This window comes from Vibrio sp. Isolate22 (assembly GCF_022398115.1).
Lineage (GTDB): Bacteria > Pseudomonadota > Gammaproteobacteria > Enterobacterales > Vibrionaceae > Vibrio.
The window spans coordinates 56,758-112,938 of the sequence record NZ_JAKEUW010000012.1 but is presented as its reverse complement, the minus strand read 5'-3'; the positions used below and the strand labels follow the sequence as shown (position 1 = coordinate 112,938).

The 56,181-nt window shown below is 45.2% G+C and carries 55 protein-coding genes (1 of these 55 only partly in view); 35 read left to right on the top strand and 20 right to left on the bottom strand.

Going from position 1 to position 56,181, the window contains the following annotated elements; genetic code table 11:
• Nucleotides 1-218 (top strand): IS3 family transposase (locus tag L1D55_RS09535; protein WP_239915817.1); only part of this gene is annotated, 218 nt, incomplete at its 5' end.
• A gap of 181 nt (nt 219-399) precedes the next feature.
• Here L1D55_RS09535 and L1D55_RS09530 read toward each other — a convergent pair.
• From L1D55_RS09530 to tsaA, 3 genes are all read right to left on the bottom strand, one after another.
• Nucleotides 400-1,074 carry a tellurite resistance TerB family protein gene (locus L1D55_RS09530; RefSeq protein WP_239917257.1) on the bottom strand — a complete coding sequence of 225 codons (675 nt, stop codon included), beginning with the start codon at nt 1,072-1,074 and terminating at the stop codon, nt 400-402.
• Between the two features lie 202 nt (nt 1,075-1,276).
• Nucleotides 1,277-2,995 (bottom strand): proline--tRNA ligase, encoded by a 1,719-nt coding sequence (locus tag L1D55_RS09525; RefSeq protein ID WP_008222926.1) that lies wholly within the window; start codon nt 2,993-2,995, stop codon nt 1,277-1,279.
• A gap of 101 nt (nt 2,996-3,096) precedes the next feature.
• The gene (gene tsaA / locus L1D55_RS09520; RefSeq protein WP_239917256.1) at nt 3,097-3,792 is read right to left on the bottom strand and encodes a tRNA (N6-threonylcarbamoyladenosine(37)-N6)-methyltransferase TrmO; all 696 of its coding nucleotides are present in this window, start codon (nt 3,790-3,792) and stop codon (nt 3,097-3,099) included.
• A gap of 122 nt (nt 3,793-3,914) precedes the next feature.
• Here tsaA and L1D55_RS09515 point away from each other — a divergent pair, with 122 nt between their 5' ends.
• The 3 genes from L1D55_RS09515 to L1D55_RS09505 all read left to right on the top strand — a co-directional run bounded on the left by L1D55_RS09515 (nt 3,915) and on the right by L1D55_RS09505 (nt 6,286).
• Nucleotides 3,915-4,175 carry a type B 50S ribosomal protein L31 gene (locus tag L1D55_RS09515; RefSeq protein WP_239917255.1) on the top strand — a complete coding sequence of 87 codons (261 nt, stop codon included), beginning with the start codon at nt 3,915-3,917 and terminating at the stop codon, nt 4,173-4,175.
• 7 nt (nt 4,176-4,182) lie between these two features.
• On the top strand, nt 4,183-4,311 hold the full coding sequence (ykgO, locus tag L1D55_RS09510; protein ID WP_239917254.1) for a type B 50S ribosomal protein L36: 129 nt from the start codon (nt 4,183-4,185) through the stop codon (nt 4,309-4,311).
• Nucleotides 4,312-4,699: 388 nt separating this feature from the next.
• Nucleotides 4,700-6,286, top strand: a complete 1,587-nt coding sequence (locus tag L1D55_RS09505) for an AbgT family transporter (protein WP_137407911.1) — start codon at nt 4,700-4,702, stop codon at nt 6,284-6,286.
• Between the two features lie 75 nt (nt 6,287-6,361).
• Here the strand turns inward: L1D55_RS09505 and L1D55_RS09500 are convergent, their stop codons facing one another.
• The 3 genes from L1D55_RS09500 to L1D55_RS09490 all read right to left on the bottom strand — a co-directional run bounded on the left by L1D55_RS09500 (nt 6,362) and on the right by L1D55_RS09490 (nt 8,001).
• On the bottom strand, nt 6,362-7,087 hold the full coding sequence (locus L1D55_RS09500; RefSeq protein WP_239917253.1) for a MipA/OmpV family protein: 726 nt from the start codon (nt 7,085-7,087) through the stop codon (nt 6,362-6,364).
• A gap of 118 nt (nt 7,088-7,205) precedes the next feature.
• Nucleotides 7,206-7,649, bottom strand: a complete 444-nt coding sequence (locus L1D55_RS09495) for a YaiI/YqxD family protein (protein WP_004738567.1) — start codon at nt 7,647-7,649, stop codon at nt 7,206-7,208.
• Between the two features lie 64 nt (nt 7,650-7,713).
• Complete coding sequence (locus L1D55_RS09490; protein ID WP_128159662.1) at nt 7,714-8,001, bottom strand: hypothetical protein; 288 nt, start codon at nt 7,999-8,001, stop codon at nt 7,714-7,716.
• 749 nt (nt 8,002-8,750) lie between these two features.
• Here L1D55_RS09490 and L1D55_RS09485 point away from each other — a divergent pair.
• Nucleotides 8,751-9,269: a GNAT family N-acetyltransferase gene (locus L1D55_RS09485; protein ID WP_004738571.1), complete on the top strand. Its 519-nt coding sequence runs from the start codon at nt 8,751-8,753 to the stop codon at nt 9,267-9,269.
• Here the strand turns inward: L1D55_RS09485 and L1D55_RS09480 are convergent.
• Together L1D55_RS09480 and L1D55_RS09475 are read right to left on the bottom strand one after the other, a co-directional pair.
• The gene (locus L1D55_RS09480) at nt 9,235-9,543 is read right to left on the bottom strand and encodes a DUF3301 domain-containing protein (protein ID WP_032498839.1); all 309 of its coding nucleotides are present in this window, start codon (nt 9,541-9,543) and stop codon (nt 9,235-9,237) included. The two genes, L1D55_RS09485 and L1D55_RS09480, sit on opposite strands and share 35 nt — an antisense overlap.
• 88 nt (nt 9,544-9,631) lie before the next feature.
• A complete protein-coding gene (locus L1D55_RS09475) occupies nt 9,632-10,672 on the bottom strand; it encodes a DUF3549 family protein (RefSeq protein WP_239917252.1) in 1,041 nt (346 codons plus the stop codon).
• Between the two features lie 86 nt (nt 10,673-10,758).
• Here L1D55_RS09475 and L1D55_RS09470 point away from each other — a divergent pair, with 86 nt between their 5' ends.
• Together L1D55_RS09470 and truC are read left to right on the top strand one after the other, a co-directional pair.
• Entirely contained in the window at nt 10,759-11,073 is a 315-nt protein-coding gene (locus L1D55_RS09470; protein WP_105057493.1) for a YqcC family protein, read from the top strand.
• A complete protein-coding gene (truC, locus tag L1D55_RS09465) occupies nt 11,073-11,822 on the top strand; it encodes a tRNA pseudouridine(65) synthase TruC (protein WP_239917251.1) in 750 nt (249 codons plus the stop codon). Before L1D55_RS09470 ends, truC begins: the two co-directional genes overlap by 1 nt.
• Before the next feature lie 104 nt (nt 11,823-11,926).
• Here the strand turns inward: truC and L1D55_RS09460 are convergent, their stop codons facing one another.
• From L1D55_RS09460 to map, 3 genes are all read right to left on the bottom strand, one after another.
• Nucleotides 11,927-12,310 (bottom strand): DUF3461 family protein, encoded by a 384-nt coding sequence (locus tag L1D55_RS09460; RefSeq protein ID WP_004738577.1) that lies wholly within the window; start codon nt 12,308-12,310, stop codon nt 11,927-11,929.
• A 182-nt stretch (nt 12,311-12,492) separates the two neighbouring features.
• Nucleotides 12,493-15,114, bottom strand: a complete 2,622-nt coding sequence (gene glnD, locus L1D55_RS09455) for a bifunctional uridylyltransferase/uridylyl-removing protein GlnD (protein WP_171367865.1) — start codon at nt 15,112-15,114, stop codon at nt 12,493-12,495.
• Nucleotides 15,115-15,253: 139 nt separating this feature from the next.
• Complete coding sequence (gene map / locus L1D55_RS09450) at nt 15,254-16,132, bottom strand: type I methionyl aminopeptidase (RefSeq protein WP_004738580.1); 879 nt, start codon at nt 16,130-16,132, stop codon at nt 15,254-15,256.
• 458 nt (nt 16,133-16,590) lie between these two features.
• On the opposite strand from map, the gene rpsB reads away from it, so the two are divergent.
• The 21 genes from rpsB to L1D55_RS09345 all read left to right on the top strand — a co-directional run bounded on the left by rpsB (nt 16,591) and on the right by L1D55_RS09345 (nt 39,279).
• Nucleotides 16,591-17,322 carry a 30S ribosomal protein S2 gene (gene rpsB, locus L1D55_RS09445; protein ID WP_032546326.1) on the top strand — a complete coding sequence of 244 codons (732 nt, stop codon included), beginning with the start codon at nt 16,591-16,593 and terminating at the stop codon, nt 17,320-17,322.
• A 141-nt stretch (nt 17,323-17,463) separates the two neighbouring features.
• Nucleotides 17,464-18,309 (top strand): translation elongation factor Ts, encoded by an 846-nt coding sequence (gene tsf / locus L1D55_RS09440; RefSeq protein ID WP_102423122.1) that lies wholly within the window; start codon nt 17,464-17,466, stop codon nt 18,307-18,309.
• Nucleotides 18,310-18,470: 161 nt separating this feature from the next.
• A complete protein-coding gene (pyrH, locus tag L1D55_RS09435) occupies nt 18,471-19,202 on the top strand; it encodes a UMP kinase (RefSeq protein ID WP_239917250.1) in 732 nt (243 codons plus the stop codon).
• Between the two features lie 98 nt (nt 19,203-19,300).
• On the top strand, nt 19,301-19,858 hold the full coding sequence (gene frr / locus L1D55_RS09430; protein ID WP_004738588.1) for a ribosome recycling factor: 558 nt from the start codon (nt 19,301-19,303) through the stop codon (nt 19,856-19,858).
• A 98-nt stretch (nt 19,859-19,956) separates the two neighbouring features.
• The gene (locus tag L1D55_RS09425) at nt 19,957-20,709 is read left to right on the top strand and encodes an isoprenyl transferase (protein WP_004738590.1); all 753 of its coding nucleotides are present in this window, start codon (nt 19,957-19,959) and stop codon (nt 20,707-20,709) included.
• A gap of 15 nt (nt 20,710-20,724) precedes the next feature.
• A complete protein-coding gene (locus tag L1D55_RS09420; protein ID WP_239917249.1) occupies nt 20,725-21,567 on the top strand; it encodes a phosphatidate cytidylyltransferase in 843 nt (280 codons plus the stop codon).
• 50 nt (nt 21,568-21,617) lie between these two features.
• The gene (ispC, locus tag L1D55_RS09415; RefSeq protein WP_239917248.1) at nt 21,618-22,826 is read left to right on the top strand and encodes a 1-deoxy-D-xylulose-5-phosphate reductoisomerase; all 1,209 of its coding nucleotides are present in this window, start codon (nt 21,618-21,620) and stop codon (nt 22,824-22,826) included.
• Nucleotides 22,823-24,181 (top strand): sigma E protease regulator RseP, encoded by a 1,359-nt coding sequence (rseP, locus tag L1D55_RS09410; protein WP_239917247.1) that lies wholly within the window; start codon nt 22,823-22,825, stop codon nt 24,179-24,181. Before ispC ends, rseP begins: the two co-directional genes overlap by 4 nt.
• 48 nt (nt 24,182-24,229) lie before the next feature.
• Nucleotides 24,230-26,635: an outer membrane protein assembly factor BamA gene (bamA, locus tag L1D55_RS09405; protein ID WP_239917246.1), complete on the top strand. Its 2,406-nt coding sequence runs from the start codon at nt 24,230-24,232 to the stop codon at nt 26,633-26,635.
• 27 nt (nt 26,636-26,662) lie between these two features.
• Nucleotides 26,663-27,163 (top strand): OmpH family outer membrane protein, encoded by a 501-nt coding sequence (locus tag L1D55_RS09400; RefSeq protein WP_008224002.1) that lies wholly within the window; start codon nt 26,663-26,665, stop codon nt 27,161-27,163.
• Nucleotides 27,164-27,168: 5 nt separating this feature from the next.
• Nucleotides 27,169-28,200, top strand: a complete 1,032-nt coding sequence (gene lpxD, locus L1D55_RS09395; protein WP_239917245.1) for a UDP-3-O-(3-hydroxymyristoyl)glucosamine N-acyltransferase — start codon at nt 27,169-27,171, stop codon at nt 28,198-28,200.
• A 93-nt stretch (nt 28,201-28,293) separates the two neighbouring features.
• A complete protein-coding gene (fabZ, locus tag L1D55_RS09390; RefSeq protein WP_004738598.1) occupies nt 28,294-28,746 on the top strand; it encodes a 3-hydroxyacyl-ACP dehydratase FabZ in 453 nt (150 codons plus the stop codon).
• A 1-nt stretch (nt 28,747) separates the two neighbouring features.
• Nucleotides 28,748-29,536 carry an acyl-ACP--UDP-N-acetylglucosamine O-acyltransferase gene (gene lpxA, locus L1D55_RS09385; protein ID WP_239917244.1) on the top strand — a complete coding sequence of 263 codons (789 nt, stop codon included), beginning with the start codon at nt 28,748-28,750 and terminating at the stop codon, nt 29,534-29,536.
• A gap of 82 nt (nt 29,537-29,618) precedes the next feature.
• Nucleotides 29,619-30,815, top strand: a complete 1,197-nt coding sequence (gene lpxB, locus L1D55_RS09380; RefSeq protein ID WP_239917243.1) for a lipid-A-disaccharide synthase — start codon at nt 29,619-29,621, stop codon at nt 30,813-30,815.
• A 48-nt stretch (nt 30,816-30,863) separates the two neighbouring features.
• Nucleotides 30,864-31,484: a ribonuclease HII gene (rnhB, locus tag L1D55_RS09375; protein ID WP_008224012.1), complete on the top strand. Its 621-nt coding sequence runs from the start codon at nt 30,864-30,866 to the stop codon at nt 31,482-31,484.
• Nucleotides 31,485-31,596: 112 nt separating this feature from the next.
• A complete protein-coding gene (gene dnaE / locus L1D55_RS09370) occupies nt 31,597-35,076 on the top strand; it encodes a DNA polymerase III subunit alpha (RefSeq protein ID WP_239917242.1) in 3,480 nt (1,159 codons plus the stop codon).
• Between the two features lie 45 nt (nt 35,077-35,121).
• A complete protein-coding gene (gene accA / locus L1D55_RS09365) occupies nt 35,122-36,081 on the top strand; it encodes an acetyl-CoA carboxylase carboxyl transferase subunit alpha (RefSeq protein ID WP_004738605.1) in 960 nt (319 codons plus the stop codon).
• Nucleotides 36,082-36,204: 123 nt separating this feature from the next.
• On the top strand, nt 36,205-37,536 hold the full coding sequence (gene tilS / locus L1D55_RS09360; RefSeq protein WP_239917241.1) for a tRNA lysidine(34) synthetase TilS: 1,332 nt from the start codon (nt 36,205-36,207) through the stop codon (nt 37,534-37,536).
• A 58-nt stretch (nt 37,537-37,594) separates the two neighbouring features.
• Nucleotides 37,595-37,906, top strand: a complete 312-nt coding sequence (locus tag L1D55_RS09355; RefSeq protein ID WP_004738608.1) for a cytochrome c — start codon at nt 37,595-37,597, stop codon at nt 37,904-37,906.
• A 130-nt stretch (nt 37,907-38,036) separates the two neighbouring features.
• Nucleotides 38,037-38,375, top strand: coding sequence for a nitrogen regulatory protein P-II (glnB, locus tag L1D55_RS09350; RefSeq protein ID WP_004738609.1), 339 nt, complete (start codon nt 38,037-38,039; stop codon nt 38,373-38,375).
• Nucleotides 38,376-38,436: 61 nt separating this feature from the next.
• Nucleotides 38,437-39,279 carry an endonuclease/exonuclease/phosphatase family protein gene (locus L1D55_RS09345; protein WP_239917240.1) on the top strand — a complete coding sequence of 281 codons (843 nt, stop codon included), beginning with the start codon at nt 38,437-38,439 and terminating at the stop codon, nt 39,277-39,279.
• Between the two features lie 28 nt (nt 39,280-39,307).
• On the opposite strand, the gene L1D55_RS09340 is transcribed toward L1D55_RS09345, so the two are convergent.
• From L1D55_RS09340 to gloB, 3 genes are all read right to left on the bottom strand, one after another.
• Nucleotides 39,308-39,994, bottom strand: a complete 687-nt coding sequence (locus tag L1D55_RS09340) for a YIP1 family protein (RefSeq protein ID WP_239917239.1) — start codon at nt 39,992-39,994, stop codon at nt 39,308-39,310.
• Complete coding sequence (locus L1D55_RS09335; protein ID WP_239917238.1) at nt 39,991-41,559, bottom strand: LysM peptidoglycan-binding domain-containing protein; 1,569 nt, start codon at nt 41,557-41,559, stop codon at nt 39,991-39,993. The genes L1D55_RS09340 and L1D55_RS09335 overlap by 4 nt, the downstream gene beginning before the upstream one ends.
• 70 nt (nt 41,560-41,629) lie before the next feature.
• Nucleotides 41,630-42,388: a hydroxyacylglutathione hydrolase gene (gene gloB / locus L1D55_RS09330; protein WP_239917237.1), complete on the bottom strand. Its 759-nt coding sequence runs from the start codon at nt 42,386-42,388 to the stop codon at nt 41,630-41,632.
• A 53-nt stretch (nt 42,389-42,441) separates the two neighbouring features.
• Here gloB and L1D55_RS09325 point away from each other — a divergent pair, with 53 nt between their 5' ends.
• Entirely contained in the window at nt 42,442-43,227 is a 786-nt protein-coding gene (locus L1D55_RS09325; protein ID WP_239917236.1) for a class I SAM-dependent methyltransferase, read from the top strand.
• A gap of 40 nt (nt 43,228-43,267) precedes the next feature.
• Here L1D55_RS09325 and rnhA read toward each other — a convergent pair whose 3' ends face one another.
• Nucleotides 43,268-43,732, bottom strand: a complete 465-nt coding sequence (gene rnhA / locus L1D55_RS09320) for a ribonuclease HI (RefSeq protein ID WP_239917235.1) — start codon at nt 43,730-43,732, stop codon at nt 43,268-43,270.
• A gap of 56 nt (nt 43,733-43,788) precedes the next feature.
• Between rnhA and dnaQ the strand changes: the two genes are divergently transcribed.
• A complete protein-coding gene (gene dnaQ / locus L1D55_RS09315) occupies nt 43,789-44,556 on the top strand; it encodes a DNA polymerase III subunit epsilon (protein WP_239917234.1) in 768 nt (255 codons plus the stop codon).
• A gap of 9 nt (nt 44,557-44,565) precedes the next feature.
• On the top strand, nt 44,566-45,813 hold the full coding sequence (locus L1D55_RS09310) for a TIGR03503 family protein (RefSeq protein WP_239917233.1): 1,248 nt from the start codon (nt 44,566-44,568) through the stop codon (nt 45,811-45,813).
• Nucleotides 45,814-45,941: 128 nt separating this feature from the next.
• Here the strand turns inward: L1D55_RS09310 and fadE are convergent, their stop codons facing one another.
• A complete protein-coding gene (gene fadE / locus L1D55_RS09305; protein ID WP_239917232.1) occupies nt 45,942-48,407 on the bottom strand; it encodes an acyl-CoA dehydrogenase FadE in 2,466 nt (821 codons plus the stop codon).
• Nucleotides 48,408-48,734: 327 nt separating this feature from the next.
• Here fadE and lpcA point away from each other — a divergent pair, with 327 nt between their 5' ends.
• Together lpcA and L1D55_RS09295 are read left to right on the top strand one after the other, a co-directional pair.
• Entirely contained in the window at nt 48,735-49,310 is a 576-nt protein-coding gene (gene lpcA, locus L1D55_RS09300) for a D-sedoheptulose 7-phosphate isomerase (protein ID WP_004738621.1), read from the top strand.
• A 67-nt stretch (nt 49,311-49,377) separates the two neighbouring features.
• The gene (locus L1D55_RS09295; protein WP_063524584.1) at nt 49,378-50,223 is read left to right on the top strand and encodes a class II glutamine amidotransferase; all 846 of its coding nucleotides are present in this window, start codon (nt 49,378-49,380) and stop codon (nt 50,221-50,223) included.
• Between the two features lie 76 nt (nt 50,224-50,299).
• Here the strand turns inward: L1D55_RS09295 and purN are convergent, their stop codons facing one another.
• Both purN and purM read right to left on the bottom strand, forming a co-directional pair.
• Entirely contained in the window at nt 50,300-50,974 is a 675-nt protein-coding gene (gene purN / locus L1D55_RS09290) for a phosphoribosylglycinamide formyltransferase (RefSeq protein ID WP_239917231.1), read from the bottom strand.
• A gap of 132 nt (nt 50,975-51,106) precedes the next feature.
• Nucleotides 51,107-52,147, bottom strand: coding sequence for a phosphoribosylformylglycinamidine cyclo-ligase (purM, locus tag L1D55_RS09285; RefSeq protein WP_239917230.1), 1,041 nt, complete (start codon nt 52,145-52,147; stop codon nt 51,107-51,109).
• A gap of 169 nt (nt 52,148-52,316) precedes the next feature.
• On the opposite strand from purM, the gene upp reads away from it, so the two are divergent.
• Complete coding sequence (gene upp, locus L1D55_RS09280) at nt 52,317-52,943, top strand: uracil phosphoribosyltransferase (RefSeq protein WP_004738627.1); 627 nt, start codon at nt 52,317-52,319, stop codon at nt 52,941-52,943.
• 140 nt (nt 52,944-53,083) lie between these two features.
• Here upp and L1D55_RS09275 read toward each other — a convergent pair whose 3' ends face one another.
• Nucleotides 53,084-54,322, bottom strand: a complete 1,239-nt coding sequence (locus tag L1D55_RS09275) for a uracil-xanthine permease family protein (protein WP_008222947.1) — start codon at nt 54,320-54,322, stop codon at nt 53,084-53,086.
• 276 nt (nt 54,323-54,598) lie between these two features.
• Between L1D55_RS09275 and L1D55_RS09270 the strand changes: the two genes are divergently transcribed.
• Entirely contained in the window at nt 54,599-55,861 is a 1,263-nt protein-coding gene (locus L1D55_RS09270) for a DUF2066 domain-containing protein (protein ID WP_239917229.1), read from the top strand.
• A gap of 143 nt (nt 55,862-56,004) precedes the next feature.
• Here the strand turns inward: L1D55_RS09270 and L1D55_RS09265 are convergent, their stop codons facing one another.
• On the bottom strand, nt 56,005-56,181 hold the final stretch of the coding sequence (locus L1D55_RS09265) for a DUF2069 domain-containing protein (RefSeq protein ID WP_137407886.1). 261 nt of this gene lie beyond the right edge of the window; 177 of the gene's 438 nt are visible here — the last part of the coding sequence; its start codon lies beyond the right edge, outside the window — the gene reads right to left on this strand; it ends in the stop codon at nt 56,005-56,007.

Genomic DNA, 56,181 nt, shown 5'->3' with positions numbered 1-56,181 from the left:
GTATGAGTAGGAAAGGAAACTGCTGGGACAATGCTTGTGTTGAGAGTTTCTTCCATTCTATGAAAGTGGAAGCGATCCAATATGAGCCGATTATGACGAGAGAGCAGATGCGCCAAACGATCTTCGAGTACATAGAGGTTGATTATAATCGAACGAGAAGGCACAGTGCTCTTGGGTATCTAAGCCCAGTTAACTTTGAACAACAAAATGTCGCTTAATGAAGTGTCCAGTCTGGCTGGAGCAGATCACAGTGCTCTTGGGTATCTAATCCCAGTTAACTTTGAACAACAAAATGTCGCTTAGTGAAGTGTCCAGTCTGGCTGGAGCAGATCATATCTCATTTTATTGCGCTTAAGTTTGTCACTTTATTAGGTGACCAGTTAACCAATGATTGGTCGACTAGCCCGCGACTTGCTGCTCCAGCTGGTATTTCACTTCATCTGCAAGGTTGAGTTGCTTGGCGAGCTCTTTGAGATAAGACTTTTCCATGAAGTTCTGCTCGTCAGCCACAATCAAAGAGGCTAAGTAGATCTCACTAGCTTGTTGCGGTGAGCTTGCGAGTTGAGCGATTTCGCTTGGGTCGAGCGGTTTGTGCAGCTCTTCAGACACTAACTTAGTCAGCTGATAATCCGCCCCCATGTTTTCGACGGCTTGTTCAATTTTCGCCATTTCTTGCTCATCGACATGACCGTCCGCTTTAGAAGCCGCAATCATAGAGCGTAGAATAAGTAGATTATGACAAGCATCTTGCTCATCAAAAGTGGCTTGCGGAGATGAGTCTGGTGTGCCTTGTTTGGCTTGGTAATCGTTATATACCTTGTATGCCAATGCACCAAGCGCAGCTGCTCCACCAATACCTACGGCCTTCTTGCCAATCTTCTTGGTTTTCTTTGAGCCCATGAGAGCTCCTAGCAACCCGCCACCAACGGCTCCTGCGCCTAATGCGCCAAGTGTACTTTTGCTACTGCCTTGTGTAAGACCGCTTAGGCCAGATGAGCTTTGTGAGAGTTTCTGAGTGCCTTGTTTAACAAGGTCTGACTTAAGTGCTTGGTTAAGTAGGCTTTTAAGATCCATCGATACCTCCAATGGTAAACGCGTCTAATGAGTTGATGAATCCAATATACGTATTTAAAGATGAACCGGGGATTAACTTACGTTATTTACTTTATCGAGAAATGAGAGAGTGAGTGAAGGTGAAGAGGGGAAATAAAAAAGGCCGCCAGATGGCAGCCTTCTATTATTTGCTTGGCAAGATCACGTACTTTGCTGAGTTTGCTTATTTAGCAAATTGAGAAGTAACGTGTTCAACGATTGAATCGATAGCAACAGCTTCTTTAGTACCAGCACGACGGTTCTTGTATTCGAAGTTACCTTCTTTCATTGAGCGGTCGCCGATCACGATAGTGTGAGGGATACCAATTAGCTCGATGTCAGAGAACATTACGCCTGGACGCTCTTTACGGTCATCGAATAGTACTTCGATACCCATAGCTGTTAGTTCAGCGTATAGCTTCTCAGCCGCTTCTTTAACTTCTTCAGACTTGTGCATGTTCATAGGAACGATAGCAACTTGGAAAGGTGCTAGTGCGTCTGGCCAGATGATGCCGTATTTGTCATGGTTCTGCTCGATTGCAGAAGCAACAACACGTGATACACCGATACCGTAACAACCCATCTCAAGGATAACGTTCTTACCGTCAGGACCAAGCACGCCACAGTTCATCGCTTGTGAGTAAACGTTCCCTAGTTGGAAGATATGACCAACTTCGATACCACGTTTAAGCTGAAGTGTACCTTGACCACATGGGCTTAGGTCGCCTTCGATAACGTTGCGTAGGTCTTCTACTTGAGCAAGCTCAACGTCACGACCCCAGTTGATACCGAAGTAGTGCTTACCATCTACGTTTGCACCAGCGCCAAAGTCGCTCATTACAGCAACAGAGCGGTCAACAATGAATGGTAGCTCTAGGCCTACAGGACCAAGTGAACCTGGGCCAGCGCCAACGAGTGCACGAATTTCTTCTTCAGAAGCCATCTCTAGTGGAGAAGCAACTTGTGGAAGGTTTTCCGCTTTCACTTCGTTCAGTTCGTGGTCGCCACGGATGATTAGAGCAATGATGTCTGCATCTACTTCATCAGAAGCTTTAACGAATAGAGTCTTAACTGTTTTCTCGATTGCTAGACCGTGTTGCTCTACCAATTCTGCGATAGTTTTCGCGTTTGGAGTATCAACCAGTTCCATCTCTTGAGTTGGTGCAGCAGCTTCTTCAGTAGGAGCAAGTGCTTCAGCTTTCTCGATGTTTGCTGCGTAATCAGATTCTGTAGAGAATGCGATTAGGTCTTCGCCGCTTTCAGCTAGTACGTGGAACTCTTGAGAACCACTACCACCGATAGCGCCAGAGTCTGCTAGTACTGGACGGTACTCAAGACCCATGCGGTCGAATGCATTACAGTAAGCATCGTGCATCGCTTGGTAAGACTTTTCTAGGCCTTCTTTGTCGATGTCGAAGCTGTACGCATCCATCATAGAGAATTCACGAGCACGCATAACACCGAAACGTGGACGACGCTCATCACGGAACTTAGTTTGAATCTGGTACAAGTTCAGTGGTAGCTGTTTGTACGAGTTTACTTCGTTACGAACTAGGCTAGTGATTACTTCTTCAGCTGTTGGGCTAAGAACAAACGGACGAGAATGACGGTCAGTAAAGCGCAGTAGTTCTGGGCCCATTTTTTCGCTACGACCAGTCTCTTCCCATAGCTCAAACGGCTGCACTACGGGCATTAAAGTCTCAACTGCACCTGCATTATCGATCTCTTGGCGAACGATGTTTTCGACTTTACGCAGTACACGCAGACCGGTAGGTAGCCAAGTGTATAAACCTGAAGCTAGCTTACGGATCATACCTGCACGTAGCATCAGCTGGTGGCTGATAACTTCTGCGTCGTTTGGAGTCTCTTTCAGAGTAGAAAGAAGATAGTTACTGGTACGCATTCTATGGTATCCGTTTCATCATTAATAAAAGTAAATTTACTGCAGCTATAGGCAGCAGCAAATCCGATATAGCCGCATATAATATCAGCCTATTTGGGATCTCAAAAGCGTTCAATGTCAGTTACATTGATGAAAAACGCCTCAACAACGAATTTCACGTTAAGATCGAACAAATTTACCGCATATTCCTTGTTGTCTGGCTTGCCTTTCTTATAGGCAGGGCGAGGATCTTGGCCTAATACCTCTTTGATCACTTGAATAATATGGCGAGCCTCTGGGTGCTGTGCCAGTTTGCTTTGTGCCTGTTGTGAAAAGTTAACCTCTAACACCTCTGGCTCTTCGGCTGCAAACCCTCCCTGTGCATCCGGAATGGAATCGGAGTAGGGGATGTAAGGCTTGATGTCGATAATTGGTGTCCCGTCGACTAAATCGACACTGCCAAGGTCTAGCCAAGTTTGCCCTTTATCTTGAGATACACCTTTTAACTCCACCGCAGACATGCCAATTCCATTGGGCCTGAATGTGGCACGAGATGCAAAAACCCCAATGCGTTCATTACCACCCAGTCGAGGCGGCCTCACCGTCGGCTTCCAGCCCGCTTCAAGGTTTTTGTCGAACAGAAATAGGAGCCACACATGGCTGAATTGCTCGATGTTGCGAACCGACTCTAGGCAGTTTGCCGCGTCAACAAGCCTTACTCTAGAGGTTGATGTCGGCACCAACCTAGGCTGCCTTGGTACCGCGAACTTCTCTTTATAGGGAGATTCTATAAAGCCAATAGGTTCAATGGAGTACATGGGGGACGTTCTCTAATTACGATCTATGGCCGGAAAATATCACAAAATAACTTGTTTTTCTTTTGATAATAATTAACACTCGCAATGTTATAACATATCAAATGATGGTTTAGGGGAAACAAATGAAACCAAATATCCATCCTGATTACCGCACTGTGGTTTTTCATGATACCAGTGTTGATGAATACTTCTTGATAGGTTCAACCTTGAAAACAGACCGTACGATCGAATGGGGAGATGGCAATACTTACCTTTACTTCACTATTGAAGTGTCTTCAAAGTCTCATCCTTTCTATACAGGTAAGCAACGAGTGATTCATAAAGAAGGTCGCATGGCGAACTTTACTCGCCGCTTTGGTCAATTGGGTAAGGGAGCTAAATAGATGAAGGTTGCAAAATCACTTAAAATCACTTAAAAGCGCAAAGAGCCGTCACCCTGATTGTCAAATCGTTAAGCGTAGAGGGCGCCTATATGTAATTTGCAAAACTAACCCAAGGTTCAAAGCGGTTCAAAAATAAGCAGTCAATTGGATGTGACACACCTGTAAAAAACGAGGGGAAAGTCAAACTTTATTCATTTAACGGTTTTTCTTTTCCTTCATATGCAAGTTGATTAAATACCGAGTGGTTATTTATCGTGCGGCGAACTTTATTTTTAAACTAATCAAGAGGTTATATCGTAAGTTATATTAATAGTGAATGTATGGTTGTAAATTATAAAGCTGGTTTTTGTGTTTATTATGGTTTAATTTGCTAATTAATTGTTCAAATATAGTTAGATATCGTCGCTTGTTACACATTTTGTAACATTTTGAATTTCTAATTGATAATTTTGTCGCGTACCCTTCGCCTGCAATTTGAACATTTTTGTCACAATTGCATAGGAATCACTACAAGGAGGGAACTGATGAGTTCATCAGCTTCAATAAAAAACAACTCGCCAAAGAAACCTATTTTTACCCGTTTTCTCGATGGTGTTGAGTATTTGGGGAATCTATTACCCCACCCGATCACTCTTTTCGCAATCTTCTGTGTCGCAATCTTAGTTACTTCTGGTATCGCAGGATACTTTGAAGTGTCTGTTATGGACCCCCGTCCAGAAGGTGCTCCAGGTCGTGCTGCTGACGGCATGATCCACGTTGTAAGCTTACTTAATGCTGAAGGCTTACAGCTTATCGTAACTAATTTAGTTAAAAACTTTGTTGGCTTTGCGCCATTAGGTACCGTGCTTGTTGCAATGCTAGGTGTAGCGATTGCTGAGCACTCTGGTCTACTATCTGCTGCGATGCGTGGCATGGTAATGGGCGCATCTAAGCGCATGGTTACAGTAACTGTGGTATTCGCAGGTATCATTTCTAACACAGCTTCAGAGCTAGGTTACGTGGTACTGATTCCACTTGCAGCAATGCTTTTCCACTCTTTAGGTCGTCACCCTCTTGCTGGTCTAGCGGCAGCATTCGCTGGTGTATCTGGTGGTTACTCTGCAAACCTTCTAATCGGTACGGTTGATCCACTGCTTTCTGGTATTACAGAAACAGCAGCACAAATGATCGACCCGACTTACACAGTTGGTCCAGAATCAAACTGGTACTTCATGTTTGTTTCTACTTTCTTCATCGCAATTACGGGTGCATTCGTAACGGAGAAGATTGTTGAACCAAAACTGGGTAAATACAACGACGAAGAAGCGTCTGAAGATTTATCAAACGATACAATGGGCAAGCTAACAGACGTTGAGAAGAAAGGTCTTAAGCTAGCAGGTATCGCAGTTCTAGCAGTATCAGCTCTTCTTGCTTGGACAATTGTTCCTGAAGATGGTGTTCTACGTTCTGCAGCTGGCACGGTAGCAGGTTCTCCGTTCCTTAAGAGTATCGTAGCGTTCATCTTCGTATTCTTCGCCGTTCCTGGTTTCGTTTACGGTAAAGTTACCGGCACAATGAAAACTGACCGCGATGTTATCGATGCAATGTCTAAGTCTATGTCTTCTATGGGCATGTACATCGTACTTGTATTCTTTGCTGCTCAGTTTGTTGCTTTCTTCAAGTGGACTAACTTCGGTCAAGTATTCGCAGTAGCGGGCGCAAGCTTCCTACAAGATATCGGTCTAACAGGTCCAATGTTGTTCTTCGCATTCATCCTAATGTGTGGCTTCATTAACCTAATGATCGGTTCAGCGTCTGCTCAGTGGGCAGTAACAGCACCTATCTTCGTTCCAATGCTAATGCTTGTTGGTTACGCACCAGAAACGATTCAAGCGGCTTACCGTATCGGTGATTCAACAACGAACATCATTACTCCAATGATGAGCTACTTCGGTCTTATCCTTGCTGTAGCAACGCGTTACATGAAGAATCTAGGTATTGGTACTTTGATTGCAACTATGCTTCCATACTCGATCGTATTCATCGTTGGTTGGAGCTTAATGTTCTACGTGTGGGTATTCGTATTTGGTCTGCCAGTTGGCCCAGGTGCAGCAACGTACTACACGCCATAGAATCTAATCATTGTTTTATGATTACATCGAAAGCCTGCACAGTGTGCGGGCTTTTTCTTTATTGGAAGATAGGGACTACAAGCCTGCAAAACGGTAGGTTAAACCAACCTCCAGCGACCACCCTACATCCCTTTGGATGAGAGGGCTGTTCGAGTCGTGGTGAGTCAATTCCATCTTGCTAATACCAATCCAGCGTGGTGTAAATTCATAGAGGCCAATGAGCCCTGCTTGATAAACAAAGGTAGACCCTGCATCAAACTGATCTAGCCCTGATACAGAGGACTCGCTGCTTGAAATGCCGTAGAGGTGATTAGAGAGTTTTTTGTCACGATAATCGACTTCGAGGTAGGGGGTAATGGTTAATGGCTTTGCCCATGTTTCTAACGTCCTGCCTAGATGCAGCTGAACTTCGTAGCCATTATGCTCTGAGGTTACATCGTGTAAGTAGGTTAGCCTAGCGCCTACTGTTCCCAGCGTTATCCCGAGTTCGCCATTGCCATCTCTGTCTTGAATGCCATTAGGTAGGTCAACGAAGGTATCTGATACCTCAGCGAACCGCCAGTTTCCAGATAGTCCGACAAAAGGCAGCAGTTGCCAGTTTGCTAAGCTGCCATCAATAAAGCCTTTAGGACCAGAATAGAAGAGGTTGGGTGTCGCACCAAGTTGAGGGGTACTCTTGGTAGAAAAAACACTTTCGCCGTAGGTGAGGCTGCCGCCAACGATGCCATATTCTTGATTGGCGAAGGAAAGTTGAGTGCTTCCTAAAGTGATGGACAGTGCTAAAGCAATGCGACGAACCATAATCAATACTCCGTTATTGTAATAAATATCAAGAACGGAGTAGGTCGATTAAAATTTCACAGAGCGCTTTGTTGCCTCAATAAGACGTTCCCAGATCTCTCTAGAGAAGAAGGGAGGGTTAGCGCTTTGCTAGTAGGCGATCAAGGTGGTTAGCGAACTCACGGCGGTCGGTTTGAGACAGTGAACTTGGGCCACCTGTTTGGATGCCACTTGAGCGCATAGTTTCCATAAAGTCGCGAATGTTGAGGCGCGCTTTAATGGTCTCTTTTGTATAAAGCTCCCCACGAGAACTCAGCGCGAGTGCGCCTTTAGTTATAACCTCGTCAGCCAGAGGAATATCTGAAGTAATCACGAGATCGCCTTTCTCTGTGCGTTTTACTATTTCATTGTCGGCGATATCGAATCCGCTTGGTACTTGAATAGAGTGAATGTTGTTACGCTTCGGTACAGGGACAACGTGATTCGCGATGAAGGTGCATTCAACACCGGTTCGCTCAGCTGCGCGTACGATGGTTTCTCGGATAACCTTAGGACAAGCGTCCGCATCAACCCATATCTTCATAGTGTTCTATTTCTCTGTTAGCTAATCTGTTGATTTATTTTTGTTAACTTACGTCTCGGCTAACTTACTGCTCAGCTAATTTGGCTTCAAGCGTGGCGACGCGAGCGGTAAGTTCAAGAATTTGTTTTTCTAGTTGGCCAATACGATCGACCTCTGGCTCTTGTTGTGCAGCGACTTCTACCTTGGGAACGCGGTTCGCGTTTTTCCAGCTTTTAATGGTCGTGATTAACGCAGGCATTGGGACCGATGTACTCATACGAGCTTTTACTAACGCAACGGTTGGCTCTTTGCCTTGTGCTTGCAGTCCTTCAAGCACTGATTTCAACTCTTCAGAAACATCTTTTGTCAGCATGTTGACCTCCATTTTTAGTCTTTGGTCATTTTACTCGCTCCGGTGACTGATAGCGAATCATAAAACTGCCCATGGCGTGTGAGAGATCTCTTACAAACGCTGTGAGATAACGCGAATACTTCTCTAGAGAAATTGATATGCATATGGTTAAGGTGTTGAATTTTAATTGTTTTATATAATTAACAACTTGGTTGAATTCAAAATGTGATGCAAATCTATTGTCCGAAATCCTAAATCGCGTAAATTAAACCTTGTCGGAAGGATTCTGACACGGAACAGGAAAGCACCAAGGAATTGGTTATCTTCAGGATGAAGATTTGGTTACTTAGGATTGAGTGATCAAGCATGGAGCGCAAGGACATTGTAGGGACACAGTCAGTTAACAGGAAGTTAGCTGCAATGGAATGACAATGGACACCTTTAGGATAAAGGGTTGGATTAGCATCAGGATGATGTAAAGGACACCGCTCACGGAACAAGTGATGTGCGCTAACTAGGATTGTTAGCTTTCAGGATGATTGGACACCGCTAGGACGGCGAAGTAAAGGAAAGAGCTGAAGGATTACAGCCACTATTATGGATGATGCATGGAGCATTAATTAGTAGCCGGACTGCTGCGAGTAAGACCCTAGCCCTGACACTTCGGTGTCGGGGCTTTTCTTTATCTGGACATTTCACCCATCTAGAGGCTCTTTATTTAGGAGCAATACATCTGCTTTTCTGCTAACGGTCAACACAAGGAGTGTTTTATGACGATAGCAACCTCAAGAACGCTGTTAGTACCTTATACCGAACAGCTACAGCACGACTTCATCAAGCTCAACTGCTGCCCGATTAATCGAGCAGAAATGAATGGGCCGCATTCTATCGCTTCTGCGAAGCAACTATTTCAAGAGATACTGCAAGACAACGTCGGCTTTTGCCGTGCCATTATCCATAACCAAACCCGTGAATATCTTGGGCATGTATTTATCTCATCAGAAGAAGGTAAGCACGAGTTAGGTTTTATCTTGGATAAAGAGTATTGGAATCAAGGTTTTGCCAGTGAGGTACTGAAACCTTTCTTTAATTTGGTGTGCTTTGAAGAGCGTTTAACGAATGTTTTCGCGACCGTTAATGTCGGTCATAATCCATCGATCAAGCTTTTAGAAAAGCTTGGCTTTGTATTTAAAGAGACCAAACAAGATCAGTTTGGCCCTTATCATGAATATCGATACACCGCCTATTGCGACGTTACATTCTATGAGGCTGTAGCTCAAACCGCATAGAACGGAAACCTACCATGGTCAGTTTCCCTTTGTAACAGTCATCCCCTAACGCTGAAAACTCAAATTGGTAAATGGTGTGCCAGCGCCAAATGGTCGTGAGTTCATGGCGCATCTTCAATTTATGACCACTAAAGGCAACACTTAACAGTTGCAAATCGAGCTCTTTACACTTTCTCGCAATGGCAGCTTTCGCAAGCTCAGATTGCCTGCGCTGCTGCCAAAACAGAAAGCAAAAGAAGCACAGAAACAAAATAGCCAATAAGTTATCTATCATTTAATCCATACTTCCTTTTACTTTTTCTTCCTATTTAACCCTAGCTTTAAGCAGTTTTATTCAGGCTTATCAGCGAGTTGCTAAAGTATTACTGAGATTTAGTAGCTTGTTGTAACTCGATCAGTGCATTCGCCAATTCTGGAGATGGGTTTGAGTTCAGCAATGGCAAAAATACCATTCTCAGAGCTGGAATCATCACTAGATCAGCAAATAGCTGGTTGAATAGGTTTTGATTGCCCGTTTGTGCGAGGCGCAACAAGAATTGCTCAGCAATTGCTGGGTCTTGTAGAGCGTGCCAGCTTCGGCCTGCTAAACCAATCAGTACTTCTTGATGACTTAAACGCGGGCTCGCCAGAACTTGGTTAATTACTGAATTGGTGATGCTTGGCTCTGCACCTGATAGGGCACGCACCAGTGCAGACAACAAGAACAGGTCTGGTTCATTGCTGTTGATCTCGTTCTCGGCCATCTCTTGTAAGCGTTGAGCTAGCTTGTCATTAATTTGTGTGTGCTCCAGTGCGCCTAATGTCGCGTAAAGCGGCTCAGAAGGAAGCTTATTGAAGGCTTTACGAATCGCGACACCGTTTTGTTGGCTGCCGAGACGGGCACACATATCAGTGATGCCTTGAAGGCCAACAGTCTGCCAATTGTCCCAACCTAATTCACTGGTGAAGTAGTGCTGAGCATGCTCATAGTATTGGCTAGTCGCAAGATCTAATTCTGCTCTTACTTGGCTATGGAATACCGCCATTTTGTCTTCAGAAGGCTTGAAGGTGTATGGGTTGTTTGACAGCTTCTCTTGTTGCTCTTCGCTGATCTCACCGCTTAAACGCGTGCCCATCGCTTCTAATACGAACTTCAAAAAGTTACCTACATCGGCTTGGTTAAGTAGACCTCTTTCATCCAGTTTGAATTTTAAGAACCAGATCCATGGCTGCTTCTGTTCATTCCAGTAGCTGATCGCTAAGTGAGCTTGTTTCTGAAGTGGAAATGGGTATGGCTGTTTCCCTTGCTCAACATCTGAGAATAAGGTGTTGTCGATTTTCTGGATACGACGACCAAGATCGTAGATATCGTATTGGCAACCGCTATTCTTCAATAACTGAGTGAGCGTGTGAATGGTTTCCATAGTAATAAGCTCCTAACTTTCTTTCCTCAATAGATGGTACTCTATGCCCCAATTTCAAGGTCACTAGATAAATAACTTGGTGAAAAATGACAGCTGCCACAAAGTTACCTCCATTACTTCAACAATTAGAACAACAAATGCGCCAATGCTCTCTGTGGAGTAGCGTTGCACCGTCGGATGAAGCTCTGGCGAGCGTTGAACCTTTTGCTATCGATTCACTGCAACCCGAAGAGTGGCTACAGTGGATCTTCATCGTAAAGATCAATGCGATGATTGACGCGCAAATGCCTTTACCTAAAGGGTTTGCTATTCATCCATATTTTGGTGAAGTATGGAAAAACGAGGCGGACAAAGCTGAGCTACTAGTGACGATTCAAAGCATTGATGAGGTATGCGCCTAATGTTAGAGATCATTTATCAAGATGAGTACTTTGTCGCGGTAAATAAGCCTGCAGGAATGCTGGTGCACCGCTCATGGCTAGATAAACATGAGACTCAGTTTGTGATGCAGACTCTGCGTGACCAAATTGGTCAACACGTGTTCCCATTGCACCGTTTAGATAGGCCGACTTCTGGCGTATTGGTGTTCGCACTCTCAAGTGAAGTGGCTTCTGAGGTGATGCCGATGTTCGCTAACCATGAGATGCAAAAGACTTATCATGCAATTGTTCGTGGTTGGATAGAAGAGGGCGATACGCTTGATTACCCACTCAAGGTCGAACTAGACAAGATTGCGGATAAATTTGCAAAAGAGGACAAGGAAGCACAAGAGGCCGTGACGGCTTATGAACCGTTAGCAAAAGTGGAAGTACCATATTCGACAGGGCGTTTTCCAACGAGCCGTTACTGCTTAGTAGAGATGTTGCCGAAGACGGGCCGTAAACATCAGCTGCGCCGTCATATGGCCCACCTAAGACACCCAATTGTTGGCGATACTTCTCACGGTGATGGCAAGCATAACCGACTGTTCCGTGAAAACTTGGATTCACACCGTTTGTTACTGCACGCTTCAGAGTTACGCTTTATTCACCCTTTCACGAAAGAAGAATTAGTGATGAAGGCAAGCCTTGATGAAACTTGGCTACAATTATTTGAAGCCTTTGAATGGGATACAAATTTAGTCGATGCACAAGTACGGTCGTCTAAATAAAAGTTAGATAAAACAAAGGGCTGATAGTGATATCAGCCCTTTTTCTTGTCTGTATAATCTGAGTAGATCAACCAACGTTAGTCATTAGTTGCCTAGCATCGGGATCATTTTAGTTTTTCTAGATCCGCTTCGATCTCAGCGATCTTGCTAGACACAACCTTCTCTAAATGGCGCAAGTCGGTCAGGATCTTCTGTTTTACATCCATCTCAGTGGTTGGCGTAGGTTTGGTGATCTTATTAAGCTCATCAATCACAAGCGTGAGGTTGCGGTTAATCTCAGTCACTTCTTTGTATTGATTATTGCCACCGCTAACAAGCACACTTTTCACTTGTCGTGGGTACTTAAACTTAACGCTTTTCGCGAACAATTCGCCTTTCTGCTTACGAAAATAAATCTTAAGGATATCTTTGTGTGCTTCTTGGCGAAGGGAGTAACGTTCAATCTGTTTAGGCTCGTGGATACCTAAGCCTGTGAGGTTTGGATACATAAGCGACCTCTAGTTTATGAATGTAATACTTTTATGTAATTGACTTAATCAATGTAGCAGCCTAACGACGAGCTAGATAGTTGATATCTGTGAATTGATTGTAAGTTGTGGGCAAGATCGCTCTCTATCTTTGCCCACACTTATTTCCTCATTAAACCGGCGAGTTGTACTTCATTCGCGTTCTAAGGCGCAAGCTCAGAAACATGCTCGGTCAGTCTTTCTCTGAGCGCCTGTTCTTGCTCTTCAGAAAGTCGCCCACCTGTGTCACTGGTCAGAATAAACAAATCCTCTGCACGTTCGCCAATGGTCGTAATTTTAGCGCCATGTAGGTTGATACCTAACTCTGCGAAGGTTGCACCAACTTGTGCCAGTAACCCAGGCGTATCGAGTGCTCTTAGTTCCATCAAGGTACGTTTTTTACTCTTAGTTGGTAGGAACTCAACCAGAGTCTTGACCTTAAAGTGTTGTAAGTTACGCGGTGTACGACGTGTTTTAATCTTTGTAGGGCGACCATCGGCTAGAACATGGGTTAGATGTTTTGCGACAGCCTTGTGTCTTGCTTCGTCAATCGCATTGCCATGCTGGTCTAGCACGATAAAGGTATCAAGAACATGACCATCTTTGCTTGCCATAACCTGAGCGTCGTGAACGTTGAAGTTACGTCTGTCGAGCTCGGCAACCACGGTAGCAAACAGTGCTGCTTGGTCTTTGCAGTAAACAAATACTTCTGTTCCGCCTCGTGTCGCTTTTTTGCTGATCAAAACTAAAGGCTGGCTTGGATCTTCTAGGCGTAGTAAATGTTCACAATGCCATGCAATCTGCTTATGGGTATGACGTAAGAAGTAATCGGCTTTAAAGCGTTGCCACAACACCTCGATCTCACGAGCGGTGAAGCCTTCTTTACGTAGCAGTGCAGATGCCATTTGTTGGTTGTGACGAATACGATCTCGAACGTCGACTGGGTTTTCCAAGCCGCGGCGAAGTGCGCGCTGAGTTGAGTGGAATAGCTCTGCGAGTAGGGTTCGTTTCCAACTGTTCCATAGCTCTGGGTTGGTTGCACAGATGTCGGCAACGGTTAAGCAAACCAATAGCTCTAGCGACTCTTCGTCACGGACCTTTTTGGCGAATTCGGTTATCACTTCTGGGTCGTAGATATCGCGACGTTGGGCAGTAACAGACATCAACAAGTGGTTTTGTACTAGCCATGCCACTTGCTTGGCTTCTGGTTTTGATAAGCCATGCTCAATACAGAAAGAGTACGCTTCGACCGCCCCAATCTCTGAGTGATCACCACCACGACCTTTACCGATGTCGTGGAAGATAGCGGCTAGGATCAGCAGCTCTTTCTTTTGTACTCGTGGGTAGACTTCACAACAGATAGGGTGCTTGTCGTGGTTTTCAATTTGACTAAAGCGATTGATGTGCTTGAGCAGTCGAATACTGTGTTCATCGACGGTGTAAACATGGAACAGGTCGAATTGCATCTGGCCGACGATCTGGCTCCACTGCGGTAGATACGCTGAGAGCACGCCCAATTTGTGCATCAAGCTAAACGCTTTGTGCAGTGCATTGGGGTGGCGAACCAGAGTCATAAACTTCTCACGCGCTTCTGGGATAGTATGTAGGAAGCGGTTGAGCCTGCGACGTGCTGTACGCAGTTGTCGCAATGTTGGAGGGCTAACCCCTTCGATGGAAGAGTCATTGGCGATATGGATAAACATATCGAGAATGGTCTCCGGCCTTGCTTGGAATAGGGCAGGCTTGCGCGCTTCTATCAATGAACCTCGGCGTTGGAAGTCATTGTCGAGAATTTCAGCTTCTTCTGTCTCACCACCATTAATGATCGCTTGGTCGAATAGCTTGAGCAGCATTTTGTTGAGCTCTGCCACGCGGCGAAGGGTTCGATAAAACTCCTTCATCATCATCTCGACACCACGGTTGCCTTCACCTGTATAGCCAAGGTGTTCAGCGACCTGTGCTTGATGGGCAAACGTCAGGCGATTGTCGTAGCGGCGCAGCTCAATATGCAGTGCGAAGCGAACGCGCCATAAGAAGTCTTGGCATTCTACGAGCTCACGATACTCGGCATCAGTAAGGAAGCCGTACTTGCTCATTTCAAGTAAAGAGGTCGCACCGAAGTGACGACGAGCTACCCAGCTGAGAGTGTGGATGTCTCGTAGACCGCCTGGCGTAGACTTGATATCAGGTTCAAGGTTGTAAGTGGTATCGTGGTACCGCGCATGACGCTCTCTCTGTTCTTGAATCTTTGCCTTGTAGAAGGTCTCACTTGGCCAAAATGAATCGGAATGAATCTTCAGTTTAAGCTCTTGAAAGGTATCTTCACTGCCGCACAACAAGCGTGATTCTTGTAGGTTGGTAGCAACGGTTAGATCATCGAAACCAATATCAATACACTCAGCAATGGTACGCACCGCGTGGCCAACTTCGAGCCTTAAATCCCACAGCAAGGTGATGAACTGACTGACTTTTTCACCTAGGGCTGGTGGCAATGTTTTTTGAGATACGATTAAGATATCAATGTCTGACAGCGGGTGAAGTTCACCACGACCATAACCGCCCACAGCAACTAGCGAGATATGAGGTAGGTTGCTGAAACCGAAGTGCTCCCATAAGCGTCTGAGTAACAAGTCCATGTATTCAGAGCGGAGCAATACCAAGTCAGTGACAGGGTGGTGATTTAGGAATTCATTTTTTTGGTACTGCGTGAAGATCTCGAGCTGATTTTTTAATTCGCAGATTTCAATTTGTTCGTCATTGAACGTAAGAGGGCATTGATAAGGCATAGTCTGCTATCCGTGCAAGCAAATGAGAATATTAAACAATTTACCAGAAGCTGGTGGAAAATCGAAATTGAGCGGATAAAAAAATATCCTCGACAATGCGAGGATATTTTTAAAAGTTTGATGCGTTTAGCTCAGTGAACTAAGCGTTTTTCATGATACGTGGAATTGTATCATCGCTACGCAGTGTTAGAACTTCACAACCTGTGTCTGTTACGACTAGTGTGTGCTCCCATTGAGCCGAGTTCTTGCTGTCTGCTGTGTACACTGTCCAGCTATCTTCGTCATCAAGACGGCAGCCAAACTTACCGGCGTTGATCATTGGCTCGATAGTGAAACACATGCCCGCTTTCAGTACTGTGCGGTCGTTGTTTTTGTAGTGTACAACTTGCGGATCTTCGTGGAACTCAGAACCGATACCGTGACCACAGTAATCTTTAACAATAGAGAACTTAGCGCGCGGGTTGTTCTTGTTGTTGGTCTTGATGTACTTCTCAATCGCCGTACCGATTTGACCAAGTTGAACACCTGGCTTCACTTGGCGCATGCCTTCGTAAAGTGCTTCTTGAGCAACCATGCATAGACGCTTGTTTGCAGGTGATACTTCACCCACAAGGAACATCTTAGAGGTATCACCGTGGTAGCCTTGAGGGCGAGTGCTTAGATCTGCATTTTCGTCGTCAGGGATGATTACCGTGATATCTACGTTAAGGATGTCGCCATCTTTAAGTACAGCAGGCTTAAATTGACCTGTGCTACCAGTTTCGTCTTGTGATGCTGGAATACCGTGACACACGATGTGGTTGATAGACGTACAGATAGACTTAGGGAAACCGTGGTAATCAAGTGGTGCTGAGTATGCGCCTCTTTCTAGAGCGTAGTCATGACAGATTTGGTTTAGTTCTTCTGTCGTCGTACCTACTTGGATATGAGGTTCGATCATCTCTAGAATTTCAGCAGCCAGTTTGCCGGCGACGCGCATTTTTTCGATTTCTTCAGCAGTTTTAATTTTTACAGCCATTGCATATCTCTTAATTTGGTAGCACCTAAGTGTGCATATTGGGGCTATTCTATCAGTGCAGCAATTTAGCGCAACATTACCATGTCCGTACAATACTGGTGGATACTGTTAACGTGATTAAATAATGCTCGGCTAACGGATGCAGAAGCCGTTTGATATAGACACTATTTTATAGAGGAAAATTGCCTTTAGAGATCAGTATAGCAGTCGCCATTTTTCGATTTTTTTCTAGCCATAGATAGACAAAATATGGTATAAAGCGCGCCGGACATCAGGACTGTTTTCTCCAACTGGCGAAACAGGCTTTGGTATCCACTAACTTATATCTTTAAATCACACACATTCCGTCACATGTTCCGGGGTGCTTCAACAACACAGATAACGGCTGAAAAGTGGTTAGTTGTTAGGGGTCGGATTCATGGGGGATGTGGAGGCCTAACCCCATAGAGGATTTTAAAATGGCAACTGTATCAATGCGCGATATGCTTAAAGCTGGTGTTCACTTCGGTCACCAAACTCGTTACTGGAACCCAAAAATGAAGCCATTCATCTTTGGTGCTCGTAACAAAGTACATATCATCAACCTAGAAAAAACTGTACCAATGTTCAACGAAGCTCTAGCAGAAATCGCTAAAGTTGGTGAGAAGAAAGGTAAAGTTCTTTTCGTTGGTACTAAGCGCGCTGCATCTGAAGCTGTTAAAGAAGCTGCTGTAAACAGCAACCAGTTCTACGTTAACAACCGCTGGTTAGGCGGTATGCTAACGAACTACAAAACTGTTCGTCAGTCTATCAAGCGTCTGAAAGAACTTGAAGCGCAAGCTCAAGACGGTACTTTCGACAAGCTAACTAAGAAAGAAGCTCTAATGCGCACTCGTGAAATGGAGAAGCTAGAGAAGTCTCTTGGTGGTATCAAGAACATGGGCGGCCTACCAGACGCTCTATTCGTAATCGATGCTGATCACGAACACATCGCAGTTAAAGAAGCAAACAACCTAGGTATCCCAGTTTACGCTGTAGTTGATACTAACTCTAACCCAGACGGCGTTGACTTCGTTATCCCAGGTAACGACGATGCAATCCGTGCAGTACAGCTTTACCTAAACGCTGCTGCAGACGCGGTTAAAGAAGGTCGTAACAAAGACGTTGCTGCTGTAGCTGCTGAAAAAGATGGTTTTGTAGAAGCTGAATAATAGCGGCTCTGAATCACGCTTGGCTTAGCTAATATAGATTTTGAAATCTTTATTAAATGTAAGCTAAGTTATAGTTAGATCGGGGGCCTCATTTTGGCCCCTGATTTTTACCTTATTTTCGAATCAACCGAGGAATAGAGAATGGCAACTGTAACTGCTGCTCTAGTTAAAGAACTTCGCGAGCGCACTGGCGCTGGCATGATGGAATGTAAGAAAGCGCTTGTAGAAGCAAACGCTGACATCGAACTAGCAATTGAAAACATGCGTAAATCTGGCGCAGCGAAAGCAGCTAAGAAAGCTGGTAACGTTGCTGCTGAAGGCGCAATCATCATCAAAGAAGAGAACGGTGTAGCTGTTCTTCTTGAAGTTAACTGCCAAACTGACTTCGTAGCAAAAGATGCTAGCTTCACTGCATTCGCAGAAGAAGTAGCAGCTGACGCAGTAGCTACTCAAGCTTCTGTAGAAGAGCTACAAGCTAAGTTCGAAGAAACTCGCGTTGCTCTAGTTGCAAAAATCGGCGAAAACATCAACATCCGTCGCGTAGCATACGTACAAGGTGCTGCTCTAGCTTCTTACCGTCACGGTGAGAAAATCGGTGTTGTTGTAGCTGGTGAAGGCGAAGCTGAAACTCTTAAGCACGTTGCTATGCACGTAGCTGCTTCTCGTCCTGAGTTTGTTAACCCAGAAGACGTACCAGCAGACGTAGTTGCTAAAGAGAAAGAAGTTCAAGTTGAAATCGCTATGAACGAAGGTAAGCCTCAAGAGATCGCTGAGAAAATGGTTATCGGCCGCATGAAGAAATTCACGGGCGAAATCTCTCTAACAGGTCAAGCTTTCATCATGGAACCTAAGAAAACTGTTGGCGAAATCCTTAAAGAAAAAGGCGCTGCAGTATCTAACTTCGTACGTCTAGAAGTTGGTGAAGGTATTGAGAAAGCTGCTGAAATGAGCTTCGCTGACGAAGTTGCAGCGGTACAAAAAGGTTAATCCTTAGCGTATTGTTTGAAAAAAGACCGTGGCAAATGCTGCGGTCTTTTTATGAATAGTGAACTATTTTTGAAGGCAACGTTAGCGGTTATGAATGCAAACTGACTTACTCAGTTTTTATCCATGACTGTTAATCATCAACTCTTTGGAAGGTAAACTCCATGACTACGAACCCTAAACCAGCGTATCAACGTATTCTGTTAAAACTTAGCGGTGAAGCGCTACAAGGCGAAGAAGGTTTTGGTATTGACCCAACGATCCTTGATCGTATGGCTCAAGAAGTAAAAGAATTGGTTGAACTAGGCGTTCAAGTTGGTGTTGTTATCGGTGGCGGTAACCTGTTCCGTGGTGCTGGTCTTGCTGAAGCTGGCATGAACCGCGTTGTCGGCGACCACATGGGTATGCTTGCAACAGTAATGAACGGCCTTGCTATGCGTGACGCTCTGCACCGTGCTTACGTAAACGCACGTGTAATGTCTGCAATCCCTCTAAAAGGTGTGTGTGACGACTACAACTGGGCAGATGCAATCAGCCAACTACGTCAAGGTCGCGTTGTGATCTTCTCTGCTGGTACTGGTAACCCATTCTTCACTACTGACTCTGCTGCATGTCTACGTGGTATCGAAATCGAAGCTGACGTAGTTCTAAAAGCGACAAAAGTAGATGGTGTATTTACTGCTGACCCAGTAGCAAACCCAGACGCAGAGCTGTATGATGCTTTGTCTTACAACACAGTTCTTGAGAAAGAGCTTAAAGTAATGGACTTGGCTGCATTTACGCTAGCACGTGATCACAAAATGCCAATCCGTGTATTTAACATGAATAAGCCAGGCGCACTACGCCGCGTGGTGATGGGTGAAACTGAAGGTACATTAATCAGCGACGCTGACTAATTTTTCGGGCTTACTGGGGGCTATACTCTGGTAAGCTTTATCCTTATCACTCCAAATAAAAAGCTTTCTTGAAGAAAGAACATAATCAAGGTGAAATTGTGATTAACGAAATCAAAAAAGACGCTCAAGAGCGCATGGAAAAAAGTGTTGATGCACTAAGAAACAGCCTGCAAAAGATTCGTACAGGTCGTGCACACCCAAGCCTACTTTCTGGCCTTACAGTAGAGTACTACGGTGCACCAACGCCTTTGACTCAGGTTGCTAACGTTATTGCTGAAGACGCACGTACTCTAGCAATCACAGTGTTTGATAAAACACTAACGCCTCTAGTTGAAAAAGCGATCATGACATCTGACCTAGGTCTAAACCCTATGTCTGCGGGTACGGTTATCCGTGTTCCACTTCCACCGCTAACGGAAGAGCGTCGTAAAGACCTAGTTAAAATCGTTCGTGGCGAAGCTGAAGGTGGCCGTGTTGCTATCCGTAACATCCGTCGTGACGCGAATGGCGATCTAAAAGCACTTCTTAAAGACAAAGAAATCTCTGAAGATGAAGATCGTAAAGCACAAGACGAAATTCAAAAGCTAACTGACGCTGCGGTTAAGAACGTAGACGAAGTTCTAGCAACTAAAGAAAAAGAGTTGATGGAAGTTTAATTTTCCATATTCTTTTCTTTCCGGAAAAACGCTGTACTCACTGTTCAGCGTTTTTTTATGCTACTCTGTTCGACTATTAGAATTTGATTCACTCTTTTATGCATAATTCTCAAGCGTTCACAGACTCTCTTCCTAAACACATTGCTGTCATCATGGATGGTAATGGTCGCTGGGCAAAAGCTCAGGGCAAGCCTCGCGTCTTTGGTCATAAAAACGGTGTTCAAGCCGTTCGCAAAACCATCTCTTCTGCTGCCAGACTCGGCATCAAAGCCGTTACACTTTTCGCATTCAGTAGCGAGAACTGGCGTCGACCAGAGGAAGAAGTGGGTATTTTGATGGAACTCTTTATCTCCGTGCTTTCAAGTGAAGTGAAAAAGCTCCATAAAAATAATCTACAACTTCGTGTTATTGGTGATAAAAGTCGTTTCAATGATCGACTACAAAAGAAAATCGAAGAAGCGGAAGCTTTGACTAGCACCAATACCGGTATGGTTATCAATATCGCCGCGAACTACGGTGGTAAGTGGGATATTCAGCAAGCGATGACTTCCATCGCTCAACAGGTAAAGTCTGGCGATATTAATGTAGAAGACATTGATGAAGCTATGATTACACAGCACCTGACAATGGCGGATATTCCTGAAGTTGATCTTCTGATCCGCACCAGCGGTGAATGCCGCATTAGTAACTTCATGCTTTGGCAGTTGGCTTACGCCGAAATGTATTTTACTGAACAATTCTGGCCAGACTTTAATGAAGACAGCTTGGTAGAAGCTGTGACTTGGTTTGTAAATCGTGAGCGCCGTTTTGGCTGCACCGGTGAGCAGATTAAAGCTCTGATGGACAGTTAATAAGGATTTTTTGGTTTGAAACAACGAATTATTACGGCGTTGATTTTAGCTCCCCTAGTTATTCTAGGAATTTTCGAGTTATCACTTCCTACGTTTATCCTTTCATTGGCGGTTATCTCGCTATTGGGCTACTGGGAGTGGACTCAATTTGTTGAAAGCAAATCGCGTTATTTAGCGTTGATTCCAACGGTTGTGGTAAGTGCTGCAAGTTTTGCTTTTATCCCTTTTGATGCATTTAGCCTAAATAACTTATCGAGTGCTCACTACGCCATTTTAACGATTGGTTCAATTTGGTGGGTAATCGCAAGTGGTATGGCAGTGACTTATCCTAAGTCTATGCCAGCATGGAAAGACTCATCGTTTCTTCGTCATGGTTTTGGTGTACTAACTCTGCTGCCATTCTTTTGGAGTGTAGTGATTTTGCGCGCTAACGGTATTGACGTTGATCCTTACCACGGCGCAAAACTCGTGATGTTTGTGTGTCTTCTGGTATGGGCTGCAGACAGTGGCGCTTACTTCTCTGGTAAGAGCTTCGGTAAGCGTAAAATGGCACCAGCCGTTAGCCCGAACAAGACAATTGAAGGCCTTGTTGGCGGTATCATCACCGCAGTGATTGTGGCTTGGATTTTTGCTGACTTGTTCAATATCCAATTCTCAAGCCCTTTACACATGATTGTGATTACACTTGTGACCGTTGTTATCTCTGTTCTTGGTGACCTTGTTGAAAGCATGTTCAAGCGTGTTTCTGGGGTCAAAGACAGCAGTAATCTGATTCCTGGTCATGGTGGTATACTAGATAGAATCGATAGCTTAACGGCTGCATTCCCTGTCTTTGCTCTGCTTTACTTAGCATTCTAATTAAAAGGGCAGTGAATCTGCCCTTTATTACATTTCTACGGTCATATGTGATGCGAAATCTAACTATCCTAGGCGCAACTGGCTCAATTGGTGCAAGTACACTAAAAGTCGTTGAGCAAAACCCAGATCTTTATTCAGTCGTTGCGCTGGCTGGTGGCTCGAATGTTGAAAAGATGCTGGCGTTAGTAGAAAAGTGGCAACCAAGCTATGTTGCTATGGCTTGTCCTGATGCTGCATCTCAGCTCGCTGACACCTTGTCAATTAATCACCCAAACGTCCAAGTACTCTCAGGCTCTGAAGGCATGTGCAAGGTTGCTTCTTTGGATGAAGTGGATACGGTGATGGCTGCGATTGTTGGCGCGGCTGGCCTGCTTCCAACGATGTCAGCAGTTAAGGCGGGTAAGCGTATCCTGTTGGCAAATAAAGAAGCCTTGGTGATGTCTGGACAGCTGTTTATCGATGCTGTGGAAAAGTACGGTGCTGAGCTTCTTCCTGTAGATAGTGAACACAATGCTATCTTCCAATGCTTGCCACAAAACGTCCAAACTAATTTAGGTCGCTGTGATTTAGAAGCTAACGGCATTAACCATATCCTACTAACCGGTTCTGGTGGTCCTTTCCGTTATACCGACGTGGCTGAGCTAGAAACAGTGACTCCTGAACGCGCTATCGCACACCCTAACTGGTCTATGGGGCCTAAGATCTCTGTCGATTCTGCGACTATGATGAATAAAGGTCTTGAGTACATTGAGGCGAAATGGCTGTTTAATGCATCTCAAGATCAGCTAAAGGTGATTATCCACCCTCAGTCTGTGATCCATTCTATGGTTCAGTACAAGGATGGTTCCGTGCTTGCTCAAATGGGTGAACCAGATATGGCGACACCTATCGCACTGACGATGTCGTACCCTGAACGTACTGAAGCGGGTGTTAAGCCTCTGGATTTCACCAAAGTTGGTGAACTGACTTTCTTAGAGCCTGACTTCAACCGTTACCCATGTTTGAAATTAGCCATCGAAGCGTGTTACTTAGGTCAGCATGCTACGACAGCGATCAACGCAGCAAACGAAATTGCAGTCGACGCTTTCTTGAACAATCAGGTTAAATTTACCGATATTGCAGTCATTAACGAACATGTTATGAGCAAAGTATGTGAACAACATAACTCTGAAGGCTTAGATAGCTTGGAAAGCCTGCTTGAGCTAGATAATATGTCTCGTCAAATAGCCATTCAATTTATTAAAGAGCAGCTAGCATGAGTGGAATTCTGTGGAACTTCGCATCTTTTATCATAGCGCTTGGCATTCTGGTCGCGGTTCATGAGTTTGGACACTTCTGGGTTGCTCGTCGTTGCGGTGTAAAAGTTGAAAAATTCTCGATTGGTTTTGGTAAATCAATCTGGAGCAAAGTTGGCCGTGACGGTACAGAATACAGCTTGTCCGTGATTCCACTGGGCGGCTACGTAAAAATGCTCGATGGTCGTGTCGATGACCTGTCAGAAGACGAGCAGCAGTACGCGTTTGATAAAAAGCCGTTGTGGAAGCGAACCGCGATTGTCGGAGCTGGACCAGCGTTTAACTTCATCTTTGCTGTGTTTGCATATTGGTTAGTATTTTTGATTGGTGTGCCGGCGGTTAAGCCTGTTATTGGTGAGGTAACTCCACAATCTATTGCTGCACAAGCCGGAATTGAAACTGGAATGGAACTTAAATCTATTTCGGGAATCAAAACCGCAGATTGGGAATCAGTCAATATGGGTTTGATATCGCATATTGGTGATCAATCGATGATAGTAACGGTGTCTGCGCAAGACGATATCGGCTTTGAGCAACAATTGACGTTGGATATTTCAGACTGGTCGTTCAACCCAGAAACTGAATCTGCGATGACAACGCTTGGCTTTAGACCATACTCTCCAGAGATCTCGACAGTGCTGGCTCAAGTGATTGATGATGGTGCTGCTTACTCTGCTGGTCTAGAAGCGGGCGACCAAATTGTTGAGATTAATGGTCAACCAATTGAGCAGTGGCAATCAGTGGTTGAGTTAATTCGCTCGAATCCAATGACACCTTTAGACGTTGTTGTATCAAGAAACGGCAGTGAGCAATCACTCGTAATGACACCGAAAAGCCGCGAGCTTTCTGATGGTTCAACAATCGGCTATGCGGGTATTGCTCCGGAAGTCGCAGAATGGCCAGAAGATTATCGCTTTGAGTTACAATTTGGTGTAATTGAGTCTGTAGGAAAAGCATTTGATAAAACAGGTCAAATCATTGGTCTGACGCTTACTATGCTGAAAAAGCTCATCGTTGGTGATGTTGGCTTAAACAACTTAAGTGGCCCGATTTCAATTGCTAAAGGCGCAGGTACAACCGCTGATTACGGTTTGGTTTACTTCTTAGGCTTTTTAGCTCTGATCAGTGTTAACTTAGGTATTATTAATTTGGTTCCGCTGCCTATGCTTGATGGCGGACATTTGCTCTTTTTCGCTATTGAGGCCGTTACTCGTAAACCAGTCCCTGAGAAAGTTCAGGAGATGGGATACAGAGTGGGAGGGGCGATCCTCTTCTCTTTAATGGCTCTGGCAATATTTAACGATTTTACTCGTCTGTGAATGGTTTCTCACAGGCATTGGTAGTAGCAAGGAATAATTAGAATAAGTATGGCGATTAAGCAAATTCTGTTCGCAAGTCTATTAGCCACCAGTGTGGCTGCGAACGGAGCACAAAACTTTGTAGTTCAAGATATCAAGATCGAAGGTTTACAGCGTGTTGCACTTGGTGCGGCTCTACTGAAAATGCCAGTACGTATTGGCGATGAAGTAGATGAAAGCGACGTTTCTGAGATCATTCGTGCATTGTACGCTTCGGGTAACTTTGAAGACGTTAAAGTTCTTCGCGATGAAGGTGTCTTGATTGTTCAAGTGAAAGAACGACCAACCATCGCAAGTATCTCTTTCTCGGGCAATAAAGCGATCAAAGAAGAACAACTTCAGCAGAACCTAGATGCATCTGGTGTTCGTGAAGGTGAAGCTCTTGACCGCACTACGCTAAGTAACATCGAGAAAGGCCTTGAAGATTTTTACTACAGTGTTGGTAAATACAACGCGACAGTAAACGCGGTTGTAACACCTCTGCCACGTAACCGTTCTGACCTTAAATTTGTCTTTACTGAAGGCGTTTCAGCTAAGATTCAGCAAATTAACTTTATCGGTAACGAAGTGTTTACTGATGAAGAACTGCTTAGCCGCTTCAACCTCAATGTAGATGTGGCTTGGTGGAACTTCCTAGCGGATGAAAAATACCAGAAGCAAGTGCTTGCTGGTGATATTGAAGCGCTTAAATCTTACTACCTTGACCGCGGTTACCTGAAATTTAAGGTTGACTCTACGCAGGTGGCGATCTCTCCAGATAAGAAAGGCGTTTATATTACGCTTGGTCTAGATGAAGGCGAAGCTTACACAGTTAAAGACGTATCATTCCGTGGTGAGCTTATTGGCCGCGAAGCTGATTTTGAAGCGCTTGTGCCATTTGAAGATGGCGATACCTACAACGGCTCTTCTGTGACATCACTGGAAGAAGGCGTTAAGCGTATTCTTGGCGAGTCAGGTTATGCGTATCCGCAAGTTCGTACGATTCCAGAGTTCAATGACGAGACCAAAGAGGTTTCACTGGTTATCAACGTTGAAGCGGGTAGCCGTATCTACGTACGTGACATTCGTTTTACAGGTAACAACTCGACAAAAGATGAAGTGTTACGTCGTGAAATGCGTCAAATGGAAGGTAGCTGGCTTAACTCTAAATCGATTGATACCGGTAAGAGCCGTCTTAACCGTCTAGGTTTCTTCGAAACGGTTGATGTACAAACCGTTCGTGTACCAGGCAGTGAAGACCAAGTTGATTTGGTTTACAACGTTAAAGAAGCGAACTCGGGTAGCATCAATTTTGGTGTCGGCTACGGTACTGAGTCTGGTGTGAGCTTCCAGGTTGGTCTTCAGCAAGATAACTTTGCGGGCTCTGGTAACCGTGTTGGCGTAAGTGCCATGATGAACGATTACCAAAAGAACGTGAGCTTAGACTACCGTGACCCATACTGGAACCTAGATGGTGTGAGCTTGGGTGGTAAGATCTTCTACAACGAGTTTGAAGCATCTGAAGCGGGCATCGTCGACTATACCAACCAAAGTTATGGCACGAGCTTAACATGGGGCTTCCCTATGGATGAGCTGAACCGCATTGAGTTTGGTGTTGGCTATACACACAACAAGATCGGTAACGTTCCGACTTATATCCAGGTTGAACAGTTTGCGAGAAGTATCGACCAATACGGTGACGAGCACATCTTAACTGATGACTTCGATATCAATATTTCTTGGACACGTAATAACTTGAACCGTGGTTTCTTCCCAACAGAAGGTAACCACCAACGTGCTTTCGCTAAAATGACGGTACCTGGCTCTGATGCTCAGTACTTCAAAATGCAGTACGATGTAAAACATTACATCCCGCTGACCCAAAAGCATGAGTTCACACTATTGATGCGTGGCCGATTAGGCTATGGTAATGGTTATGGTCAAACGGATGGTAACGATAACTTGTTCCCATTCTACGAGAACTACTACGCGGGTGGTTTTACAACCCTACGTGGTTTTGGCTCTAACTCGGCAGGTCCAAAAGCCGTTTACGGAAGCAGCACAGGTAACAACCCAACCTACGACACCGCTACGGATGATTCAGTAGGTGGTAACGCGGTTGCTTTGGCAAGTTTAGAGCTAATCGTACCTACTCCGTTTGCTTCTGATGAAGCTCGCAGCCAGATTCGTACCAGTGTCTTCTTCGATATGGCAAGTGTTTGGGATACCGAGTTCGTAGACCGTGGCGCACCTAACAGTGGCAGCCAGTACTACTACGATTACTCTGATCCAACGAATTACCGTTCATCTTATGGTGCTGCCCTTCAATGGATGTCACCGATGGGCCCACTGGTTTTCTCTCTAGCGAAACCAATTAAAATTTACGAAGGTGATGATGAGGAATTCTTCACATTCACCATTGGTAGAACTTTCTAATATTTAAAGGACAATATTTTGAAAAATATGATTAAAGCAGCAGGTTTAGGCCTTGTAGTTCTTAGCTCTTCTTTCTTTGCAACAGCTGCTGAAGCTGCGCAAAAAGTGGGTTATGTAAACACTGCACAAGTATTCCAGGCTCTACCTCAGCGTGAAGTTGTTCTTCAAAAAATGCAGGAAGAGTTCAAAGACAAAGCAGCTGAGCTACAGAGCATTCAAGCTGAAGCAAAAACGAAGATTGAAAAGCTTAAGCGTGATGGCGAGCTACTGGGTCCTGACGAAGTTGAGAAGCTACGTATCGAAGTAGGCCAACTAGACAGCAAGTACAAAATCAAAGCTCAAGCACTAGAAAAAGCAAGCCAACGTCGTGAAGCACAAGAGAAGCAGAAGCTATTCAAAGTGATTCAAGATGCTGTAACGAAAGTTGCAGAGAAAGAAGGCTACGACATGATCGTTGATATTCAAGCGCTACAATACGGCAAGCCTGAATACAACATCTCTGAGAAAGTAATTAAAGAACTAAAATAAGTTTTATGAAGACACTGACTTTAGCCGAATTGGCAACCATTACCGGGGGGGAGCTACATGGTGACGGTACTGTAACCGTTTCTGCTGTTGCTCCTATGGATAAAGCGCAAGAAGGTAACATTACGTTCCTTTCTAACGTTAAGTACAGCAAGCACCTAGGTGACTGTAAAGCATCAGCGATTATGGTTAAAGAGAGTGAGCGCGAACTGTGTAAGACTAACGTGATTGTGGTCAGTGACCCTTACGTTGCTTTTGCTAAGGTTGCTCAAGCGCTTGATACTACTCCTGCACCGGCTGCGGCTATTGCTGATTCAGCTTCAATTGCGAGCGATGCAACTCTTGGACAAAACGTGTCTATTGGTGCGAACGCTGTGATTGAGTCTGGTGTTGTTCTTGGTGACGATGTGATCATCGGTGCTGGTTGCTTTATCGGTAAAAACGCAAAGATTGGCGCAGGCACTAAGCTGTGGGCTAACGTAAGCATTTATCATGAAGTGGTAATTGGTGAAGCTTGTTTAGTTCAATCAAGTACGGTGATTGGTTCTGATGGCTTTGGTTATGCGAACGAGAAAGGCGAGTGGGTTAAGATCCCTCAAGTTGGTTCTGTTCGCATTGGTAACCGTGTTGAGATCGGTGCATGTACAACGATCGACCGTGGTGCGCTAGATGATACCGTTATTGAAGACAACGTTATCATCGATAATCAAATGCAAATCGCACACAACGTTCACATCGGATATGGTTCTGCTCTTGCGGGTGGTACTATCATCGCAGGCAGCACGACGATAGGTAAGTACTGTATTATTGGTGGTGGTAGCGTTATCAATGGTCACATTGAAATCGCAGACGGCGTAACTATAACTGGTATGGGTATGGTTATGCGCAGCATCTCTGAGAAAGGCATGTACTCTTCGGGTATTCCTTTACAGCCAAACAAAGAATGGCGTAAAACAGCAACGCGTGTTCATCGTATTGATGAAATGAACAAGCGTTTGAAAACCGTTGAAAAACTTATCGAGAAGAGCGCGGAATCATAATTCCAGCATTTCTAATAAAAGGCTCGCGTACAGCGAGTCTTTTTCGTTTATAATCTTTCTAATTAAATAAAGAATACATATAGGAATACGACTTTGACTACTGAACAGACAACGATGAACATTACTGAAATTCAGGAACTATTACCTCATCGCTACCCATTCTTAATGGTTGATCGTGTGACTAGCTTTGAAAAAGAAAAAACACTGACTGCAATTAAGAATGTTTCTGTTAACGAGCCTCAGTTTACTGGCCACTTCCCTCAACTTCCTGTATTCCCAGGTGTGTTGATCCTAGAAGCTATGGCGCAAGCTACAGGTCTTCTAGCATTTAAATCTTTTGGTGCACCTTCTGGTAATGAGCTTTACTACTTCGCAAGTGTTGATAAAGCGAAATTCCGTAAGCCAGTAGTACCTGGTGACCAGCTGGTTATCGAAGTTGAATTCCTAAAAGAGCGTCGTGGTATCGCGTCATTTAACGGCGTTGCGAAAGTTGACGGCGAAGTAGTATGTTCAGCTGAACTTAAATGTGCTCGTAGAGAGTTTTAATATGATTCATGAAACAGCAAAAATTCACCCGGCTGCAGTTATCGAAGGTGATGTAACGATTGGTGCGAATGTAACAGTTGGCCCTTTTACTTACATTGCTGGTAATGTAACCATTGGTGACGATACAGAGATCATGTCGCATGTTGTGATCAAAGGTCACACTACCATTGGTAAAGAAAACCGCATTTTCCCACACGCTGTGATTGGTGAAGAGAACCAAGACAAGAAGTACGGTGGTGAAGACACAACGGTTGTGATCGGCGATCGCAACGTGATTCGTGAAGCGGTTCAAATCCACCGTGGTACGGTTCAAGATAAAGCAACTACAGTGATCGGTGATGACAACCTGCTTTGTGTTAACGCTCACGTAGCGCACGACGTTATTGTTGGTAACCACACTCACATTGGTAACAATGCTATCTTAGGTGGTCACGTAACGGTTGGCGATTACGCTGGTGTTATGGCGCTTTCTGCGATTCACCCGTTCTGTTCAATCGGTGCTTACGCTTACATTGGTGGTTGTTCTGCCGTTGTTCAAGATGTACTGCCGTACGTACTTGCACAAGGTAACCATGCAGCACCATTTGGTCTTAACCTTGTTGGTTTGAAACGTAACGGGTTCGAGAAACCAGAGATTCGTGCACTGCAAAAAGCGTACAAAGAGCTTTACCGCTCCGGCAAAACGCTTGAAGAAGCGAAAGCGGCTTTAGTTGATATGGCGAAAGAGTTTGCTTCGGTAACTCCTATGCTAGAGATGCTAGAGAACTCTGAGCGCGGTATTATTCGTTAATACCAGGTGTGATTGATATAAAAAAGATCGCTACTTTTAAGGCGATCTTTTTTGTTTTAGGCGAGAAGGGAATTGGAAAACTATGGCACAGCAAGAAGCACAAACCAATAACTCAGGCTTTGTTTCCAACGAGCCACTGCGGGTAGGCATTGTTGTCGGAGAACTCTCTGGCGATACCCTTGGCGAAGGTTTTATTAAAGCGATAAAAGCTCAGTACCCGAATGCAGAATTTGTTGGTATTGGCGGGCCAAAAATGAAAGCGCTAGGCTGTGAATCTTTGTTTGAGATGGAAGAGCTTGCCGTAATGGGCCTTGTTGAAGTGCTTGGTCGCTTGCCTCGTCTGCTCAAAGTAAAAGCAGAGCTGGTTAAATATTTCACTCAGAACCCACCAGATGTGTTCGTTGGTATTGATGCTCCTGACTTTAACTTGAGACTGGAACTAGACCTTAAGAACGCCGGTATAAAAACGGTTCATTACGTTAGCCCTTCAGTATGGGCATGGCGTCCAAAACGTATTTTTAAGATCGATAAAGCAACCGATCTGGTACTGGCGTTCCTACCATTTGAAAAAGCGTTCTACGACAAATACAACGTTGCCTGTGAATTTGTTGGCCATACACTGGCAGATGCCATTCCACTTGAGCCAAATCAAGCGGAAGCACGAGAACTGCTTGATCTTGAGCAAGACAAGCAGTGGCTAGCGGTTCTGCCGGGCAGTCGTGGTGGTGAAATGAAGCTTATCGCTCAACCGTTCATTGAAACCTGTAAACGTATCAACCAAAAGTACCCAGACATCGGTTTCGTGGTGGCTGCTGTTGACGAAACCCGCAAGCAACAATTTACCGAGATTTGGAAGGCGACAGCACCAGAATTAGATTTTATCATTGTGCAGGATACAGCTCGTAACGTGATCACTGCAGCGGACTCTGTACTATTGGCATCCGGCACGGTCGCTCTTGAATGTATGCTGCTTAAGCGTCCAATGGTTGTGGGCTACAAAGTGAATAAATTGACTGGCTACATTGTGAAGAAGCTAGCTATCACCGAATTTGTGTCACTGCCGAATATTCTGGCGGGCGAAGAAATTGTCAAAGAGCACATCTTGGAAGAGTGCCATCCAGATTTCTTATTCCCTTCGGTTGATAAGATGCTAGCTACAGATAACAGTGCGTTGATTGAACGCTTTACTGAAATGCACCACTGGATCCGTAAAGATGCAGACAAACAAGCCGCCAACGCGGTGCTGAAATTGATCGGCCGAGAGTTTGTTGAATCATAACGTGCTAGTTTCAAAGGCATGAGCTTAAAAGTTACAAAGAGAATTGTCATGGCAGTAAAAGAGAAAAAAGAGCTTCCACCTTTCGAATACCCTCAAGGCTACCAGCTATTTGCTGGCGTCGATGAAGTAGGGCGTGGGCCATTGGTTGGCGATGTAGTGACAGCTGCGGTTATCCTAGACCCGAATAATCCCATTGAAGGCTTGAACGACTCAAAGAAACTGTCTGAGAAAAAGCGCCTTGCTCTGCTTCCTGAAATTAAAGAGAAAGCATTGGCGTGGTCGGTTGGTCGTTGTTCACCGCAAGAAATTGATGAACTCAATATTCTACAAGCGACTATGGTTGCGATGCAGCGCGCGATTGCGGGGTTAAGTGTTCAGCCAGATATGGCTTTGATTGATGGCAACCGTGTACCTGAATTGCCAATGGCTGGCATTGCAGTGGTTAAAGGAGATTTGCGTGTCGCTGAAATCAGTGCTGCCTCTATTATCGCTAAAGTAGTTCGTGACCAAGAGATGGAGGAGCTCGATAAGCTTCACCCGGAATTTGGTTTTGCTAAACACAAAGGTTACCCGACGAAGGCGCATTTCGAGGCAATTGAAAAGCACGGTGTTACCGAGCACTATCGTAAAAGCTTTAAGCCAGTAAAGCGTATTCTAGGCATTGATTAAGCTCTACATAGATAAGATCTATTAAATTTGCTTACTAGCAATAGAAAAAAATAGAATACACTCAGTGCTTCGAATGTAATCCTAGGCTCCGGCCTAGAACTAAGGAAAAATAATGTCAGATCCAAAATTTGTTCACCTACGCGTACACAGTGACTTTTCTATGGTGGATGGCCTGTCTAAGGTGCCACCACTAGTTAAAAAAGTCGCTGAAATGGGTATGCCAGCTCTAGCACTTACCGACTTCACTAACCTATGTGGTTTGGTGAAATTTTACGGTACTGCCCATGGGTGTGGGGTTAAACCAATTATTGGTGCTGATTTTTTGATGCAATCTCCAGAATTTGGAGATGAGCTGACGAAACTGACGGTTTTAGCGTCTGATAACAAAGGTTATAACAACCTTACCTTGCTGATTTCAAAAGCTTACTTGCGTGGTCACATACAGCATCAACCTGTGATCGACAAAGAGTGGTTAATCGAAAACGCTGAAGGCTTGATTATCTTATCTGGCGCCAAAGAAGGCGAAATCGGTAAGGCATTGCTGAAAGGTAACCGTGATCTGGTCGCGAGCAGTGTCGAGTTTTACAAAACATACTTCCCTGATCGTTTTTATCTTGAGTTGATTCGTACCGGACGTCCGGATGAAGAGTCTTACCTGCACTTTGCGTTGGAACTGGCTGAGCAAGAAGACTTACCTGTTGTTGCAACCAACGAAGTGGTATTCCTGACTGAAGATCTTTTTGATGCCCATGAAATCCGTGTGGCGATTCATGATGGCTTCACGATGGTCGATCCTCGTCGTCCGAAGAACTACAGTGCGCAACAGTATCTTCGTAGCGAAGAAGAGATGTGTGAGCTGTTCTCAGATATCCCAGAAGCGCTTGAAAACAGTGTTGAGATTGCTAAGCGTTGTAACGTCACTGTTCGTCTTGGTGAGTACTTCCTCCCGAATTTCCCGACTGAAGGTTTAGCGATTGAAGACTTCTTGATTAAGAAGTCAGAAGAAGGTCTTGAGCGTCGTTTAGCATTCCTTTTTCCTGATGAAAAAGAGCGAGCAGAGCGCCGCCCAGAATATGACGAGCGCCTAAAGGTTGAACTGGAAGTTGTTAACAACATGGGTTTCCCAGGTTACTTCTTGATCGTAATGGAGTTCATCCAATGGTCTAAAGATAACGATGTGCCAGTAGGCCCAGGTCGTGGTTCGGGTGCGGGTTCATTGGTGGCGTACGCATTGGATATCACCGATCTCGATCCACTTGAATACGATCTACTATTCGAACGTTTCTTGAACCCAGAACGTGTTTCGATGCCCGATTTCGATATCGACTTTTGTATGGATAAGCGTGACCAAGTTATCGACCACGTTGCTGAAATGTACGGTCGTGATGCGGTATCCCAGATCATCACCTTTGGTACCATGGCGGCAAAAGCGGTAATTCGTGACGTAGGCCGTGTACTGGGTCACCCGTTTGGTTTCGTCGACCGTATTTCTAAGCTTGTACCGCCAGATCCGGGTATGACACTTGAGAAAGCCTTTCTTGCCGAGCCTGCATTGCCAGAGCTTTACGATGGTGATGAAGAGGTTCGCGAACTGATCGATAAGTGTCGCATTCTAGAAGGTTGTACGCGAAACGCCGGTAAACACGCGGGTGGTGTTGTAATCTCACCAACCACAATCACAGATTTTGCGCCTATCTATGCGGATGCAGAAGGTAACTTCCCGGTAACGCAATTCGATAAGAATGACGTTGAAACCGCTGGCTTGGTTAAGTTCGACTTCTTGGGTCTACGTACTCTGACCATCATCGACTGGGCGTTGGGCCTAGTGAACCCACGCTTGAAGAAAGAAGGTAAAGAGCCGGTTCGTATTGAATCGATTCCTTTGGATGACCAAGCGTCGTTCAACTTACTACAAAACTCTGAAACCACTGCGGTATTCCAGCTGGAATCTCGTGGTATGAAAGACCTGATCAAACGTCTTCAACCTGACTGTTTTGAAGATATCATCGCATTGGTAGCCTTGTTCCGTCCGGGCCCACTGCAATCAGGCATGGTAGATAACTTTATCGACCGTAAGCACGGTCGAGAAGCCGTCTCTTACCCAGATGAAACATGGCAACATGAATCGCTAAAAGACACGTTAGAACCAACCTATGGCATCATCCTGTACCAAGAGCAGGTAATGCAAATTGCACAGATCCTAGCGGGTTATACGCTGGGTGGCGCGGATATGCTGCGTCGTGCGATGGGTAAGAAAAAGCCAGAAGAGATGGCTAAACAGCGTGGTACCTTCAAAGAAGGTGCAGAAGCCAACGGTGTTGATGGCGAGCTGGCCATGAAGATCTTTGACTTGGTAGAAAAGTTTGCGGGCTACGGCTTTAACAAATCGCACTCAGCTGCGTACGCATTGGTTTCTTACCAAACGCTGTGGCTGAAAACACACTATCCTGCAGAGTTTATGGCCGCGGTAATGACGGCGGATATGGATAACACCGAGAAGGTTATTGGCCTTGTTGATGAGTGTTTCCGTATGAAGCTCAAATTGCTGCCGCCTGATATTAACTCTGGTCTCTACCGATTTAATGTTGATGACGACGGTGCGATCGTTTATGGCATCGGCGCGATCAAAGGGGTAGGTGAAGGCCCGATTGAAGCGATCATTGAAGCGCGCAACAAGGGCGGTTACTTCAAAGATTTATTCGACTTCTGTGCTCGTATTGATTTAAAGAAAGTTAACAAGCGTGTTATCGAAAAGTTGATTCTATCGGGTGCGTTAGATAGATTAGGCCCTCACCGTGCAGCGATGATGGCTTCATTGGCTGATGCGGTTAAAGCAGCAAGCCAATATCACCATGCCGAGTCCTTTGGGCAATCGGATATGTTTGGTGTATTGACGGATGCTCCGGAAGAAGTCGAGCACAAGTACACCCAAGTACCAAGATGGCCTGAAAAGGTTTGGCTCGAAGGTGAACGTGAAACGCTAGGTTTGTACCTGACGGGTCACCCGGTTAACGCTTACATCAAAGAATTAGCGAAATACACCAGCTGCCGTTTGAAAGATGCGACGCCAACACGCCGTGACCAATCATTAACGATTGCTGGCTTGGTGATTGCAGCTCGAGTAATGACCACCAAGCGTGGTACTCGAATTGGTTTGATGACCATCGACGATCGATCTGGGCGTATGGAAGTGATGTTGTTCTCAGATGCGCTCGATCGTTACGCAGAATTGCTCGAAAAAGACAAAATTGTGGTCGTTTCTGGACAGGTCAGCTTTGATGACTTCAACGGTGGGCTTAAAATGTCCGCGCGCGAGGTCATGGACTTAGGAAGCGCCCGTGAAAAATATGCTCGTGGGGTATCGATATCTATCGATGAATCCCAAATTAATGGTCAATTTTTTGAACGATTTAGTCAAATCTTAGAACCTTATAGAGCCGGAACGGTCCCAGTCAATGTATACTACCAGCGTGCCGACGCTAGAGCGCGGTTAACATTGGGCACAGAATGGCGCGTGACGCCAAGTGATACATTACTAGACGAATTAAAACAGCTGCTTGGAAATAGCCAAGTAGAACTCGAATTTAACTAAAATTTAGCTTCGCAAATGCAAAGCTGAATCAACAAGGATTCATAGATGAGCCTGAACTTTCTAGAATTTGAAAAGCCTATCGCTGAACTTGAAGCAAAAATCGAAGCGCTACGTGACGTTTCGCGTCACGGTGGTGACACAGCGGTAGATCTAGACAAAGAAATCGAACAACTAGAGAAAAAAAGCTTAGAGCTTAAACAGAAAATCTTTAGCGACTTAGGTGCATGGCAGGTAGCTCAACTTGCTCGTCACCCACAACGTCCTTACACAAAAGATTACCTGGAGCATGCATTCACAGAATTTGAAGAGATGGCGGGCGATCGCGCTTATGCTGATGACAAAGCAATCGTGGGTGGTATGGCTCGTCTAAATGGCCGTCCTGTTATGGTTATTGGTCACCAGAAAGGTCGCGAGACTAAAGAAAAAGTACTTCGCAACTTTGGTATGCCAAAGCCAGAAGGTTACCGTAAGGCACTTCGCCTAATGGAAACTGCTGAGCGTTTCAACATGCCTATCATTACTTTCATCGACACGGCTGGCGCATACCCAGGTGTTGGCGCGGAAGAACGTGGTCAATCTGAAGCTATCGCTAAAAACCTTAAGGTTATGGCTGGTCTTTCTGTTCCAGTTATCTGTAACGTTGTTGGTGAAGGCGGTTCTGGTGGTGCGCTAGCTATTGGTGTTGGTGACTACGTGAACATGCTTCAGTACTCTACGTACTCAGTAATCTCTCCAGAAGGTTGTGCTTCGATCCTATGGCGTGACTCAGATAAAGCACCACAAGCTGCTGAAGCGATGGGCCTAATTGCTCCTCGTCTTAAAGAGCTTGAGCTTATCGACGAAATCATCCCTGAGCCGCTAGGTGGCGCACACCGTGATCCAGTGCAAACCGCTCAGAACATGAAAGACCTTTTAGTTAAACAACTAGAAGAGCTAGAGCAGTTTGATAACGAAACGCTTCTTGAGCGTCGTTACCAGCGTCTAATGAGCTACGGTTACTGCTGATAAGCTGCCTTATTCGAAGGCAGACTTTATGTAACAAGATAATGAAAGGGTTGGACTCAGTGCCAACCCTTTTTTATTATTTAAATATTACCTTTCAAACACTTTCTTGGTTTATTAGGCCTCATGACTCACTTAATCGAAACGTTTACCTCTGTATTTGACCAAAGCGCAATCAAGCCTCAACGGCTGGTGGTTGCCTTTAGTGGTGGGGTTGATTCACGAGTGCTGTTGGAGTTGGCTGCGCAATACGCCAAAACTCATGGCATCGATTGTCAGGCAATCCATGTTCATCATGGCTTGAGTGAGAATGCGGACCAATGGGCTGAGCAATGCCAAGTGTGGTGTGATGATTTGTCAGTGCCTTTGGCAGTGGAGCGTGTCTCACTGGATGTTCATATCGGTGAAAGTATTGAAAAGCTCGCTCGAGACGCTAGATATAACGCCTTCAAATCGCATCTTCGACAAGGGGATGTGCTGGTTACTGGTCAACACGTCGATGATCAAGTCGAGACTTTTCTATTAGCGTTAAAGCGCGGCAGTGGTCCTAAAGGCCTCTCATCGATGGCGAAAGTGATGCCATTTTCAGGTGCTCATATTGTTCGTCCTATGCTGTCAGTGACCAGAGCTGAGATTGAAGCGTTCGCTCGCCGTATGGGGTTAACTTGGGTTGAAGATGAGAGTAATCAGGACGTGCGTTTCGACCGTAACTTTATTCGCCATCAAGTGACTCCGGCGCTGACCGAGCGTTGGCCTAGTTTTCGAGAGTCTGTTAGTCGCAGCGCTCAGCTCTGTGCCGAGCAAGAGATGTTGCTAGACGAGTTGTTAGCTTCTCACTTACAACTCGCTCTTGGTGGTGACCAGAGCTTGAGCATTGAGGTATTATCTGCGCACTCTGCTCTACTAAGAGCGCGCTTGTTGAGAATGTGGTTAGGTCATTGCCAGCAAGCGATGCCGAGCCAAAAGCAACTCCAGCTTATCTGGGAGGAAGTGGCGTGTGCTCAGCGTGATGCTAACCCTAAGCTGGTGTTAAACGGCGTTGAAGTTAGGCGTTTTAATCAAAAGCTCTATTTGGTTCGAAAGACTAAAGATCTATCGGGTTGGCAAGGTGAAATTGCCGTTGGTGGAAGGTTGGTTCTGCCAGATGACTTGGGAGATGTGAGCTTGCAAGCGGGGGGATCTGAGTCCGAACCTGGGCGTCGCGTACAAACGTTTAGCTTACCAAACCAAAATGCGGTATTACGTGTTACCTTTAATCCCGAAGGATTATCGGCGCACCCAGTTGGGCGTGGACATAGCAGGAAGCTTAAGAAGCTGTTTCAAGAGTACCAAGTGCCTAGCTGGCTGAGGCGCAGAACGCCTATATTAATGGATGGTGATCGAGTGATCGCTGTTTTAGGGTTATTCGTAGATAAAAACTACGATGGTCAAGATTGTGAAGCACTTTGGAGCAACTAGAAAAAGTTTGTGTCACAATTCTATGTCACTTTAATAAAAATAATTAATGGAATATGCAATGAAGAAAATTACACTAGGATTAGTTCTTGGACTTGGACTATTGAGTGGTAACGCTCTGGCAGGTGATGTTGCTGCAGGACAAGCAAAAGCAGCAGTGTGCGCAGCTTGTCACGGTGCTGACGGTATCGCAGTGATCCCGGGTTACCCAAACCTTAAAGGTCAAAACGAGCAATACATTGCTTCATCAATTAACGCATATAAGAACGGCCAGCGCACCGGCGGCTTGGCTGCTGTCATGCAGGCCCAAGCTTCAATGCTGAATGATGAAGATATTGCTAATCTAGCTGCTTACTACGCAAGCCTTAAGTAAATCCCTCTTAAAGCACAGATTAAACAATACGATGAATTTCGAGCCAGAGCTTTAAAGCTCTGGCTTTTTTCATTGAATGTTTACTATAGCTATCCGATAATGAGCCATTCGCACAGTTTAAGGGATGAACATGAAAAAGATTGAAGCCATTATCAAGCCATTCAAACTTGATGATGTACGTGAGGCGCTTGCAGAAGTGGGCATTACGGGTATGACGGTCTCTGAAGTTAAAGGTTTCGGACGCCAAAAGGGTCATACTGAGCTATACCGTGGCGCAGAGTACATGGTCGACTTTTTGCCTAAAGTTAAGTTAGAGATCGTTGTTACTGATGAAGTAGCAGACCAATGTGTTGATACCATTATCGAGACGGCTCAAACTGGTAAAATTGGCGATGGTAAGATCTTCATCACTGACGTTGAACGTGTGGTACGTATTCGTACTGGCGAAGAAGACGAAGACGCCGTATAAAAAAACTATTACCCTAAAAGGAGCGTTTATCGCTCCTTTTTCATTTCTGGTAGGGTGCTTTATGTTCAAGAAAACCATCATAGTTATCACATTACTGATAACACTGGCTGTTGTTAGTTTTCACTTTATTTTCGTGATCCCAAATAAGCCCAATCTTATTACGTCTTCTCCAAATACCAGCAATGACATCTACAGTTGCTACCAAAACTCTGAACCTAAAGCGCTGGATGTGTCTGACGGCTTAAGCCTCACAGTATGGAATATTTATAAGCAAAATCGCAGTCATTGGCAGACGGAACTCAACAAGCTGACAGCGGGAAGCGATTTAGTATTGCTACAAGAAGCGAGCATGACGGATGGACTTCGTCAGTGGGTGACGAGTGGTCAATGGGGAAGTACTCGAGTCAATGCGTTTGAGGCATTCGAAAAAAGTGCTGGTGTGCTTAACCTCGCGACTCATTTACCTATCGAGGCTTGTGCTTATACCCATGAAGAGCCTTGGTTGCAGTTGCCTAAGTCTGCTCTATGGTCCCGTTACAAGTTGAGTAATGGTGAGGAGTTGGCGGTGATCAACATTCACGCCGTGAACTTTACCTTTGGTACCGAAGATTATGAAGCTCAACTCAAGAGCTTAACCGACAATCTACAAAAATATCGTGGGCCGGTTATTTTTGCTGGTGACTTTAACAGCTGGAGTGAGGCTCGCTTTGCTGTATTAAAAGAAGCACTGGAAAAAGTAGGCTTGGCTGAAGTCGCTTTTGACCCTGATAATCGCACTCAGTTTATAACGGGGCTAGTGCTAGATCATGTGTTTTATCGTGGGCTAGAGGTAGAAAAAGCAAAAGCGCCCATGACGGACGCTTCTGATCATAATCCAATGTTAGTCACTTTTAAGGCTAAATAGAGTAAAGCTAAGACTCAGTAACGGTTATCTACGAAACTAAAATGTAGATAGCCCAGATTAGGTAATAGCCAATCCACGGCAAGCCTGAAATCACCAGTGCTTGCCCACGCTCAAACTCTGTCCACGTTAAGACCGCCGCGTAACCAAGTACGATGTACCAAGGCAGTAGCAGTGGTAATGAGCTAGCAAATTGTGACCAATCACTAGTAAGCGGTAACTTGATTAAGCCGTTTAAGCTGTTCAAGTCAGCGGCGTAGTTCATCACATGACCGTGCTTTAGGATTAGACTTGCGTAGCTCGCAATGTCACCTAAAACTGCTGGGAAGATGATCACTGATGCTGCTGCAAACCATCGCCAAAAGCTATGCTGATGTTGGCTAGGTTTGGTTGCAAGGTTAAACCAAAATGCCAAAAGAACGATAGTGAGCGTGCGGCTAAACACATCGCTGATAATTTCACTGGCAAGTAGGGTATTACTATCAAGTAACGCCAACTGGTCTGGGTTTGTGTGAGCTAATTGCTTAGATAGCTCTGCACTTAACCACGCAAAATCTACATTCGAAAAATAAGCACCCCAAAATAAAAATGGGCTAAGTATTAATACAACGTAGGGTTGCCATCCCCAAGCACTTCGTTGATAAAGCGCTAAGAAACAAGCTGTTGGTGAACGGAATATATCCAACAGCATGACGAGTGGGTTACTTGATGGGTTCATACACTTACCTTAGTTACATCAACATACAGCTTCAGTTTTTGTCCTGGCTGTAAGTATTTCTGGTTCTGCAAAGTGTTCCATTTTACAACATCTGAACTCTTTACCTTGAACTTTGATGCAATACCGCTGACTGTGTCACCTGATCTTACGTTATAGAAGATGGTACGGATGATGGCGCCGTCAGAACCGTTCTTCCAGATGACCAGTTCTTGACCAATTCGTAAGGTGTCACGTGGTCCCATGCCATTCCACTTAGCAAGCGACTGGTGAGATACCTTGTTGGCGCGTGCAATGGTCCATAAGCTATCACCACTTTTTACTTTATGGGTTAGCTTGTATTGACCGCGACTCTTTGACTGTGTGTTTGCTAGGCGGTTAGAAGCGCTGAGCGCGTATGCCTTATCGTCTTTAGTCGAAGTCGGGATCAGTAGGTGTTGACCGATACGAATGTTGTTGTTGCTCAAACCATTGGCAGTGCGAATCACCTTGCTGGTGGTGTTGTATTTGCTTGCCAGTACGCTGATGCTGTCACCAGACTGAACCTTGTAACGAACCAGCTTCATGCCTTTGCCTTTATTGGCCGCTACTTCTTTGTTGAATTTTTCAACTGAATCTAAAGGAAGTAATAGCTTCTGATGCTTTTCTGGTGCTGTCGCCCACTGGTTATATGCAGGGTTATAGCCTTGCAGCTCTTTTACTGGAATGCCTGCATAGTTCGCAGCAATAGCCAAGTCCAGTTGCTCTTCTGGGTTAACTAGAGTCAGTACTGGCTTATTTGGAATTGCAGGAATATCAATGCCGTACTTTTCTTGGTTGGCAATTACGTCTGCCAGTGCCAGCAGTTTAGGTACGTAGCTGCTAGTCTCTTTTGGCAGATCCAGTGAGAAGAAGTCGATTGGTTTACCAAGCTTCTTGTTCTTACGGATTGCGCTGTTCACACGGCCACCGCCACTGTTGTATGCCGCGATTGCGTGTTGCCAGTCACCGTCAAAACGTCTGTTTAAGTCGGTTAGAAAATCTAACGCAGCATCGGTTGAGGCGGCAACATCTCGGCGGCCGTCGTACCAGAAGTTCTGCTCAAGTCCGTAGTCTTTACCTGTGCCAGCGAGGAATTGCCATAGGCCAGCGGCACTGCCGTGAGAGTAGGCAAATGCGTCGAATGAGCTTTCAACAACCGGTAGCAGTGCCAGTTCTAAAGGTAGGTCTCTTTCTTCAATCTTGGTGGTGATCAAGTAAAGGAAAGGTTCGGCTCGTTTGGAGACGGTTTTTAGATGACTAGGGTGTTTTAGATACCAAGTTCGGTAGTAGTCGACCTTCTTTTGGTCTGGTACTTCCATTTCAAGTTGCATCGCAATACGTTTCCAAACATCTTCTTGTGTTTGTGGAGTGACGACAGGTGCTTCAACTTTTTGTTCTTCTTTGGTCGCTTCAGGTGAAACGTTCGTTTGAGAAACTTCTGTAGGAGATGTGTTGGTTTGCTCGGAAGCTTGGTCGGGATTCTCTGACTGAGTTAATTGGCAACCAGATAGTAGTAATACCAAAGCCCAGCTGTACTTAACTCGCATGTTACAGCCTTTTTAATAAACGGCCGATGATAATACTTGCCACTCCCTATAAGTGACAAGTCTGTATTTGTTAAAATTCGTTCTTCCACGCACGTAAAGCGGTAAATACCGACAAAGGATCGGTCTCTTCGGTGCGATTAGATACTGATTTCACTACACTTGGCTCGGTATAGCGCAAGAAAGGGTTCACAAACTTCTCTTGTCTCAAATTTGTGGGGATGGTCGACTTATTTTGTGCGCGAAGTCGGTTCACTTGGTCGCGATATTGCTGCAAATGTTGGTTATCTGGCTCAACTGCAAGTGCGAAAGCGATATTGGCTGCTGTGTACTCATGTGCACAATAGACTTCGGTTTCTTGAGGAAGCGCCGTAATCTTATTTAATGCATCAAACATCTGTTGTGGAGTGCCTTCCATGATGCGACCACAGCCCGCAGAGAACAGTACATCACCACAGAATAGCTTTGCATCACCAACGTAACCGATATGGCCCGCCGTGTGCCCGCTTAGCCCAAGAACCAAGAACACTTCGCCAAACAACTCCAGCTGGTCTCCGTCATCCACTGGATGTGTCAATGTTGGGATAGGCTCATTCTTCGGGCCCACCACATCAACCCCTGGAAATTGTCTAACTAACTCTGGAACGCCACCAATGTGATCGTGGTGGTGGTGTGTAATCAAGATTGCATCTAAAGTTAGCTCATGGTGTGCTAAGTACTCTAATACTGGAGCCGCATCGCCGGGGTCGACGACAGCACAACGGCGATCGCTATTTTCAATCAGCCAGATGTAATTGTCGTTAAATGCAGGTATGCTTTTGATATGTAACATTATTGGTTCTCCAGTCACTTTCAGTGCGACAGAATAAGTGAGACAGATTATTGATGAAGCCAGCACGTAGCAGAAAGAAGTTTGAGCGTCCTTACACTTGGGCACAATTGCACAATGGGGACTGGTTGAGAGAATCAATTCAAACTCGACTCGATGAGTGGTGTCCAAAGTTATTTGGTTACCATATGCTCAAGCTCGGCGGTCTCAGCAGTGAGATTTCTAGCTGCACATGCAACATTCAACATCAAGTAAACCTAGATATCCAGAACCCATTACATAATGTGATAGCGGATGGCTATAATTTGCCCTTTTTGGAGAAAAGTTTTGATGTTGTGGTACTTAGTCATCAATTAGATTATAGCAATGACCCTCATCGACTATTAAGAGAAGTCGACCGAGTAATGATGGACGATGGTTATATCATTATCACCGGCTTTAACCCATTCAGTGTCACCGGGCTTGCTAGTTTAATGCCGTGGCGCAAGAACAGTTTACCTTGGAGTGGGCGGATGTATACGCCAAGCCGCGTAAAAGATTGGTTGGGTGTTCTGAACTATGAAGTGATTCATTGTGATACTTATGCATTGTTCCCGATGAGTAAGTATCAAGCGATGTGGACCTGGTTTGAGAACGCGTTAGGTGGCTGTGCCTCGTTTGCTGGAAGCCAATATTTTATTGTCGCTCGCAAGCGCACCTATCCATTGAAACCTATTAAGCCACACTGGCACCTTAAACGACGCTTCTCTCCGGTTGGCGCTAGCTTTAGGACTGATACTCGCTGCACGTTGCATCCCATTCGTGCGCTGCGCCCGCTAAAAACAGAAAAAGCCGACTCGTAGTCGGCTTTTTGCTATCGGATATCTTTATCCACTCCCAATATCAGCTTGGCTGATAGCCTGTGTCTTCTTGGGTTGGGTTTTCTGCGGCGGTACGCGCCAGCTCATCGCACATTTCATTTTCTCGGTGACCTGCGTGTCCTTTCACCCAACGCCAATCGACAGTGTGACGTGCTGTCTCTTTATCGAGTTTTTGCCAAAGATCGGCATTTTTTACCGGTTTTTTGTCGGCGGTTTTCCAGTCGCGCTTTTTCCAGTTATGTATCCACTGCGTAATGCCTTGACGAACATATTGGCTATCGGTAGTCAGAATCACCGAGCAAGGCTCTTTGAGGGTTTGTAGTGCTACAACAGCAGCGAGCATTTCCATACGGTTATTGGTTGTTAGGGTAAAACCTTCTGCCAACGTCTTTTCGACTTCTTTGTAGCGAAGTACGATGCCATAGCCGCCAGGTCCTGGATTGCCTAAACAAGAACCGTCAGTGAAAATTTCAACTTGTTTCGTCATGATTTGATACTATTACCTCAAGCACATTATCGGCATAGTCTGACACAGTTATCCTTATGAATACCAGTAGCACTCCAGAACAAACCGCGAACGAAAAAAGCAGTTCGAATGAAAACAAGCGTATCGTCGTACTCGATACCGAAACAACCGGTATGAATACCGAAGGTGGTCCTCACTACATGGGTCACCGCATCGTAGAGATCGGTGCCGTAGAGATCATCAACCGTAAGTTAACTGGACGCCACTTCCACGTTTACATTAAGCCAGATCGCGCTATTCAAGAAGAGGCGATTGGCGTTCACGGTATCACTGATGAATTCTTGGTTGATAAGCCTGAATACCAAGACATCCATAAAGAGTTTCTCGACTTCATCAAAGGCGCTGAGCTGGTGGCACACAACGCGCCCTTCGATACTGGCTTCATGGACTACGAGTTTGAGAAACTGGATCCTACGATCGGTAAGACAGACGATTACTGTAAAGTTACCGATACCCTGGACATGGCGAAAAAGATATTCCCGGGTAAAAGAAACAACCTAGATATCTTATGTGAACGTTATGGCATCGATAACTCGCACCGTACACTCCACGGCGCTTTGCTCGATGCGGAGATCCTAGCCGACGTCTACCTATTGATGACGGGTGGACAAACGTCACTGCAATTTAACGCTGGTCAGCAAGAAGGCGGCGTAGAAAGTATCCGAAGAGTAGAAAGTGGTCGAAAATCCCTAAAGGTTTTACGAGCAACGGCCGATGAAGTAGAAGCGCATCAAAGTCGTTTAGATCTCGTCGAGAAAAGCGGAAGCTGCCTCTGGCGTCAGTAGGGAGAAAGTATGTTAAGGGTATTGGCTACCGGTTATTTGCTGCTGTTAAGCTTTAGCTTGCACGCGGCAACAGAATCCGTAATGAGTTTATTGGACAACCGATTCCGAGTTGATCCCAGCATAGAACAAATTACCTTTATAATTTATCGAGCCGATAACTCTAAACCTGTCGTCTTAGTTCGTCCTGACGGTAAGAAATACTACTCTTGGCGTAACGCTGATAATGTCCGTTGGTATGAAGAATCTTCAATGGACATTGTCTCTATTGATAAGCCGATGCCGGGCCCATGGCAAGCGGTAGGCAAGGTCTCTCCTAAGAACAATATCAAGCTACTGTCTCACCTTGTTTTGGATGCGAATGAATTTCCAGACAAGCTGTACCAGACTGAGCGTATTAAATTCACCGCCCGTCTCACCTCTGACGGCAAGCCCTTGGTACTGCGTGATTTCCTTGATCGAGTGAAGCTCAAGGTGACGTTTACTAAGTTTGTCGAAAACGAAGAATCTTTAGTGAGAGAAGCGCGTCCAGTCCCAGTTGTGATGGGTGAATTCGCTGACGATGGCGTTGATCTTGATGAAAAAGCAGGGGACGGCGTCTTCACGGTATCTTTACCTATCGATATAGAGCCGGGTAAATACCGCGCGCGCATCACTTCCGGTAACGGTGTATTTTTGCGAGCGCAAGAGCAGGAAGTCTTAGTTTACCCAACACCTATCACCACTACCTTTATTCAATCTCGTAAAGAAGGCTTACCTCATACAATCGTGGTCTCTGGCGAGCAAGGCATGATAGCGCCGAGTTCGTTAGCGGTGCACGTTGAGCATAAAGCACCAGATGAGTATGTGATGTATAAGCAAGGCCAAGCGGATGTCGATGCGATGAAGGTGCCTTTGGAGATCCCTTACAATGGTGATCTTGGGATTTATAACTGGTCGGGAATGGTGTATGCCACCGATGCTTCTAGCCAGCGCCCACTGACGTTTCCTATTACTGAGCACTCTTACAGTGTGGTTCAAGATATTGACTTAGCGGAATCCCGCCGCTTGCAAGAAGAGGCATTAGCGGAGCAGAAGCGAATTGCCACTGAAATGATGATACTGAAGAAGCGAGAAGAAGATAGAAAGCGCAGTATGATCATTATTGGGGTTGGTAATGTGGTTGCGATTCTTCTGGGCTTACTGATTTGGTTTGTGGTTCGCAAAGTGACCGCTAAGAAAAGAGCTCAACCAGAGATGCAACTTAAGGCACCCAAGTAACTCCCTACGTGATTGAGGTGATTTAAGAGAGCTACTTAATCCCTGACTTGGCTCACATACAAGCATCTATATTTTGAACAAAAAAAACGGGACTCCAATGAGTCCCGTTTTTGTTTCTAAAGCAAAATCTAAGCTACGTTATCAATCGATTGGTCTGGATACTGTGGCTTTGCTGCTAGCTCCTCTGGTGAGAAGTCATCAACATTGATGGTGTACAGTCGATGTTGCTCTGCACTCTCTAACAGTGCCGCTTCTTTCTCAGTCAGAATGCCTTTCTCAAGACCTAATTGAGCGACCAAATCCAGTCGTAGGAAGGCGCGCTTTTGATGTGTCTCTTTACAGACTTTGTCGAACAGAGGCTCAGCTTGAAGAATAACCTCCAGTGCTTTCTCAATCTTACCTACCGCGTTGTATTGAGTATCCGCTAAGTATTGACCACGGCCGATACGTGAGCGTGTTGCACTCGGTGTTTGTAGGATGTGTGCAACTTTGCTATCCAGTTTGTCGTTTGGTGCGCGGCGAATACGGCCAAATGGCATCAATACAACACGTAGAAGGCGTCCAACCACTGGGTTAGGGAAGTTTGCTAAGAACTCATCAATTGCCACTTCAGTTTGACGCAAGCTGTCTTGCATACCCCAGTGTACTAACGGTAGATCTTCAGCATTGCTGCCTTCGCTCTCAAAGCGTTTTAGTGTTGCAGAACCAAGGTAAAGTTGACTCAGGATATCACCTAGACGAGCAGATAGACGCTCTCTACGTTTCAGTGAGCCGCCTAATACAGCCATTGAAATGTCAGACAGTAGCGCTAGGTTAGCACTGTAACGGTTCAGCTGTTGGTAGTAGCGTTTTGTCTGTTTATCGGTGCTATTGGCTGGCGTTGGTGTGTCCGAACCACGGCCATCAGTTAAACCAAACCACAAACTACGCACTAGGTTACTTAGCGTAAAGCTAACGTGTCCTGCTAACGCTGAATCAAACTTATCAAGCGCATCGCTGCTTTCTGAGTATGCTGCTTCCATTTCATTAAGAACGTAAGGGTGACAACGAATCGCACCTTGACCGTAGATGATCATTGAACGAGTCAGGATGTTTGCGCCTTCAACGGTAATCGCGATAGGTGAACCTTGGTAGCCACGAGCTAGGAAGTTCGATGGACCCAAGCAAATACCCTTACCACCTACGATGTCCATTGCATCGATGATGCTGCGTTGACCACGGTGCGTACAGTGATACTTAACGATTGCTGAGATAACTGAAGGCTTTTCACCCAGATCGATACCTGCAACGGTTAGGTTACTTGCAGCATCCATGACATAAGCATTACCACCTAGGCGTGCTAGTGGCTCTTCGACGCCTTCCATGCGACCAATGGGTTGCTTAAATTGGCGACGAATACGAGCGTAAGCGCCAGTCGCAAGTGCTGCTGTTTTGATACCACCGGTTGAGTTTGATGGCAGTGTGATACCACGGCCCACTGACAGACATTCAACCAGCATTCTCCAACCTTGGCCCGCCATTTTCTGACCACCAATGATGAAATCGATTGGGACGAAAATATCGTCACCTCGCGTTGGACCGTTTTGGAAAGGAACGTTCAGCGGGAAGTGGCGGTTGCCAATCTCCACGCCTTTCAAATCGGTTGGGATAAGCGCACAGGTGATACCAAGATCTTGCTGGTCGCCCAGTAAGCCTTCTGGATCGCGCAGTTTAAAGGCCAAACCCAGTACGGTCGCAACCGGTGCCAGAGTGATGTAGCGTTTGTTCCAAGTCAGGCGCATACCAAGAACTTCTTCACCTTGCCATTCGCCTTTACAAACCACACCGTAATCTGGGATTGAGCCAGCATCAGAACCTGCTTCTGGGCTAGTTAGAGCAAAACAAGGGATCTCTTTACCTTCAGCCAAGCGAGGAAGATAGTGGTTTCTTTGCTCTTCTGTGCCGTAGTGTTGCAGCAGCTCACCAGGGCCTAATGAGTTAGGTACACCAACGGTTGATGACAGTACGCTAGATACGCCCGTTAGTTTTTGTAGAACCAAAGACTGAGCGTAAGCTGAGAATTCTAAGCCACCATATTTTTTCTTGATGATCATCGCGAAGAACTTGTGGTCTTTCAGGTACTGCCACACTTCTGGTGGTAAATCAGCAAGCTCATGAGTGACTTGGTAATCATTGACCATTTCACACACTGTGTTTACCGGGCCGTCGAGGAATGCTTGTTCCGCTTCAGATAGTTTTGGGTCAGCGATGTTCTGTAGTTTATTCCACTCAGGTTTGCCTTTGAATAACTCTGCTTCCCACCAAACAGTACCGGCTTCCAGTGCTTCTTTTTCTGTCTGAGACATCGCCGGCAGTACTTTCTTAAATACAGAAAGTGCTTTTTGGCTGATGAGAGTTTGTCGAATGGCTGGTACAGCAAAAATAGCAACCGCTAATAGGTAACAAAGCCAGCCAGTAACCGCTACGTCGCCAAATAGTGTTAAAGCTACCATTGCGCTAGTTAGTGCGATTAATGCGCGTACCAAGCTAACTCTGTGGTAGAGACAGACACCTAAGATAGCTGTCATGCTGAGTAGGGAGAGCAATATATTCATGATCGATTTCCTTTTCAGAGATCACTTATTGTTATTAAGTTTTAGGTAAGAGGTCTAACCAGTTAAGTGTAAACAAAATATTAAATATTTGTAAAACTCAAAGTTGAATAAAAAGTGATCTGAGTAGAGTTAAAATTCTAATTGTGAGAGGTTGGTGGCGATTATTTGGACGAATTGGCGATGACTGACTAATTAAGGTGGCAATCTTTGGGCTTAACTGTCGACACTATTTCATGTTTGTGGGTAAACTCAGGTAAAAGAGGGGAAAAACCTCAGCTCTCATATCGCGCACGCTAAGCTGCGTCATAAAAATAAGAGATAAGCCTTATGTACCAAGACCTAATCAAAAGTGAATTGAACGAAGCTGCTGACGTTCTTAACAAGTTTTTGAGTGATGATCATAATATTGCTCAAATTGAAGCAGCGGCAAAAATGATTGCTGACTCATTCAAACAGGAAGGTAAAGTGCTTTCTTGTGGTAACGGTGGCTCACACTGTGATGCAATGCACTTCGCAGAAGAGCTGACTGGCCGATACCGTGAAAACCGCCCAGGCTACGCTGGTATTGCGATTTCAGACCCTAGCCACTTATCTTGTGTGAGTAATGACTTCGGCTACGACCACGTATTTTCTCGTTATGTAGAAGCGGTTGGCCGTAAAGGCGATGTGCTATTCGGTCTATCAACGTCCGGTAACTCAGGCAACATCCTAAAGGCCATTGAAGCAGCTCAAGCGAAAGGCATGAAGACTATCGCTCTGACTGGTAAAGATGGCGGTAAAATGGCAGGTTGCGCGGACATTGAAATCCGTGTACCACATTTTGGTTACGCAGACCGTATTCAAGAGATTCACATTAAAATCATCCATATTGTGATTCAGCTTGTCGAAAAAGAGATGGAATAACAGTTTTACAGACATATAGAGCCTAGGTTTGTGGCTCTATTGGTTTTAATAGGGAGTAGATTAAACCATGTGTGAATTGCTCGGTATGAGCGCGAATGTGCCAACGGATATTTGTTTTAGCTTCACTGGTCTTATGCAGCGCGGTGGCAATACTGGCCCACATCGTGATGGTTGGGGGATTACCTTTTATGAGGGTAAAGGCTTTCGTACCTTTAAAGATCCTAACCCTAGCTGTGAATCTAAGATCGCTGAATTGGTTCAAAACTACCCAATTAAAAGCCAAGCTGTTGTCAGCCACATCCGTCAAGCCAACCGTGGTGGTGTTAATCTAGAGAATACACACCCTTTCACTCGTGAGCTTTGGGGACGATACTGGACCTTTGCTCACAATGGCCAACTATCAGATTACGATGACTTAGTGAGTGGGCGTTTTAGACCGGTTGGTGAGACTGACAGCGAACGTTCATTTTGTTGGTTACTTAAGCAACTGGAAGAGCGTTTTCCTGAACCACCACAAGACATGGAAGGCATGTTCCGCTTCGTTGCAGAGTGTTGCGACAAGCTACGAGAGAAAGGCGTTTTCAACATGTTGTTGAGCGATGGTGAGTACGTAATGACATACTGTACCAACCACTTGTACTGGATTACGAGACGCGCGCCTTTTGGTAACGCGAGCTTGATCGATGAAGACGTCGAGATTAACTTCCAAGAAGAAACCACACCGAATGATGTGGTGACGGTAGTGGCTACTCAACCTCTAACTGGTAATGAAGAGTGGTTTAGAATGAAGCCGGGTGAATACGCCTTGTTCCATTCAGGTGAATTGATTGGCAATAATCACAAAGAGCTGGAAGATGTCGCTTATGCTCCTAAAAAGGTCGCAAGCCAAGCGCCTACGGAACCATTAAGCTAAACGTCTCATTACTTGATTCGATAAAAAAGGCCGTTAACTGCACTTGTCAGTTAACGGCCTTTTTGTATTTTCGATACTACTCTTCTGCGTAACCGTGTTTGCTTAGCACTTTTCCGTCTAACACCGCTTGTCCATCAACCATAGATAAACGGTCTTCTGCGAACCACTTACAAACCATCGGATAGATTGCGTGCTCTTGAGTGAGTACTCGCCCCGCTAGCAGCTCGGCATCATCGTCCTCAAACACAGGAACTTTGGCTTGTAAGATAACAGGACCACCGTCGAGCTCTTCTGTTACAAAGTGCACACTTGTGCCGTGTTCTTTGTCTTTTGCATCAATTGCACGCTGGTGGGTATGTAAACCCGGGTATTTAGGCAGTAGAGAAGGGTGGATATTGACCATTTTCCCTGCGTAATGACGAACAAATTCTGAACTCAAAATACGCATATAGCCTGCCAGTACGATTAAGTCTGGTTGATAGGCGTCGATCTGAATCATCAGTTCATGATCAAACTCTTCACGCGAGCCGAAATCTTTTGGGTTCACTGAGCGTGCATCGACGCCAGCATTTTTTGCTCGTTCTAAGCCGAATGCTTCTGCCTTGTTTGAGAAGACAGCTTTGACTGAAGCATCAATCATATTGCTATCGCAAGCATCTAAGATCGCCTGCAAGTTACTGCCGCTTCCTGAAACTAACACAACGATATTTTTCTGAGACTGAGTGGTTTTCTGAGAGTGATTGTTTTTCATAAAGTGGGTCATATGATTGATTAATTGAACTGTTTACAATTTACCTACATAAACTAAGGTTTTCTGCGGGCCAAATAGCAAAATGAGGACCATTAGGTCCTCATTGATTAACTAAGTAAGTGAAGTGCTCACTTAGTTGATTTCAACTTGCTCTTCGCCAGCTTCAGCGTTCGCGATCTCACCGATAACCCAAGCGTTTTCGCCTTCAGCTTTCAGTAGTTCAACAGCAGCGGCTGCTTGGTCTTTAGGTAGAGCAACCACAAGGCCTACACCACAGTTGAAAGTGCGGTACATTTCAAATGTTTCCACGTTGCCTTTCTCTTGTAGCCAGTTGAAGATAGCAGGCCATTCCCAGCTCTTACCATCAATCACTGCTTTAGTACCTTCAGGAAGTACGCGTGGGATGTTTTCCCAGAAACCACCACCAGTGATGTGCGAGATAGCATGGATGTCATGCTCTGCGATCATCTTAAGTGCTGACTTGATGTAAATCTTAGTTGGTTCTAGTAGGTGTTCTCCGATAGTGCGACCTTCTAGCTCTTCGTTCTTATCTGCACCAGACACTTCCAGTACTTTACGAATTAGAGAGTAACCATTTGAGTGTGGGCCACTTGAGCCAACAGCGATAAGTGCGTCGCCAGCAGCTACTTTAGTACCGTCGATGATGTCAGCTTTTTCTACTACACCAACACAGAAGCCAGCAACATCGTAGTCGTCGCCTTCGTACATGCCTGGCATTTCAGCGGTTTCACCACCGATTAGTGCACAACCAGCTTGAATACAACCTTCAGCGATGCCAGAAACAACGTCTGCAGCTGTATCTACATCTAGCTTACCTGTTGCGTAGTAGTCTAGGAAGAATAGAGGCTCACCACCTTGAACGATTAGGTCGTTCACACACATTGCCACTAGGTCGATACCAATGGTGTCGTGTTTTTTCAGATCCAAAGCAAGGCGAAGTTTAGTACCAACACCATCAGTACCTGAAACAAGTACTGGTTCTTTGTATTTCGTTGGAAGTTCACATAGGGCGCCAAAGCCACCAATACCGCCCATTACTTCAGGGCGACGAGTGCGTTTTACTGCACCTTTAATACGGTCTACTAGTGCATTACCTGCGTCGATATCAACACCAGCGTCTTTGTAGCTTAGAGAAGAAGTATTACCACTCACGGGATAGTCCTCGAACTTAAGTTGGATGTGAAAACGGCGCTATTCTAACAGGGCTTGAATATGAAGAGCAAACGTTTGCGTGGTTTTTTTTATTAGAATAAAGATTCTGAAATAACCACAGAGTTCGTGTATAATCTACAGGTTTGTTTAAATATTGCCGGAGTTGGAAATGAAAGTTGTTGAAGTGAAACACCCGCTAGTAAAACATAAAATTGGCCTGATGCGTGAAGGTGAGATTAGCACTAAGCGTTTTCGTGAGCTAGCGACAGAAGTGGGTAGCCTTCTAACATACGAAGCGACATCAGACTTTGAAACTGAGCGTGTAACTATTAATGGTTGGGACGGCCCAGTTGAAGTTGACCAAATTAAAGGTAAGAAAGTAACAGTAGTGCCAATCCTACGTGCTGGTCTAGGCATGATGGACGGTGTTCTAGAGCACATCCCAAGTGCACGTATCAGCGTTGTTGGTATCTACCGTGACGAAGAAACACTTGAGCCAGTACCATACTTCAACAAGCTTGCATCTAACATCGATGAGCGTATTGCTCTAGTGGTAGACCCAATGCTTGCAACAGGTGGTTCTATGATCGCGACTATCGACCTAATGAAAGAGAAAGGTTGTAAGCACTTTAAGATTCTTGTGCTTGTAGCGGCTCCAGAAGGTATCGCGGCTCTAGAAAAAGCACACCCAGATGTTGAGCTTTACACTGCTGCAATCGATGAGAAGCTAAACGACAAGGGCTACATTGTTCCTGGTCTTGGCGATGCTGGTGATAAAATCTTCGGTACTAAGTAATTCGGTTTATAGGTTAAGTGGATTCGGCTGTTTCAAACTTCTGAATTGACTTAATTATCCGTGCTAATAAAAAAGGGAGAGCATTCGATGCTCTCCCTTTTTTGATCTTAAATTTTGTGGAATCTAACCAGGTTCAACCATTAGTCGATTTGAGCTTTGTCTACTACAGTGTTGTCGCCTAACTCTTCAGGAAGGACTAGGTTAAGTAGAATCGCCACGATACCGCACAAGCTTACGCCCTGTAGGCTGAAATCGCCGATGCCAAACGCCATACCACCAATACCGAATACTAGGGTAATACCAACAATTACAAGGTTACGTGATTTGTGCAGGTCAACGTTGTTTTTGATAAGCGTGTTCAAGCCGACTGTTGCAATAGAGCCAAACAGAAGAATCATGATGCCGCCCATTACCGGAACTGGAATAGTTTGTAGAAGCGCACCCAGTTTACCAACCAATGCAAGAACTATGGCTGTTACTGCAGCCCAAGTCATGATCACCGGGTTAAATGCTTTTGTTAGCATTACTGCGCCAGTTACTTCACTGTAGGTTGTGTTTGGCGGAGCGCCCAACATAGAAGCTGCAATGGTCGCTACACCGTCGCCTGTGATTGTGCGATGTAGGCCTGGTTTCTTAAGGTAGTCTTTACCCGTCACATTAGAAATCGCAAGCATGTCACCTACGTGTTCAACGGCAGGTGCAATCGCGACGAACACCATGAAGAAGATAGCGTTTATGTTGAACTCAGGCATAGTGAAGTTTGGTAGTGCTAACCAAGATGCTTGCGCTACGGGTGCAAAGTCGACTGCGCCATAGAATAGACTCGTAATGTAACCTGCGATAATCCCGCCAAAGATAGGTAATAGCTTTAGGAAACCCTTCGAGAATACGCTGATGATGACGGTAACTAGTAGTGAAACTGATGAGATCCAAAGTGCTGCGTCTGCATCGACCAGTTGAACGGCGCCATCGCCTGTCTTACCTAGCGCCATATTGACCGCAACTGGTGCCAAGCCCAAACCAATCACCATGATCACAGGGCCAACAACCACAGGCGGAAGTAGCTTATGGATGAAGCCAACGCCTCTCACTTTGATAAGGGCACCCATTAATACATACACAACACCTGCTGCCATTAGGCCACCCATAGTTGCGCCGATACCCCAAGTTTGGATACCAAACATGATAGGAGCAATGAATGCAAAAGAAGACGCTAAGAAGATTGGCACTGAACGGCGTGTAATAAGTTGGAATAAAAGGGTACCGATACCTGCGCCAAAGAGTGCAACGTTGGGATCAAGTCCTGTCAGTAGCGGCACGAGAACAAGCGCACCAAAAGCTACAAACAGCATTTGTGCACCTTGCAATGCATTTTTCATGATATGCCCTTAGATTGGTCGTTATATGAAAAGTGAAAAATAAAATTCGCGCGATTCTATCACTTAGCAATCGATTGCTACACAAAATAGATCAAATTTATTTATCATAGTGATGTTTTATATCGAATAAGGTCCGAAAATTCGGTTTATAAGTTAGCGCTTTATCATGGTCAGGTGATATTTTGTGGTTATTAAACACAGTGGGCGCTAACGACCTTGCCCCTTAATCCATAGTTGCTTATCATCAAGGCACAAGCTTTGAATATTAGGATCAATATGCGCTACATAGCATTGTTGTTGATGGGACTATTAGCCTTCCCGAGTTACGCCTTAACTAAAGTCGATATCTTTAGTGCTGAAGTTGCGATTAACGCCGAAGACAAACAACCAGAACAAGTGGCAAGAAATACCGGTATGGAGCAGGTATTGATACGTGCGACTGGCCAAACTGACGTTGCTTCAAATGAGACCATCCAAAAGGCGATGCGTAAGAGTGCGCAGTACATGTCTCAAATGAGTTTTGGTGAGCGCAATGACCAATCAACATTGCGCATGCGTTTTAATGGCGCTCAAATCCGTTCTCTACTGACTCAAGCGCAACTGCCGTACTGGCCTGAAACTCGCTCAAACATCTTGGTTTGGCTAGTGGAAGAAGACAGCTTCGATAAGAACATTGTGTGGGAGCACTCGAACTCACCACTTGCTGCTCAGATGCAAGCTAGTGCAAAAGATCGTGGTTTACCTCTGACTCTGCCTGTCGGTGACTTCGACGATATCACTGGTATCGCGACCTCAGATTTGTGGGGCAGCTTTGTTTCACCGATCAGTCGAGCAAGTCAACGCTACCCGGTAGATGCAGTGTTAGTGATTAAAGCTCAATCTTCAGGATTGCGTTGGACGCTGTACGACCAAAAACCAAGCCAATTGACTAGCGCGCCAACTGCACCAATCACAGGTTCAGTATCGGGTAACAGTGCAACGGCTTCTAAGAAGCTAGTTGACCAAATCAGTAACTACTACGCGGGTAAAAGCGCGGTGACGGTGGCGAGTGAGTCATCAGAGTCGATTCTAACTCAGTTTATTAGCCTTAATAATGCTCAAGACTTCTTCCAGTTAGAGAATGCACTTAAGCGTCTAAATTCGGTTGCTAGCCTAGATATTCTTAAGATTCAAAACAACGAAGTGACGTTCCGTATTCACTTGCTGTCGACTCAACAAGAGTTTGAGCAAGAAGTGGCAAGTATTCGCCAAGTTGTGAAGGTTGAAGAGTCTTACATCGAACCAGAAGTAAGCCCTGAATTTGAAACACAAGACAACACTATGTCTGTAGGCGATGATTCAACAGCTCCCGTTGATACTGAAGTAACAGCAACTGACGCAGATACTGATGTTCAAGTGATCAAAGGTAATGAAGTTGTTGGTGATGATACGCTAGCTGCCTCGGATGCTAACTCAGAAGATGCGGGTAGCGAAGCGCTAGAAGAGGTTACTCCTCAGCATGCGAAACCTAGCTTGGTGTATGAGTGGAACCGCAGTTAGGCAATTGCTGACATTCATCGTCTATACGAAAAGTAAGTAGACGAAGATAATTAAAGGAAAGCCCTGCTAGAGAAATCTGGCAGGGCTTTTTGTTTGTTCGCTAATTGTTTGAGCTAGCTGATTGGGTATGGTCGAATCCAATCTTATTGCTCGAACTTCGCCTTCTCTTTCTTTTCTACTTCAGAAAGGCGCTTAAGCTTGATGCCTAGCTCTTTAGCGCGGAAACGGGTAAATAAGATATTTCCGGCAAAGCCAATTGTGGTCAGCAGTAGCTCAACAGCGGCTAATAAGCGTTCACCACCATCTACGTATAGGATGGT

Excerpts from the sequence above, each read along its gene's own strand:
- lpxD (WP_239917245.1), top strand. The coding sequence starts at position 27,169 with ATGAAGACACTGACTTTAGCCGAATTGGCAACCATTACCGGGGGGGAG.
- tsaA (WP_239917256.1), bottom strand. The coding sequence starts at position 3,792 with ATGTACTCCATTGAACCTATTGGCTTTATAGAATCTCCCTATAAAGAG.
- L1D55_RS09400 (WP_008224002.1), top strand. The coding sequence starts at position 26,663 with ATGATTAAAGCAGCAGGTTTAGGCCTTGTAGTTCTTAGCTCTTCTTTC.
- L1D55_RS09500 (WP_239917253.1), bottom strand. The coding sequence starts at position 7,087 with ATGGTTCGTCGCATTGCTTTAGCACTGTCCATCACTTTAGGAAGCACT.
- gloB (WP_239917237.1), bottom strand. The coding sequence starts at position 42,388 with ATGTTACATATCAAAAGCATACCTGCATTTAACGACAATTACATCTGG.
- pyrH (WP_239917250.1), top strand. The coding sequence starts at position 18,471 with ATGACTACGAACCCTAAACCAGCGTATCAACGTATTCTGTTAAAACTT.
- lpxA (WP_239917244.1), top strand. The coding sequence starts at position 28,748 with ATGATTCATGAAACAGCAAAAATTCACCCGGCTGCAGTTATCGAAGGT.
- glnB (WP_004738609.1), top strand. The coding sequence starts at position 38,037 with ATGAAAAAGATTGAAGCCATTATCAAGCCATTCAAACTTGATGATGTA.
- L1D55_RS09335 (WP_239917238.1), bottom strand. The coding sequence starts at position 41,559 with ATGCGAGTTAAGTACAGCTGGGCTTTGGTATTACTACTATCTGGTTGC.
- rpsB (WP_032546326.1), top strand. The coding sequence starts at position 16,591 with ATGGCAACTGTATCAATGCGCGATATGCTTAAAGCTGGTGTTCACTTC.
- tsf (WP_102423122.1), top strand. The coding sequence starts at position 17,464 with ATGGCAACTGTAACTGCTGCTCTAGTTAAAGAACTTCGCGAGCGCACT.
- bamA (WP_239917246.1), top strand. The coding sequence starts at position 24,230 with ATGGCGATTAAGCAAATTCTGTTCGCAAGTCTATTAGCCACCAGTGTG.
- L1D55_RS09325 (WP_239917236.1), top strand. The coding sequence starts at position 42,442 with ATGAAGCCAGCACGTAGCAGAAAGAAGTTTGAGCGTCCTTACACTTGG.
- lpxB (WP_239917243.1), top strand. The coding sequence starts at position 29,619 with ATGGCACAGCAAGAAGCACAAACCAATAACTCAGGCTTTGTTTCCAAC.
- L1D55_RS09345 (WP_239917240.1), top strand. The coding sequence starts at position 38,437 with ATGTTCAAGAAAACCATCATAGTTATCACATTACTGATAACACTGGCT.
- L1D55_RS09295 (WP_063524584.1), top strand. The coding sequence starts at position 49,378 with ATGTGTGAATTGCTCGGTATGAGCGCGAATGTGCCAACGGATATTTGT.
- L1D55_RS09275 (WP_008222947.1), bottom strand. The coding sequence starts at position 54,322 with ATGAAAAATGCATTGCAAGGTGCACAAATGCTGTTTGTAGCTTTTGGT.
- L1D55_RS09480 (WP_032498839.1), bottom strand. The coding sequence starts at position 9,543 with ATGATAGATAACTTATTGGCTATTTTGTTTCTGTGCTTCTTTTGCTTT.
- L1D55_RS09310 (WP_239917233.1), top strand. The coding sequence starts at position 44,566 with ATGTTAAGGGTATTGGCTACCGGTTATTTGCTGCTGTTAAGCTTTAGC.
- accA (WP_004738605.1), top strand. The coding sequence starts at position 35,122 with ATGAGCCTGAACTTTCTAGAATTTGAAAAGCCTATCGCTGAACTTGAA.
- dnaQ (WP_239917234.1), top strand. The coding sequence starts at position 43,789 with ATGAATACCAGTAGCACTCCAGAACAAACCGCGAACGAAAAAAGCAGT.
- truC (WP_239917251.1), top strand. The coding sequence starts at position 11,073 with ATGTTAGAGATCATTTATCAAGATGAGTACTTTGTCGCGGTAAATAAG.
- L1D55_RS09355 (WP_004738608.1), top strand. The coding sequence starts at position 37,595 with ATGAAGAAAATTACACTAGGATTAGTTCTTGGACTTGGACTATTGAGT.
- tilS (WP_239917241.1), top strand. The coding sequence starts at position 36,205 with ATGACTCACTTAATCGAAACGTTTACCTCTGTATTTGACCAAAGCGCA.
- L1D55_RS09490 (WP_128159662.1), bottom strand. The coding sequence starts at position 8,001 with ATGCTGACAAAAGATGTTTCTGAAGAGTTGAAATCAGTGCTTGAAGGA.
- rnhA (WP_239917235.1), bottom strand. The coding sequence starts at position 43,732 with ATGACGAAACAAGTTGAAATTTTCACTGACGGTTCTTGTTTAGGCAAT.
- L1D55_RS09460 (WP_004738577.1), bottom strand. The coding sequence starts at position 12,310 with ATGTATCCAAACCTCACAGGCTTAGGTATCCACGAGCCTAAACAGATT.
- L1D55_RS09475 (WP_239917252.1), bottom strand. The coding sequence starts at position 10,672 with ATGGAAACCATTCACACGCTCACTCAGTTATTGAAGAATAGCGGTTGC.
- L1D55_RS09530 (WP_239917257.1), bottom strand. The coding sequence starts at position 1,074 with ATGGATCTTAAAAGCCTACTTAACCAAGCACTTAAGTCAGACCTTGTT.
- map (WP_004738580.1), bottom strand. The coding sequence starts at position 16,132 with ATGGCTGTAAAAATTAAAACTGCTGAAGAAATCGAAAAAATGCGCGTC.
- purN (WP_239917231.1), bottom strand. The coding sequence starts at position 50,974 with ATGAAAAACAATCACTCTCAGAAAACCACTCAGTCTCAGAAAAATATC.
- L1D55_RS09495 (WP_004738567.1), bottom strand. The coding sequence starts at position 7,649 with ATGAAGATATGGGTTGATGCGGACGCTTGTCCTAAGGTTATCCGAGAA.
- L1D55_RS09340 (WP_239917239.1), bottom strand. The coding sequence starts at position 39,994 with ATGAACCCATCAAGTAACCCACTCGTCATGCTGTTGGATATATTCCGT.
- rseP (WP_239917247.1), top strand. The coding sequence starts at position 22,823 with ATGAGTGGAATTCTGTGGAACTTCGCATCTTTTATCATAGCGCTTGGC.
- upp (WP_004738627.1), top strand. The coding sequence starts at position 52,317 with ATGAAAGTTGTTGAAGTGAAACACCCGCTAGTAAAACATAAAATTGGC.
- dnaE (WP_239917242.1), top strand. The coding sequence starts at position 31,597 with ATGTCAGATCCAAAATTTGTTCACCTACGCGTACACAGTGACTTTTCT.
- L1D55_RS09425 (WP_004738590.1), top strand. The coding sequence starts at position 19,957 with ATGCATAATTCTCAAGCGTTCACAGACTCTCTTCCTAAACACATTGCT.
- L1D55_RS09515 (WP_239917255.1), top strand. The coding sequence starts at position 3,915 with ATGAAACCAAATATCCATCCTGATTACCGCACTGTGGTTTTTCATGAT.
- L1D55_RS09525 (WP_008222926.1), bottom strand. The coding sequence starts at position 2,995 with ATGCGTACCAGTAACTATCTTCTTTCTACTCTGAAAGAGACTCCAAAC.
- glnD (WP_171367865.1), bottom strand. The coding sequence starts at position 15,114 with ATGCCTTATCAATGCCCTCTTACGTTCAATGACGAACAAATTGAAATC.
- L1D55_RS09505 (WP_137407911.1), top strand. The coding sequence starts at position 4,700 with ATGAGTTCATCAGCTTCAATAAAAAACAACTCGCCAAAGAAACCTATT.
- L1D55_RS09485 (WP_004738571.1), top strand. The coding sequence starts at position 8,751 with ATGACGATAGCAACCTCAAGAACGCTGTTAGTACCTTATACCGAACAG.
- lpcA (WP_004738621.1), top strand. The coding sequence starts at position 48,735 with ATGTACCAAGACCTAATCAAAAGTGAATTGAACGAAGCTGCTGACGTT.
- rnhB (WP_008224012.1), top strand. The coding sequence starts at position 30,864 with ATGGCAGTAAAAGAGAAAAAAGAGCTTCCACCTTTCGAATACCCTCAA.
- ispC (WP_239917248.1), top strand. The coding sequence starts at position 21,618 with ATGCGAAATCTAACTATCCTAGGCGCAACTGGCTCAATTGGTGCAAGT.
- L1D55_RS09270 (WP_239917229.1), top strand. The coding sequence starts at position 54,599 with ATGCGCTACATAGCATTGTTGTTGATGGGACTATTAGCCTTCCCGAGT.
- fadE (WP_239917232.1), bottom strand. The coding sequence starts at position 48,407 with ATGAATATATTGCTCTCCCTACTCAGCATGACAGCTATCTTAGGTGTC.
- L1D55_RS09470 (WP_105057493.1), top strand. The coding sequence starts at position 10,759 with ATGACAGCTGCCACAAAGTTACCTCCATTACTTCAACAATTAGAACAA.